Origin of the sequence: Halalkalibacter oceani, assembly GCF_023715705.1 — a bacterium.
Classification (GTDB): Bacteria; Bacillota; Bacilli; order Bacillales; family Bacillaceae_D; genus Halalkalibacter; species Halalkalibacter oceani_A.
On the sequence record NZ_JAMBOS010000013.1, the window covers coordinates 1 to 57,671 of the forward strand.

Genomic DNA, 57,671 nt, shown 5'->3' on the forward strand with positions numbered 1-57,671 from the left:
TGACGTCATCCCGAAGGAATCTGTCAGGTTCACCCGCTCGACTTGCATGTATTAGGCACGCCGCCAGCGTTCGTCCTGAGCCAGGATCAAACTCTCCATGAAAATGGTGAGCTGATTAAGCTCTTAATTTTTTTAAAACCGCTCCACTCTGCACTCAGCAATAGCCGAAGAAAACCACTTCGTCTCTTGCTTCCAAAACCTTATGCAGGCTCCGCTGGCTTTTTTGACGGTGACATTCGTCACCTTTTTTTCGCTTGGCTTTTGTTCAGTTTTCAAAGAACTCGTTGTCGTTTATGGCGACTTTATAATAATACAAGCCTCCGACCAAAAAATCAAGAACTTTTTTAAATCATTTTCTGGTGGGCCTGAGTGGACTCGAACCACCGACCTCACGCTTATCAGGCGTGCGCTCTAACCAGCTGAGCTACAGGCCCTAAAAAGGGCATAAAAAAAGCACCTTGCTTTTATTTCATATTTGGAGCGGGTGATGAGAATCGAACTCACGACATCAGCTTGGAAGGCTGAGGTTTTACCACTAAACTACACCCGCATGACGTTTTTTCATTATATTGACGAACGCGCTATTTTATGCCTCTTCCTGTTATTTAACGAAGCTCATAAGTCGAGGCTCTTTTTATGGATGCCAACATTCGCCATATTAGAAATGGTCGGGAAGACAGGATTTGAACCTGCGACCCCCTGGTCCCAAACCAGGTGCTCTACCAAGCTGAGCCACTTCCCGTTTAGATTTTCCAGTTGCAAACCAGCAATCTTTCGACAAGAATTAATATAGCACGCTTCCAACCAAAGATGCAAGCTTTTTTTTATCTAAATTAAAATCAATTTTATTATGTTACGCAAAGGGCTTGCCATTCTGCGATTTCATAAAGAAAGAAGAGCTTGAAACAATCCATCGTGAGAAACCCGCTCACACCTGACTTTAAATAATCCTAGCATCCGTACATTGCTTATGGGCTGGGCAAAATAACATTTGTCCCAGCCCCTGTTACCACTATTTCTTATTCCGATAAAGATACATCGTTAACGGTGCAAATAAAATAATCAACACGGCAGAAGCCAGCAGCACCCAGCCGATGTCCTGGAAGGTAGCCGTTCCATGCATCGAACCACGGACTGCAGCAACCAACAGCGATATTGGATTGATATTGACAAATCCCTGCAACCATCCCGGCAACGTTTCCGGCTCTACAAACACATTGCTAACAAACGTCAAGGGAAAAAGGACCATCATGCTTGCCATCATCAACGACTTTTCTGAGCGCATCACAATACCGAGTGTCGTCCAGATCCAAGAAAGACTGAAGCAGAAAATAATAATGAGGACGATCGCTCCAAGAACGCCAATGAAACCACCTTCCGGGCGAAATCCTAAAACTAGACCGAGAACAATCATGATCGTTGAAGCCATAATATAACGAACAGAATCTATGAGCAATGACCCGGCCAGTGCGGAAGGAAGCCAGATTGGCAGCGTCCGGAAACGGTCAAATATCCCTTTACGAATATCATTATTAAGGTCCACACCTGTGTACATCGTAATTTGGCAAACCGTCATAACGAGAATACCCGGAAGCAAAAACTGTAAGTAATCACTCGTCGAGCCGGCAATCGCCCCTCCGAATAAATACGTGAACATCAGTAAAAATATGATTGGAAATGCCGTAACGTCGAACAGTTGCTCAGGAATATGTTTTATCCGCAACAACGCTCTGGTTGCAAATGCCATAGTCGAAGCAGCCGGATTTGGCGGACTTGGGCGTTTACTTGATGCAATCGCCTCATGCAACTTTCTGCTATTGACACTCTCCGGCGATGGAATCGTAGATGGTTTGTTCAACTTGCTCCCTCCTCGCCTGAGCGTTCAGCCTGTTGAACTGATTCGCCAGTTAAAGTTAAAAACACTTCATCAAGACTCGGCTGACCCAAGGAAAAATCACTCACCCCGATATTTTCCCGAAATAAATCATTCAACGCTTCAGCGGCTAAAGAAGGTTCCTCTAGTTGGGCGATTAGGGCCGAATCGTCTGCCGTCTCATGGAGAGCGGCACCGAGACGGTTTTCGAGAATCGCGACAGCGCGCTCCCGCTCTGATGGATCAAGCAGCCGGACATGCAAAGTTCCGGAGCCAACGGAGGCTTTTAACTCTCCACTCGTTCCTTCCGCAATGATCTTCCCTTTGTTAATCACCGCAATTCGGTCGGCAAGCTGGTCTGCCTCTTCCAAATACTGTGTAGTCAACAGTACGGTAGTTCCAACCTGAGTCAATGCCCGCACAATATCCCACACTTGGTTGCGGCTTCGAGGATCAAGCCCGGTAGTCGGTTCATCAAGAAACAACAAATCCGGAGTAACAACAATACTTGCAGCGATATCAATTCTACGTCTCATTCCGCCAGAGTAATTTTTGACCTGACGTTTGGCAGCCTCAGTTAAATTGAAAGCAGAGAGCAGCTCATTGGCCCGTATTTTCGCCTCACGACGCGAATAGCCCATCAGACGAGAAATCAGCACCAAGTTTTCCACTCCTGTTAAATCTTCATCAATGGAGGCATATTGTCCGGTCAAGCTGATCCGACTGCGAATCGCTGCCGTTTCCGTAGCAAGGTCATGACCGAAAATCCGGGCGCTTCCTCCATCCGGCGTCAGCAACGTAGCCAGCATTCGGATCGTTGTCGTTTTACCGGCACCATTCGGTCCTAAAAACCCGTATACTGACCCTTTTCGAATCTTCAAATCGACTCCATCCACCGCTCTGAAATCACCGAATGTTTTAACAAGTCCTTTCGCTTCTACCGCCCATTCTTCAGTCGAGCTTTTTGGTTCGTTAATTGTCATCCTCTTCTCCCTTCAATTTGACCCTTACCTCCACATTATGTCGAGAAGGCGAATTCACCTGACTTGAACGAAAAAAATCTGTACTTCGTGTCCCTTTTAGCCAAACATTAGACAATATAACGTTTCAGGTTGTCTTATTCACCCTTTCTTCACTGAAATCAAACAGCTGCAATTTAAAGAGAGATATCGACATTGTGGATAATTATTGAACTGCTGCAATCCACTTCCTTATTATAAGATTTAAAAACGAACCGAATCAATGAAGGATAGACATTCACACTAATTCCACATCTTCTTTACATTCCTGCAATAGAACCCTCCGGCCGTTTTCAACTACCATGTATCAAGCAATAAAAAAAATACCAACACTCAAAAGCGTTAGTATTAATCTTAAAAGATGATGCGGTTGAGAGGACTTGAACCTCCACGGGATTTAACTCCCACTAGGCCCTCAACCTAGCGCGTCTGCCATTCCGCCACAACCGCTTATTCAATTAAAGTTTAAAAACAAGTGCGGGTGAAGGGACTTGAACCCCCACGTCACAAGGACACTAGATCCTAAGTCTAGCGCGTCTGCCAATTCCGCCACACCCGCAAAAGTGTTGGCGGTCCGGACGGGACTCGAACCCGCGACCTCCTGCGTGACAGGCAGGCATTCTAACCAACTGAACTACCGGACCAAATATGGTGGAGGATGACGGGATCGAACCGCCGACCCCCTGCTTGTAAGGCAGGTGCTCTCCCAGCTGAGCTAATCCTCCAACTAATTTTCAATGCTTGTCTACCATTCTCTAAACGTATTGCTTTTTCTCGTCTTAACCGATCTAAAAAACGCAAATGACCCGTACGGGATTCGAACCCGTGTTACCGCCGTGAAAGGGCGGTGTCTTAACCGCTTGACCAACGGGCCAGATTTCAAAAAGTGGCGGAGAAGGAGGGATTTGAACCCTCGCGCCGCTCGCGCGACCTACACCCTTAGCAGGGGCGCCCCTTCAGCCACTTGGGTACTTCTCCGTGGCTCCACAGGTAGGACTCGAACCTACGACCGATCGGTTAACAGCCGATTGCTCTACCACTGAGCTACTGTGGAATAGTTGTACACTTGTGGTACCTGTCTCTTTCTCTTGAGAGACTCGCTTCGATGCCATTGTAGTCTCTTCAACGAAGCTTTTCTTGTCGCTGAGTTACTATGAAAAAGTCTCAATATCGACTTTATGTATTATATTAAATCAGCCGGAACAAGTCAACTATTTCTTTCCTCCCGTTCAGCGACTTCTATAATATAGCATAGGCGCATCAAAATAGGCAATAGGTTTTTTATATTTTTTTCAGCTTGCCGCGACATCTCCCACAGACATATTTCTGCAATTTGATTCGCCGCTTCCGTTCAAAAACAAGCTCACAATTCGTACATTGATAAACGTGAATCATTTGCTTCTTATTAAGAGTACCTGGAATGACCTGACAATAGCGGGGGGCGCCTACCTTCTCCAGCAGCTCTTTAAATTCAGGATCACGATGCTGGTAGCCTTTCCCTTGCAAATGCAGGTGATAATGACAAAGTTCATGCTTGATAATTCCAATGACTTCAGCTATACCGAAGTGCTGCAACTGCTTCGGGTTAATCTCGATGTTATGGCTTTTCAGCATATAGCGCCCCCCTGTTGTTCTGAGCCTGTTATTAAAGATGGCCCGATGCACAAAAGGGAGCCCGAAGTATTCCAATGATATTTCCTCGACCAGCGCCTGAAGCTGATCATTCTCTGCCTGCAAAAAATTTTTATCCATAATTTTCACCGTTTCTTCAACTTTGACAAACCTTGCTTCATATACTAACGAAAATAAGGCATGTTATAAGGAGATGGACGCTTATGCCTACCTGGCTAAGACAACAGTTAAAACGTGCATACCTCCAAAAAGACAGCTATCAGATCAGAATTTTGAATCAATGCTGGTTTTATTACAAGAAAAAGTATACACAGCCTAAGCGCCAGCAACAAAAATAAAGGCCGAAGCTGCCCCAAAAGCACTTTGCTGTATAGGACGGCACTTCATAACCACCCTTATCTTACAAGGCAAGCAGGAAATCATCAACTGACCTTCCTGCTTGCTTCACGCCTGGCTTTTAAGATGAGCTGACTCAGACCATACGAGAGACTATGACTGCTGCTTCATCGTCAGCGCAATTCTACCCTTTTGCACATCGACCTGTTCCACCCAAACCGTGACAATCTCCCCTACTGCGACAACCTCAAGCGGGTGCTTCACAAAACGGTTCGTCAGCTTCGAAATGTGTACGAGGCCGTCCTGTTTAACCCCGATGTCGACAAAAGCACCAAAATCAACGACATTGCGCACCGTTCCTTGCAGCTCCATGCCGACCTGCAGATCTTCAAGTTGAAGCACTCCTTGCTTTAATAATGGCTTCGCGACTTCATCACGCGGATCGCGCGATGGGCGGATCAGTGAATCAATAATATCCTTTAACGTCGGAACCCCGATGCCCAGCGTCTCCGCCATCTCCCTGACGTTAACGCTTTGCAGCTTTTCTTTCAATTGCTCTGTGCCGAGCTCCTTTACCGAAGAGCCGATCTCTTCAAGCAACCGCTTTGTATCCGGATAGCTTTCCGGGTGGATTGCCGTTGCGTCAAGAGGCTGACTCCCGTCCAAAATACGGAGGAAACCAATCGCCTGTTCATATGTTTTCGCCCCAAGGCGCGGAACTTTCTTTAATTGAGCACGGCTCGTCAATCTTCCTTCCTCTTCCCTTCGCTTCACGATATTCGTTGCGACTGTTTTCGAGAGCCCAGCAACATATTGCAGCAAGGCGACAGATGCGGTATTTACGTTTACGCCGACCTGGTTTACAACCGTTTCTACGACAAAGGTCAACGACTCATTTAGGCGCTTTTGGGAGACATCATGCTGATATTGACCAACACCGACTGACTTCGGGTCGATCTTCACCAGTTCTGCTAATGGATCCTGCAGCCGTCTCGCAATCGAAGCGGCGCTTCTTTCCTCCACCTGAAGATCCGGAAACTCCTCTCTCCCTAATTCCGAGGCAGAGTAGACACTCGCTCCCGCTTCGTTCACAATGAGATAATAAATCGAGCTATCCAATTCCTTCATTAGATCAGCAATAAATTGCTCTGTCTCCCTCGACGCTGTCCCATTGCCGATAGCGATCATTTCGACACGATGCTTCCTGATTAACGCCTTTACCGTATTCGCTGCTTTTTCCTTCTCATTACGGGGAGGAGTTGGATAAACTACAGCAATATCCAATACTTTACCAGTCTCATCCACAACCGCCAGCTTACACCCTGTCCGGTAGGCAGGGTCAACACCAAGAACAACCTTGTCCTTCATCGGCGGCTGAAGTAATAAGTGGCGTAAATTCTCCGAAAATATATGAATCGCCTGCTCCTCTGCCTTTTCGGTCAGCTCATTGCGAATTTCACGTTCGATCGAAGGTTCAATCAAGCGCTTATAGCCTTCTTCGATCGCCTCTTTCACGATGATCGCAGCGGGCGAATGCGGCACTGATATGTACCTTCTTTCGATATCACCAAGAATGCGTTCGACCGGAAAGCTCAGACTGACACGTAAAATCCCTTCCTTTTCTCCCCGGTTCATCGCCAACACTCGGTGAGGGACTATCGCTTTAATCGCTTCTTCGTACTCATAATACATTTCAAAAACGCCCTTTTCATCCTGTTCCTTTTCCTTAACGGTCGTTTTTATTTTCCCTTCCTTGAAACCAAGTAAGCGAATCATTTTGCGAATATCGGCATCATCAGAAACCCACTCGGCGATAATATCCTTTGCCCCTTGAATGACCGATTCTGTGTCCGACAGCTCATGCTCTTCCGAAAGATAGGCCTCGGCCTCTTTTTTAATCGTGATTTCAAGCGGAAATGTGATCAGCCACTCAGCAAAAGGCTCCAGCCCTTTTTCTTTTGCGATTGTCGCTCTTGTTCTTCTTTTTTGCTTGTAGGGACGGTATAAATCCTCAATCTCCTGCAGCTTTTGCGCCTGTTCAATCGCCTGCCGCAGCTCGGCTGTTAACTTCCCCTGCTCATCAATTAAGCGGAGCACCTCCTGCTGTCTCGTATACAGCTGGTTTGCGTACTCCCATCTTTCCGTAATCGCACGGATTTGCACTTCATCAAGTCCACCAGTCATCTCTTTCCGGTAACGGGCGATAAAAGGAACCGTATTCCCTTCAGCCACCAGTTGAATAAGCTGCTTTATGTATGTTTCCTTTATCGTAAGCTCTTCAGCAATCATTTGTACGGTTTTGCTTTCCAATTGGCTATCCATCTTCCACACCTCTTATCAACGGAATAAACCTATCATAGCACACAATAAGAAAGCCGCGCAGCGGCTTTGTTAGAAGCGCCGGGCGGAGCCGGTACAATCAGGGAGGAGGGATGAATACGATCTTCTTTCAGCCCTCCGTGTAACGTGCGGAGCCGACGCTCTTCTTCGACTCAGCCCAGGAATTCCTTACCCTCAAAGAGCCGCAGTGGCCTTTCGTTGCTTCACGTTTTACCAATAAAAAAAGAGTTCGTCTCAAAAGGAAGATGCCAAAGACCCTTTGAGACAAACTCATCTCAGCTTATAATTTCCCAACAAGTAACGTAACATCATCAATCGCGTATCCGTCGGCCGGAAAAAGCTCTTCCGCCGCTTTCTTTGGAGAAGTCATTTTCAACAGCATGTTCTTCGATGGGGGAGTTTGAATCCCGTCCGAGAATAACAGGAACGCACTCCCTTTTTCGTACTTGAAGCACTGACTTTTTATCGTTTGCTTCTTACCTGATAAATAACCTCGGGACGGAATCGGCTGAATTGTTTTCCCATCCGGGAAGTGAAAGACAAATCCTATATTCCCGACATTGCTATAGCAAATTTCGGACCGCACGTAATCAACTTTTATAATCGTCATGACCGCCCCCCGCATAAATAGGAGCGACTCGTTACAGGCTTCCATCATTTCTTCAACAGAGGCATGGTGATTCGCCTCAATCGTTTCGATTGCCGCTTTTGCCGACTGAAGGGCCCCTTCCCCACTTCCAAGTCCATCAGCAACCGCACATACTGTGTACTCCTCTGTATGAATCACAGTATGCGCATCTCCACAACAGGCCTTCCCCGGCTTGGCTTGTTCTAAAATAGCGACTTCAATTTTCCCATCATCGTAATAGCTAATCATTATAATATCTCCGTTGGTTCCATTCGAATCGATTCTCTCAGTTTTTCCAACGCCCTTCGCTGCAGGCGGGAGACATGCATTTGTGATATGCCAAGCTTTTCTCCCGTTTCCTTTTGACTAAGATTATCGAAATACGTCAAATAGAGAATTTGCTTTTCTCTTTCATTCAAAATTTGAAAAGCTTTTTCCAATAGAATTTTACGATCTGTCATTTCATATCCTGATTCTTCTTTGCCAACAAGGTCGAGCAACGTTACTTCCCCGCCCTCCTGGTCAGCCTCTAAAGACCGGTCGACCGACAGCGCCTGATAACTCTTGCTCATCTCCATCGTTTCGAGGACATCTTCCTCAGAAACTTCCAGATATGCTGCAATTTCATGGACTAAAGGGGAACGCTGATATTCAACCGTTAACGCCTCAACTGCTTTTTTTATTTTCGGACCGAGTTCCTTTATCCGCCGTGGGACATGAACGCTCCATGTTTTGTCGCGAATAAACCGTTTAATCTCTCCGACGATAGTCGGCACGGCAAAAGACTCAAAGCTGCGGCCAAAGGTTTCGTCGTATCTTTCTAAAGCAGCCAGCAGCCCGACCATTCCGACCTGAAACATATCTTCATCGTATTCTCTGCCTTTGGAGAACTTACGGGCCAGCGAGCGCACTAATGCTTCATAATGCTTTACTAAATAATATTGGGCATCTTCGTCCTTCGTTTCCTGGTAACTCTTAATCCATTCATAGATCTGTTCATTGTTCTGGCTGTGCCGAAGAGACTCCGCTGACATTATGTTCCACCCCATCTCCTTGTAGGAACTTCGTCATCATTAGGACAACACCTGACTCATCATTAATCTCCACTTTATCCATGAGAGTATTAATGAGAAATAAACCGAGCCCCCCCTCTTTCAAATCCCCGACAGGCTTTGTCGAGTCTACCGGCCCTAAACGGTCACGTAAATTGTCTACATCAAAACTTTGACCACGATCCGCTACAATAATTTCCATTCTGTTCGAGTAGAGATAAAAAGAGACATTCATCGTCCCGCCCTCTTGATAAGCATGGTCGACAACGTTTGTACATGCTTCTGCGACAGCGATCTTCATATCCTCAATCTCGTCATATGTAAAACCCAGTCGATTCGCAACTCCAGAAACAGTCAAACGAACAACACCTACATACTCAGGTTTAGCAGGAATGCTCATCTGGATGTGATCGGCTTCGTGCTGCTTCATTTCATTTCCTCCTCTTCAACCTTCTCAATGGCAATGACTTCATCTAAACCTGTAATTGTAAAAAGGCGCTGGACACGTTCTGACATTCCTGTCAGTTTCAATGTTCCGTTATGACTATGAGTGGCCTTCAATGCGCCGATAAAAATGCCAAGCCCTGTACTGTCAATATACCCAACCTCAGATAAATCGACCGTTATCTGCTGACCCGGTCTTTCGGCCAGCGGTATAAGCGCCTCACGCAGCTTCGGTGCTGTATAGGCATCTATTTCCCCTTCCAAGAATAAAATACTGAATCCCTCTTTATCTTCATGACGTATTGATAAATTCATCATTGATCTCCCTTCTTGCGACCTTATTATAATGATCAATACCACAATAAGCGATAAATTAAACTTCCCTGCGGATGATCATCAAGGTGAAATCGTCTCTCAGAATAAATCCTTGCAGCTTGACAAGCTCCTGATACACATTGTCAACAAGCTGCTGCGCCGATAGATGCATGTACTTGCGAATTAGCGAAATAATTTCACTGCGCTCAATAAAATGATCTCCAACCCGGCATTCCGTTACACCGTCGGACAGAAAAATAATAAAGTCCCCTTTTTGGACTTGTAGTTGATATTCAGTGAATTTTGTTTTCCGCGATACACCCAGCACAAGGCCCTTTGCCTGAAGCTCCTGAAATTCGTCGCGGTCAGCATGATAGAAAAAGCCCGGCTCGTGTCCCGCTCCCGAATAGCAAAATTCATGGGTACCGGGATCATACGACCCGTACATCATCGTAATAAACATACTGTCATCGACATTTTGCTCAACGACGCGGTTTAAATTCTCTAATAAAGCTCCTGGCTGCAACCGCTGCTCAGGGAGGCTGTCCATCGCATATTTAATCATCGACATACACAAAGCGGCCGGCACACCCTTGCCAATAATGTCGGCAATTGCCACTCCAAGGCAGCCATGGTCATCAAGGATATAATGATAATAATCGCCGCTCATCTTATTTGCCGGAACACTAATAACGCCAATATCGAGTGAATCAATATCCGGGATAGCGGCCGGCAGCAATGTCTGCTGCATATTGGCTGCTACATCAATCTCAGACTCCAGCTCCCGCTGCCTGCTCCTTAAGCTCTGGTGCTCTCGATAAGCCAGCCCATACCCCATCATCACTTCAAGCAATAAATCAAACGAATCAATGACTTTATCAGGGACGGTCGGAAACAGTTCCTCCAACACTCCCCGATGGATGCTGACGAATTCTTCAGGTGAAATTTGATGTTCAAGAAGTAACTTGCTAAATTGTTGAGCTTGATATAAACCTTGCTCCGTTTTGTGATGAAGAAAGGTTTCTAGTATATGTTTATATGCTTGCTCGAGATTTTGAACAGTTTGCTTCACAGAAGCCCTCCTTTATCGGAGCCATTTTGTTGCGGTGACGGTTGTCCCTTCACCGGTCTTTGAGTCAATCGTAAATTCATCCATTAATCGCTTTACACCCGGCAGTCCTGCTCCCATTCCTCCAGATGTCGTAAATCCGTCAATCATTACCTGCCTAATGTCCGGAATACCTGGCCCCCGGTCACGCGCGACAATTTGTATTCCTTTTTTCAATCCTGTTTTTGTTGTCTTCTCTACGACTTCTAAACAGATTTCCCCAGGCTTTGCGTATAAATAAATATTACGCGCCAGTTCTGAAATTGCCGTGGTAATCCGGGCCTGGTCCACGTTGCCAAAGCCGATTTCCTTCGATAGTGTCCGCCCGGCTTGTCTAGCCGCAACAATTCCCCATTCGTTCTTCACTTCTACACAGGATTGGGTCTCCATGTTTATCCCTCCAATTCCTGTTGTAGCTTCTCTAATCCCTGCTCCAAATCCAACGCTGTTGGCACTGAATCAAGTTTGATACCCATATCAATAAGCGTGATTGCCACAGCTGGCTGAATCCCAGTCAGAACAACTTTCGCTCCCATCAAGTTTGACATATCAACAACATCGCCCAGCACCTTGGCAATAAACGAATCAATCATATCAACAGAAGTTAGATCAATCACGACCCCCGAAGAGCCTTCCACATGAATTTTTTGCAGCAGGTCCTCCTGAAACTCCAGGGCGGTTTGATCATCTAATTCAACTTGAATACTGATCAATAGATATTGATTTAATTTCAAAATCGGAATCCTCATTTTTCACCCTCCAAACTACAAATCAACCATTTTTTTATTCGTCATTTCTAATGCCGATTCAATTCCTTTTTTCAGTGTGCTCTTCGTCGGAAACTTACTCAGATCAATTCCCAAATTTACTATCGTCTGGGCGATTTCCGGCCGAATTCCGACAAGGATGCAAGTTGCGCCGACAAGTCGGACCGCCTCTGAGGCCTGGATAATATGGTGAGCGACCATCGTATCAACGACAGGCACCCCCGTAATATCAATGAGAACGACTTGAGAGCGGTGCTTGATGACACCATCGAGCAGATTTTCCATAATTAGCTTTGCGCGCTGGGTATCAATCGTGCCGATTAGTGGCATGACCGTTACTCCCTGAAAAACCGGAATAAGCGGCGCTGATAGCTCCAACAGCGACAATTTCTGCATCTCGAAGATATCTTCCCAGGAGCCTGTATAATCATAGACGAGCTGGTTAATAACGCCATCGATCCAATTTTCCAGTTCACTGAAGGTTTTAACCAACTCACTTACTTCGCTCTCATTCTCTGCAAGGACGACAAGAAGAACCCGGCGAAAGGCTTGTAGACCCTTTGTGAAGTAAGCAAGCGGCCAGCCGCCTTGAATATAGCGTTCCGCAAATGCACTTAATCGTTCCTTGGCCAGCTCTTGATCCACCTCAATGATTTCTATAATAAATTGCATGAAATCGTGATTCGTATTTTCAAAGACTGATTCAGAAACGGAGCCGAGGTAATTTTCATCCCGAACAGCTCCGAGTTCTTCCTCCCAACGCTCAATCAATGTTTGACGGTTCTTTAAAATAAAAGAGACGATATAAGGTTGCATGCGTTTTTTCCTCCAATTTAATCTTCTACTTTCATTATTTCATGAGTAATTTACAGTTGCAAAGATTATTTCACTTTTTGTTCGTAACAAGGTCCCAACGAGCAGGAACCTTGGGCGAGCGGCGCCGACGCCTTCCTGAACAGGCTTTCCCGCTCCTTCCTGAATCCATAAAAGGCCAGACAGATTGTATCCTACCTTAAATGACTGCATCCTTACTCATTACCCTTTTTCAATTCTGTTAAAACCACATATGGCAAAGAGCATGTCCAAAAAGCCAAGGCTTTTTGGACATGCTCTTTGCCACGCGCGAAGCCGGTGTCCTGCCGGAAGCAGGCTTCTCTCGGCAGGACACCTAAATCCCGGCTCCACTGTTAAAAATCGATCAATCCCAAGCTAATGAACAAGGCATCATTCACTCGGTTCATCATATCATCGTCCAAGTGAGTGATCTTATCGGTTAATCTTTGTTTGTCAATCGTTCGTACCTGTTCAAGCAAAATAACTGAATCACGATCAAATCCATAGCGCTTTGCATTGATTTCAACATGAGTCGGTAATTTTGCTTTTTGAATTTGCGCAGTGATCGCTGCGACAATTACAGTCGGACTAAAGCGGTTGCCAATATCATTTTGAATAATGAGGACTGGCCTTACACCGCCCTGCTCAGAGCCAACCACAGGAGAGAGGTCGGCAAAATAGACATCGCCTCTTTTGACAATCAAAGGCTACACCCCGCTCACTAAGCGATCGAGGGTATTCTCTGCTTCCTCCTCGGCAAGAAAAGATTCTGAGGCAATGTTTAGGTTGATTTTTGCCATTTCCATATAGCCTTGCTGCATCGTTTCACGAATATGACGTCTTTTTCGTTCACGCAAATACATCTTTGTTGCCTGTGAAATAAACTCACTTCGATTGACGTTTTCCTGTTTGATCACACCGTCCACCTCGTTCAACAAATGTTGTGGCAAATTTACTACAATGCGCTTAGTGCCTTGCTCCGTCACACACATCCACCCCCAGCATCAACCATGAAATCTCTCGTTAGTCGCTTTGTATTACTTACTGAATACAACTCTTATATCCAACATTAATCATAGCATTTGCAATCCTTAATTGCAAAGGGCTTTTCAGCGATCGAAACCATTATTTTTTTATTGGTGTGAGCGTTGCCTGACTATCGTTGTTTTTCGCAAAATGAACGGCCGTTTCCAGCCCTTTATTATCTATATATTCGCGGCACTCGCTCACTAATGACACATGGAATTTCGTAATTGATTGTCTCCAGCCGCGCCGCCACTTCATCCATTGTAATCTCATCATCACCGTCTTTTCCAATTAAGGTGACGACAGTTCCTTCATCAACAGGTTCGGGCAGCCGAATCATACATTGATCCATGCAAATGCGCCCGACAAATGGTGCTCTCTTGCCGTTGACTAGCACTTCACCGCCGCGTTGACTGTGATAGCGCAGCCAGCCATCTGCATATCCGATCGGAAGAGTGCCGATCCACTCTTCTCCCGATGTCCTGTACGTTGCGCCGTAGCTGATCGCTTCACCCGCCGGAAGCTTTTTCACCTGCACCAGCCGGCACCTCAGCGAAAAGGCCGGCTTCAGTTCAACGGGCAGCTGTGCTTTAATCGCCGGTGAAGGCGTTAACCCATACATGGAAATCCCGAGGCGGAATAAGTCAAATGCCTTCTCTGGGAAACGCATTCCCGCCGCGCTGTTGCCGGTATGCAAAAGCGGCTGCGGAACATCCCACTCCTTCAACCAGCCGACCATGTCACAAAATCGTTCATGCTGCTGTTCATAGTAGCCGAGGTCGAGTTCATCCGCTGTCGCGAAATGGGTGTAAATTCCTTCTATATGAATTGCCTTCTGTTTCTTCGCATATTCAAAGAAAGCGGCTGCCTCTTCTTTCGTCCGCATTCCGATCCGGCCCATTCCGGTATCAAATTTCACATGAATATTTACAATCCCGTTTGACTCAATATAGGATGGCGCCTCTTCAAGCCACTCCTTTTGAAAGACAGTGAGGCTGATCCTTTGCCTGGCTGCCAGTCCGGCATATTCCGGACGAACTCGGCCAAGCACCAAAATCGGCGCCTCAATCCCGGCCTCTCTCAGCTGAATCGCTTCTTCGAGCAAGGCAACCGCCAAATAGGTCGCACCTGCCCCCAAAGCCGTTTCAGCAACCTTTAACGCACCGTGGCCATAGCCGTTCGCCTTTACGACGGCAATAAGCGCCACTTTTTTTTCGTCATAGAGACGTTTGACTGCTTGTACATTATGAGCAATCGCTGAAAGAGACACTTCTGCCCATGTATCACGAAAATGCTGCTCCATCTCATTCATCCCTTCACTCTCTCTCCACCGTTACCTCTCTTATTTTAGCATACGGTCAGAGCCGATGATATGGGACAAGCAGCCTTGAAAGAAGAAAAGGATGGACAAAAAGGTCGGTTCCCTTTTGACACATCCTCGGCAAAACATTGCATCACACATTTTATTTTTCCTGTGTACCGTAAACTGAACGGGCAATCGCCATCATCTCATCCTCGCTCAAAGCAGCGGAAGCCAATAGGAAGTCGACTCCATTGTAAGACCAGCTTAACGATTCCTCGGTCATAACGCCGATCGTAAAGCCCAGATCTACCGGTTCCCCTTCATTGACGCTCATTGGCGTCGAAGCTGTAGAAGCAGGAACGACCTGACTCTGCTCCTGAATTAAGGTGAACGGCTGCTCTCCCATATATTGCAGCACAACGCGCTGTCCTGTTTCGGTTTCAATTGTCTGCGATGAATCAAATTCTGTGCCATCAGGTCTGTACATTGGATAATGAACAGTTAGCGGCTCGGACGGTTCGGCCATCGCCGGCTCTTCCGTCATCTGCGCTCCTGTCATATTCCGCTCCATATCGAAATCACCCTCATTGAAGTTTGTATTCCATTCAAAGCTGGTAAAATCAAGCTGGACAAGCACTTCCAAATCGGTGTTCATGATTTTCACCTGTACCGGCGAAAGATCCTTTTTGTTCAACGTGATTTCCTGAGTGCTTAAATTCTTGTTTTGATAATTGGTGTTTGTTTGAAAGACATAATGATCCTCCGTCGCCTGGAAGGAGCGTTCAGGATCCATTAAAATATCCTGAATCAGTGACTCATACAAATATACTTGGCTGCTGTTTGTCGGCCAATCGCTCTGAAAGCGGAAGCTCTTGTTTAAAGCGGGTGTTAACACGAAAACCCCGTCATCGTTTCGCAATATAATCTGGCTTTGATCTTTTTCCTGATTTTGCAAGGCAACGCGATAATAATTTTTCGCCTGATACCATACCTCCACTTCATATGTCTGTGACTCATTCCCCGTTTCCAACGTCATCGTGGAATTCGCCTTATACCCAGTCATTTCGGTAAGCTTTCCATCTAGGTCAGTCATAATGTCTTCCTGTGATTTTTCACCGCAGCCTACGAGCATAATGGCCAATAGTAGCGTAAGAGCGGCTACCCATCCTGCTTTTTTCATGCTTTCACCCCTTTGTCTCATTTGACGCCAAAGAAGAGAGCGAACTCATTTGAAAAGAGTACTGGAGTGGAGGGACAGCAAACAGACTGGGGAGTTTGCCAACCGCCACCTCTTCTTTTCAAATGGGAAGCCTCTCTTATTCGCACTACAACTATATGAGACAACCTTGGGCAATATGCAGACTAGCTTTCCAAGCTTTCAATGATCACTTGAGCCACGGCCTGCGTCTTACTATGAGAAATAGATAAATGAATCTTTTGCTCATAGTTCCTGGCGACGAGATACGGCCTGCCCGCCGCTTCCTTTCTCACCTCCAGATCATGCCAGCTAAACGTGCCGGAAATTCCCGTTCCTGCCGCTTTTACAAAAGCTTCCTTGGCAGCAAAACGCCCGGCGAGAAACTCTGTTTTTCTGGCTGCTGACAGCCGTTCATACTGCTTTCGTTCCGCCTCAGTCAAAATTCGGTTAATGAAGCGCGGCTGGCGCTCTGCCAACTGTTGAATCCGCGATAATTCAACCAGATCAATTCCCGTCCCGATGATCATAGGCAAGATCTCCTTTGCTCGTCATGTTTCTCTCGATCAATCATAGGTTTTCTAAAAAAGGAAAAACCGTGATTCTCTGTTATAATAGCAAATATTGAAGGAGGGTGAAGAATGTTTATCCGAAATGAGAGCTTTTATTCATTTAGAAAACAATATCCTGTAATTACAACACTCGTGGCCATCCATCTGATTCTCTTCGTCTGGATGAACTTCCTGCCTTTTGGTGAGCTTATTCTCGCCTACGGAATCGGATTTAATCTTGATGTCGCCAATGGAGAATACTGGCGTCTCGTCACGCCGATCTTTATGCATATCGGGATGGGGCATGTTCTGTTCAATTCATTTTCTCTCGTTATTTTCGGGCCGGCTTTGGAACAGATGCTGGGCCGGTTTAAATTTATTCTTACCTATTTATTGACAGGTATTGCCGCCAATATCGCGACTTTTTGGGTCGGTGGATTAATGTATGGTCCCCACCTCGGGGCTTCCGGTGCGATCTTTGGTCTGTTCGGGCTCTATGTCTACATTGTTCTTTTCCGAAAAGAGCTGATTGATCAGGCGAACGCCCAGCTCGTTCTGACGATTATCGGTCTCGGTTTAGTGATGACCTTCCTCGGAACAAATATTAATATTTTCGCTCATTTATTTGGATTAATCGCCGGAGCCGCCCTCGGCCCGATTATTTTAACCGGCGTCCGTCCCTATTCCGCCTATCGTCAGCGCGTATACGAGGAAGGAGAAGTCGCCTTTGATCCAGCCCGTTGGCAAAAGAGGCAAAACATGCGCAAACGGCTCAAGCCGATCATTTGGACCATTATCATTCTGCTCGTCGTCATCGGGCTTGCCTCCCGCCTGTTTTAAAAAGGGCTGTGCCAAAAGGGTTTTTTCACCTTTTGGCACAGCCTTTACGAGTTCTGTCCCAGCTCCGGCAAAGCTGTTTTCTCCAAATGGATTCTACGTTTTGCCGGATCTTGAAGCGAGCTGACATTGCTCTTTGCCTGCACAATTATACTCACAATTGCCAATTGCCTGATAAATCGAACACCACGAACGCTTCGCGTAACATATTGGGATCTCTTGTTCAGCCGCTTTCTTTTTCAGTACGGACGTCAAATTATGATTAATAAAGTCTGTCAGGACAAGAATTAAATCAATATGAGCGGGAATTTCCTTCTTTACCATTTGCACCTTTCTTCCACTAACATGACTAATCTCACTAAAACCCATTTGCTCGAGCTTTTTAGGAATCGATCCTAACCGATCTGCGCCAACAATTAATAGAGATGAAGACATCCATAACAGCTCCTTATACTGATAATAATTCTCATTATCAGTATTTTAAGTGAAATTCATTCTCAATGTCAATCTTATTTCGCCGATTCACCCCTCTCTCTTTCAATTCCCTTCTTCTTTCCTACTTACAAACCGGTGAAATCTTTAAAAAAAGAACATTTTACTTAGTCGGATTTTTTTTGTAAAGTGATAGAGGATGATCAGAAATGAGGTGAACGAGATGATTGCCAATATGACAGAAGACCAATTGCTTGTATTGGTCATTAAGTATATTAAAGAAGCAAAAAGAGGAGCCTTGCAGCAGCTCTTAGATGAACTTCATCCTTATGATTTTGCCCAAATCTACCGTGGATTGCCGGAGAAACATCACCAAAAATTCTTAACCTTTTTAACACCTGGACAAATCGCCGATCTCATTCAGGAATTGGAGTACGATGTCCAGCTTGAAATTCTTCAGCAACTGGGAATTGAACGTTCCTCAAAAGTTATGGACTTGATGGATAACGATGACTTGGCCGATTTATTAAACGAGCTATCCGTCGATAAAATAAAAGAGTTTCTTGATGTAATGAAAAAAGAAGACTCTCAAAACATCCAGTCTTTAATGAGTTACCCGGCTGAAACGGCCGGTGGCCTCATGACAAATCAATTTGTCTGGATTCATGCCGATCAAACCGTTCGCCAAGCTGTTGATAAATTGAAAGCTTATGCGAGCTTTTCCGAAAACATTTATTATTTATATGTGATTAACCATGAAAAAAAACTTGTCGGCGTTGTGTCCTATCGTGATCTGCTGATCGCTGAAATCGATGATAAAATTGAAGATTTAATGTTTAACCGGGTCGTTGCCGTCCACGTTGAGGCCGATCAGGAAGAAGTTGCCCGGACGATTGAGCGCTACGACTTCATCGCGGTTCCCGTCGTCGATGATGACAATGTCCTTCTCGGGATTATTACAGTCGATGATGCGATTGACGTTGTGATTCGCGAGGCTAATGAGGATATCGAAAAGCTTTCCGCTTCCGGTAAGGATATCGACTTTAATACAAAGGCCTTAACGGCTTCATTCCGCCGCTTACCCTGGCTTATTCTTCTGCTGTTTATCGGACTTGTTTCAGGCAGTATTATTAGTGGCTTTGAAGAAACATTGGATCAGGTCGTCGCCCTTATTTTCTTTATGCCGATGATAGCGGGAATGACCGGTAATACGGGGACTCAATCGCTTGCGGTTGTCGTACGCGGTATTATTTCTCATCATATTGACCGCCGGACGGTCATCAGTCTCGTTTTTCGCGAACTGCGGGTCGGCCTGATTATCGGGCTCACATGCGGACTGTTAATTATGTTGATCGCCTTTGTTTGGCAGGACAGTCTCGTACTTGGACTTACAGTTGGTATTTCTTTATTGATTACGTTAATTGTCGGAACGCTGGCAGGGACTGTCATCCCATTGCTTTTATATCGTTTCGGGGTTGACCCGGCCGTCGCTTCTGGGCCGTTGATTACAACAATTAATGACATTTTTTCCTTAATGATTTACTTTGGGATTGCTACTATGTTTTTATCGCGGCTAACCGCTTTGTAAACTTGAGGCCTATTTCCCCGGAAATAGAAAATGGCTGTCCAAAAATGTCGATGACTGCATTTTTGGACAGCTCCTATCCCCGAAAAGCGACAGGTTCCTTCACCCGTCCTTCCTTTTATCAAGTTGTCACAAAATGCCCGATAATCCAAAATGCCAGTCCGTAAATGATCGTAATCAAGGCAATAAGTGCGAATAATTTTTTATTCGATAACTTCATTATTTAGCCCACCTTTTCTCATCTTCCCCATTAGTATACTACATCTTCAGAAAGATAAGCCTTGACACTATCTTGAACAAACGCCTATTTTATAACAAGAACCGGGCAGAAAGCTCGTTTCACCACCTTATGGCTGACGCTACCGAGAACCATTTGCTGAAGCGGATTCAGTCCGCGGCTGCCGATCACAATTAAATCAGCTTCGGCTTCTTTGGCAAATTTAACAATCGAGGCGGCCGGTTCCCCACGGACAATTTTTACTTCATATTCAATTCCTTCCGTCTCCGCCCATTTTTCCACCTGTTTTAGCTTTTCCATCCGTTTTTCCATGATTCCCTGCACGTTCCATGTGCTGATAATATCTGATTTGCTCGTTGTTCCATCAACAACATACACGACAAACACATAAGACTTGTATTTCTTCGCCAGTTCGATCGTTTGCTCTGCTGCTTTCAGTGATTGTTCCGAGCCATCCGCTGCGACGACAATTTTTGCAAACATGCTATCTCCTCCCGACCTTTACTACTACTATTTTATCATTATTGTCTAATCTTGTTACGGTAAACAAAGAGATTCCCAAAAAGGTCCCGGCAGGTTTCAATTTTGCACTTTTAGCCAGATAATCCGTAAGGCTCATCTACTTTCTGCTCCGGCATTATGGTAAAATTACAGGTGAACGAGGTGAGAAAAATGGATTACAGTACAATGTGTCCGAAGTATGAGCAGGCCATCGACTTACTTGGGAAGAAGTGGACCGGCTTGATTATTCGCGTTTTGTTAGATGGGCCGAAGCGTTTCAAAGATATAAAGGCTCAAATTCCCGATATGAGTGATCGTATATTAACTGAAAGAATGAAAGAACTTGAGCAGCTGCAGGTCGTGCGCCGGACAGTTTACCCTGAAAAACCAACGCGGATTGAATATTCTTTAACAGAAAAAGGTCTTGCTCTTGAACCGGTGATTGCATCCATTCAAGCATGGGGTGAAAAATGGACTTGACCGCCCGAAGTGGAAAAAGAAGAGGCTGGGACAAAGGTTGTTTTTTTACCTTTTACCCAGCCTTTAAGCAATGAGGAAGCTGCTGAAAAAGTGAAACTCGTTTTTTTGAGCAGCTTTTCAGCATTGAGCGTAGTCATTACTCTTCTTCGAATTACGAAAAAGGAAGTTTTTCAAGGACCTTGTTGTGAAGCCATTGCCTTTGTCTCAAGCTCCCAAAATCGACAAAACACACACTTTTTTTAAAAAAGCTTTATATAAATATCCTCCCCCGCTATCTCGACCTCATAGCGTTTGACGCAGCCCTCATCCGGTGCCTGAACGATGCCGTCACGAACATTTACCTTCCAGTCATGAAGGGGACAAAAGACATGCTCCCCACTAACAATTCCTTCCGATAGCGGGCCTCCCTTGTGGGGACAGCGGTTTTGAATCGCATGAACGCTTTGGTCCTCCTGCTTAAAGAGCGCGATCTCCTCCCCGGCGATTTCGACTTTTTTGCCAAGACCGATCGTTAATTCATCAAGGCGGGCCACTTTTACTTTCTTTACACTATCCGCTGTTTTCATTGCTTCCCCTCCTTATACGAATGACTCCACTTGCTTCTTCTCGAACAGCTCTTTCCGCTTCTCTTCACTTTCGATAATTTCCTTCCAAGGGTCTTTTCCAGTTGACAAGGCAATCTCCAATCGCTCAACTAATTCCTTCCGTCCTTTTGGATCATCGAGCACGACCTTCTTCATATGATCAAGACCAACCCGTTCGACGAAGTGAGACGTCCGTTCTAAATAGCGGGCGTTCTCCCGGTAGTATTGCAGAAACGCACTAATGATCTCGATAATCTCCTCTTTTGTTTTCACCTTGCAGAATAAGTCACCCGCCCGCAGATCCACGCCGCCGTTTCCTCCGACATAAAGCTCCCATGCGCCTTCAACACCTACGACTCCGAAGTCTTTAATACCTGATTCAGCACAGTTGCGTGGACACGCCGACACAGCCATTTTCACTTTGTGTGGGGTATTGATGTACTCAAATTTCTTTTCCAATTCGATTCCGAGCCCGATGGAATCCTGGGTGCCAAAGCGGCAAAACTGTTCGCCGACACATGTTTTTACCGTACGCAACGCTTTCGCGTAGGCAGAGCCGGATCTCATTCCAAGCTCCTTCCACACTTTCGGGAGATCCTCCTTTTCAACGCCGAACATGTCAATCCGCTGTCCGCCGGTTACCTTCAGCAATGGAATGTTATATTTATCCGCTACATCGGCAATCTGTCGCAGTTGCGCCGGGTTGGTCACGCCGCCATACATTCTCGGCACGACGGAAAAGGTACCGTCATTTTGAATATTGCCGTGAGCGCGTTCATTAATAAAGCGTGACGTATGGTCATCCTTATTCTTAAGCGGGTCCACCATTCCTAAATAGTAGTTGATCGCCGGACGGCACTTCGAACACCCTTCCTCCGTCCGCCAATGTAATACATTCATCACCTCACGCGGATAGGATAAGCTCAGCTCGCGAATACTGGCGACTACTTCTTCATGCGTATAGTCCGTACAGCCACACATCGGTTCCTTCGAGGTATCCGCCTGCTCTCCTGTTGTCAATGCCAGAAGATCAGCGACCAAAGGCTTACAGCCGCCACATGAGCGTGAGGCATTCGTACACTGCTTAATCTCCTCAACTGACGTTAACCCCTGATTCGTAATCGCCGCAACGATTTCACCCTTCGAGACGCCGTTACAGCCGCAAATCGTTTCCTCATCAGCCATCAGCAGAACAGGGCTTTCCCTTTCACCGGCTGCCTGCTCTGTCGGCAGAATCGCAACTTTGCTCATTTCCGAAATATCCTGCTCTTTTTTCATCATGTCGAGGATGCGCGGCGAATCGCCGGTATCTCCGAACAGTACAGCGCCAATGACTTTATTATCCTGGACGACAACCTTTTTATAAATTCCTTCGAATTCGTCATGCACGCGGATCGCTTTCGTTTCCTTGCTATTCTGAAATCTGCCGGCCGAAAAAACATCAACCCCTGACACCTTCAGCTGCGTATAAACAATTGATCCCTGGTAGCCGGAAACCGCTGCTTTGTTTTCCGCGCAAATATGTTCCGCCAATACTTTGCCTTGCTCGTACAGCGGCGCGACAAGCCCGTAAGCGATCCCACGGTGCTCTGCGCATTCGCCCACAGCGTAAATATTCTTTTTGCTTGTCTGCATATAATCATCAACGATGATTGCCCGGTTTACTTCCAGGCCGCTTTCTTTCGCCAGCTCGACATTCGGACGAATGCCAACAGCCATCACGACTAAATCAGCCTTTGTACTCGTACCGTCCTGAAAGCGCAGCCCTTTTACCCGTGTATCTCCAGTAATCCGCTCCGTCTGTTTATTTAACAAGAAATTCATCCCTTGCTTTTCCAGCTCTTCACGCAGCATCGCCCCTGCCTGATGATCCAGCTGACGCTCCATCAAATAATCGGCAATATGAACGACGTCAACCTCCATCTTCAGGTTGAGCAGACCGCGCGCCGCTTCGAGTCCAAGCAAGCCGCCGCCGATGACAACGGCCTTTTTGTAATGTCTCGAAGCTTCGATCATCGTCTCGCAATCTTTAATATTACGGAAAGCGATCACGCCCTCTTTATCCGCTCCGGGCAAAGGCAGCATGAACGGATTAGAACCGGTTGCAAAAATCAACTTGTCATAGTGGCACGTCCGTCCCTGTTCACTCATCACTAGCTGTTTTTTCTCATCGACTTTAACGACCGGATCACCTGTATAGAGCGTAATACCGTTGCTCTCATACCAATCGTAATCATTCAGGACAATATCGTTCACATTGGCGTCTCCCTGCAGCACCGAGGAGAGCATGATCCGGTTATAATTTGGGTGCGGCTCTTCTCCAAAGACGGTGATGGCGTAGCGCCCAGGATCCCTTTTGATAATCTCTTCCAATGTCCGGATACCTGCCATCCCGTTCCCGATCAATACTAGTTTCTCTCGCACATCTATCGCTCCTTTTTTCACGAAGTTCATTTCACTCGACTCGCTCTACCCTTCCATCACAACGCGCTCTTCAGTCTGAAACATGTTGAACAGCTCCGTCAGCTCAGCGTCTTCGATCAGACTTTGAACGACTATATTCCCTGCCTGCAGCAGACGCTTCACATCTTTCCCTTTGCAGCACACCTGCAGGCCAGCGCAAATCTTAGGACCGATACCGCTCAACGTTAAAAACGTTAGCAATTGCCGTGCCTCGCTTCGGCTCGTAATAAGCAGGCTGTTTACATGCTGCTCAGCAACCAGCCGTTGAAAGGCCTCAATGTTTTTTTGACTCACCCTTTGCTTCGTTAAAATTAGTGCCTCCCCTTGGCGCGGGTGCTGAGTTCTCGCGCTTTCCACCTCTGCTTCTTTGCCGATGAATACCGGTAGCTGCAGCGGATGAGAATCCTGCAGCAATTCAGCCTGAATGCCGACCGAGCGCAATCTCTTTCTGACGGACGAGTCGGCGGCATAGATGGGGGAGTGGACGTGCCGGAAATCTAAATTGTGTTCGCCGAATGCCTGTAAACACAACTGAACACTATCTGCTGAAAGGAAGACGAGCTCTTTGCTTTCAGCGCTTCCAAGCAGGCTTTCCAGCTTCTCCCGTTCGACAGCTGCATAATCTGTCAAAAGGGGGAAAGCAAACACATCGGCGCCCTGCTGTTTTAATTGATCGATAAGTGCAGCGTGGTTTTCCTCAGCTCCAGGAATAAGAATGCTTCTCCCCGACAGGCGCCTGTTATCGTACCAGGCCAGCTTCGATCTTAAAGCAACGACCTCGCCAACTACGATAATCGCCGGATTCGTTAACCCTGTCTGTTCCACTTTGTGGGCAATGTTGGCAAGTGTTCCTTCTACTGTCCGTTGCTTGCTGTACGTTCCCCACTGAATGACGAGTACAGGTGTTTCGCTCGTTTTTCCACGGCTTATCAGCTCGGTTGCGATTGTTTTTAGATGCTTGATCCCCATATAAAACACAATTGTTTTGACACCCTTTGAGAGTGCCTGCCAATTGATTTCAGGCGCGCCGCTCTTTTTGCTTCCGTGCCCAGTCACGACTGCAAATGAATCCGAATGAACCCGGTGAGTAAGCGGCACTCCGGCATAGGCTGTCGCGGCAATGCCTGCGGTGATGCCGGGAACTATTTCATACGGAATATGATGCTCCGCCAACAGAGCGGCCTCCTCACCAACTCTGCCAAATACCGCAGGATCTCCTCCCTTAAGTCGGACGACGGTTTTGCCCTTCCTGGCATGAATCAAAATCTCCTTCTGGATGTCCTCCTGCCGCAATGTATGGCGGCATGGCTGTTTGCCACAGTAAATGAGCCTGGCATCTTCCTTTACATACGTTAGCAAAAAGGGATTGATTAACCGGTCAAAAATGACGACCTCCGCCTGCTGTAAGACCCTTTTCCCTTTAACGGAAATCAGCTCGGCGTCCCCCGGCCCCGCTCCTACTAAGTAGACCATTCCCTTTTTCATCCTCACTCCCCCTTTGCTTCTGCAAAACCGTGATTTAAAATATATGTTAATCGTAAACTATGATTTTAAATACATGTTATAATGTGTCATTTTATCTGACATGGTTTTTCCAGTCTGAAAAAAAGCCCGCAGCTTCCTTTTTTTGTAGCTTCTACCTCATGAGTGCAGCCGTTGCCATTTTAAATTTAAAGCCTTGCTACGAGGCACACTCATAGCAAGGCCGCAATGTATGAAGCTGTCCCACTGCTTTGGATAAGTCCTCCAGCTTTGAAAGGACACAGCAAGTCTGCTTCATGCTACTAATCGCTGTCATAGACAGATTTCGCTTAAATTCGTACCTGCTTGCCCGATACGGTCCATTCCTTTCTCCAGCCAGCCTGGGCATAGAGCAAGATCGCAAAGGCGACTAAAGCAACGATCGAGCACGTAATAAAGCCGGTTGCATACGTGCCGGTAATGTCTTTCAATGAGCCGAGTACATTGGGAAGGAAAAAGCCGCCGATTCCCCCGGCCGCACCGACAATCCCAGTTACCATGCCGATCTCATTTTGGAAGCGCTGCGGAACGAGCTGAAAAATCGCTCCATTCCCCATTCCAAGGCAACCCATGCCGACAAAGAGAACAGTGACGACGATCGCCAAAGGCGGCAGCATGCTGACCGCGAACATGCAGAGCGCGACGCCCAAAAATAAAAATTGCAGCAGCTTTACCCCGCCGATTTTATCCGAAATCAGCCCGCCAACCGGACGGAGGAAGCTGCCGGACGCGACGATGAGCGTCACAATATCACCGGCCCGGACGCCCGAGACGCCATATTCACTGACGAAAAAGTAGCTCAGAAAACTGGTCAACCCGACGAATCCGCCGAACGTCACACTGTACAGCAGACAGAAGTACCACGTGTCTTTTTCCTTGAAAACGGTAAAATACTGCTTTAACGGTTTTGGAGCCGGCTGATTTGGCGGCTCCTTCGCCATGAAGATATATAAGCAGAGGACGATGCTCAGCGGGATCAGCGCCAGGCCCATGACTCCGTTCCAGCCGACAATTTCAGCGAGGCGCGGACCAAACAGGGTCGCCAGCAGCGTCCCGCTGTTTCCGGCACCGGCAATCCCCATTGCAACACCCTGTAGATGTGGAGGGTACCAGCGGCTTGCCATCGGCAGGGCCGCGGCAAAGCTGGCTCCGGCTACCCCAAGTAAAATTCCGATCATATATAGCTCACTCAGTGTATAGCCAAATAGCCAGCCCCATAACAGCGGAAGCATCGTCACGATCATCCCGCCGATCGCCGTCTTTTTTGGCCCGAAGCGATCCGTCAGTACACCCATGATGACCCGGAAGAGCGATCCGGCTAAAATCGGAATGGCGACAATCATCCCGACCTGTCCAGCCGAGAGACCGAAGTCAGCTGTCAAATAAACGCCCAGTGCCCCTAATAACACCCAAATCATAAAGCTGATATCAAAATATAAAAAAGCCGAGAGGAGCGATGGAGCATGCCCACTTTTTTTCAATTCAGAAAGCTTCATTTCAAACACTCCTTTTCCTTTTCATAGGCCCATTATGCCAAAGCTTCTGGAAAATAACAGAATTTGTGTAACAATTTCTGACAGTCTTTTCATATATTAAAAATACTTCTTTTACTCTAAAAAGAGAGGTTACCCCAAAAGGTATTGGAACAACCTCTATCGTGTTGTATGACGCTGTCGGTATTACTGATCAACTGCTGAAATCTTCACCGCGCTTACTTTAAAGCCCGGCATCCCGCAGGACGGGTCAAGGGTGCCCGCCACCAGACGATTGACATTTTGTGATTCCGTCCAATGCAAAGGCACAAAGACCGTATCCTTGCGAATGGTCTGTGACCATTTGCTTCTGACGACAATGCTGCCCCGCTCCGATTCGACCTTGACCAGGCTTTGATCGTTTATCTGAAATTTTTTTGCCGTTGCAGGGTGAATTTCCATATAGGATTCGAATTCACGTGCGGCAAGAGTCGCGCTCTTTCTCGTTTGCACGCCGGTTAAATAGTGAGACATGATCCGGCCTGTCGTCAGAAAGAGCGGATACGTTTCCGATGTTTTCTCCTTGGCGATTTTCGCTGTATTGGACACCGGCACCATCCGCGCCTTTTGGTCGGGGTGGGCAAAGCCGGATTCAAATAAGCGCTCGGTCCCGGGATGCGTTGCGTCAGGACATGGCCATAGCAGACCTTTTTCCCGGCGCAACCGCTCATAGCTCATGCCGGAATAGTCGGCAATGCCGCCGCGCGACGCCTCACATAACTCATTAAAAACCTCCTCCGGTGACGAAAAGGAGAAATATTCGCCTTTACCGAGAGCATCGGCGACTTCACAAATAATCTTCCAGTCATGCTTGACCTCGCCGCGGAGCGGGAAGCTTGCTTCGCGTAACATGACCCGCCCTTCGACATTCGTCATTGTCCCTTCTGTTTCCAAATACGAGGTCGTTGGCAAAATTAAATCGGCTAATTGCGCTGTTTCGGAAATAAACATATCGACCGCCACGAGGAAATCGAGCTTAGTCAAGGCCTGTTTGACAAACTCGGCGCGCGGGTTCGAGACAACCGGATTCGAGCACATTAGAAACATTGCCTTAATCTCTCCTTCGTCGACCTTCTGGATCATTTCAAAAGCCGATACCCCTTTGCGCGGTATATCCTTGACAACGACCTTCCAGACGTCGGCGATAAATTGACGATCAGCTTCATTTTCAATGGAGCGGTAGCCTGGCAGCTGATCGGCTTTTTGCCCATGCTCTCTCGCCCCTTGTCCGTTTCCTTGCCCGGTCACCGCGCCATAGCCGGAGTATTTCTTACCGATCTTCCCTGTTGCTAATAGAATATTAAGAAAGTTCCGCACCGCGCTTGAACCATCCGTTTGCTGCTCCACTCCCCGGGCTGTAAAAATCATCCCCGACTCTTCTCTGGCAAAGACAGAAGCTGCCTTTCTGATCTGGCTAAGCGGCACCCCGGTCAGTTCGGCAATTTCATTAAGGTCGAGGGCCGAGACATACTCACGTACTTCCTCAAAGCCGACAACACGGCGTGCCAGAAAATCTTCATCGATTAACCCTTCGTCCAGAATTACCTTCAGGATGCCGTTCGCCAATGCCGCATCCATTCCCGGTCTCACCTTCAAATGAAGGTCGGCCAGCTTTGTCGTCGCTGTTTCCCGCGGGTCGATGGCAATGATAAACGCTCCGTTTTCTTTCGCTTTTTCAAAATAAGGCATGATCGTCGGCTGACATTCAGCCACATTCGTTCCGGCCAGAATCAGACATCTGGAATGTGGAATTTCCTGAATAGTATTCGTAAAGCCGCGGTCCATACCAAAGGTTTTCGCCGCAGCGGAGGCCGCGGCCGACATACATAAGCGGCCATTGTAATCGATATACCTTGTTCCGAGCGCGACGCGGGCAAACTTCCCGAGCAAATACGCCTCTTCATTCGTGATCGTCGCACTGCCATAGACCGCTAACGCATCCTTGCCGTGTTGCGCCTGAATCGCCGTGAATTTCTCGCGAATCAACTCCAGCGCTTCTTCCCAGGAAATCCGGACAAACTCACCGTTCACTTTGCGTAGCGGATATTTGAGCCGCTCGGAATGAAGGGCGTGCTGATGGGCATGCATCCCTTTAATACACAGCCGACCTCCTGACGTTGGATTATCGACACCGACTGTTTTGTATTTCTTACGCGTCACCGTCACTTGCTCAATTAGCTGCATTTTGCACTGCATGCTGCAAAAAGGGCATTGTGATTGATAAACGGTTTCCTTTTCCACTTCCTGCTGCTTCGTTCGAAAATACCTTAATAGCATCTCAGTCATCGTCTCTCATCCTTTGCTAACATATTTGTCTGCGTGACATCTTAGAAAGTTTTCGCCACTCTCGCTTTTATCTGTAAGGCATCCTGCTCCAGGTTACCGATCAGCTGCTGCCTTAACTCCGGAGCAAACAGGACCTCGCGAATGTGCAGCAAATGAACCCTATTAATCCAATCCCAAGTCCGCTCAGAATATTTGGCTGTTTCCCGGTAATATTGAATGAAGGCTATCACCAGTTCACAGGCTTCTTCCGCCGTGTCAGCCACTGAGAGCAGCTGCCCCTGGCGGACATTCCTTCCGCTGCTGCCGCCGACATAGATTTCCCAGCCACGCGCAAACTGGATCAGCCCAACATCTTTCGTGGTGGAACCGGCTCCGTTATGACTGCAGGCTGATATTCCCATTCTCAGCCGGTATGGCGCCGGCACTGAGTCAATCCGCTGATCAATCTCGACCGCCAGCTCCAGCGCCTGTTTCTTATCACAAGTACAGGCTGTTTCCCCTAGACAGGTTTTTATGCTATGCCCCCTGTTGCCGGTTGCGCTTCTCAATGGCAAGTCCAGCTCACGCCAAATCGGCTCCAGCTGCTCTTTCAGAATGCCGTATAAATGAATCCGCTGATCACTCGTCACAGCAACGTTTGGAATGTGGTACTTCCCGGCAATATCGGCGATTCTCCGCAGTTCATCAGCATTGGTGATTCCCCCGTACATTTGCGGCGTGATCGCGTATGTCCCATCGCTCTGGACAACCGCATTCATTCTCTCATTCAGGAAAAGCGCTTCCTGCTCCGCTTCATATTCGGAATAAATCATCGCAAGGTAATAATGCAATGCTGGGACACAGGTCCGGCATCCATCCTTCGTTTTCCAATCGAGCTGCTCCATCACATCATGGACGGAGCTTAGTTTGCGGATCTGCATCTCTTGGACAATCTCTTCATCGGTCAGCATCGTACAGGCACACAGCGCTTCCTTTTCGACTACTTCATCGAAGTCCTCGCTCTGGATATAGGACAGTAGCTCGGAGACGAGTGGCTTACAGCTCCCGCATGCACTTGAGGCCTTTGTACAGGTTTTAATTTCCTCGACACTCGACAGTTCATGTTGCTGACAGGCTTCAATAATCGCCCCCTTTGTCACGGCATTACATTGACAGATCAGCTCCGTCTGCTCCATCGTCACTACTTCCGATTCCTCTCCCGCGCTTTGCAAAAGCAACCGCTTTTCTTCATCGGTGATCACTTTCTGCTTCGTCATCATATCCAGCAGCTTATTGCTCGCCTTCGTATCACCGAACATAACGGCGCCGATCACTTTCTCATCGCGCAGGATGATTTTTTTGTATGTCCGGGCCAGTTCATCAACACTCATCATCGTTTTTGCGTTCTCATCGGCCTGAAAGTCGCCCGCCGAAAAGACATTCACCCCTGAAATCTTCAATTGGGTCGAAAGAGTACTTCCCTCGTATCCGCCCGTCTCCCTGGCGCATAGATGAGCGGCCAACACTCTCCCCTGTTCATAAAGCGGCTTAACAAGGCCGTATACCATTCCGCGATGCTCGACACATTCTCCAACGGCGTACACATCAGGCACGCTCGTCTGCAAATAATCATTGACGAGGATCGCCCGGTTCGTTTCAATCCCGCTTTCTTTTGCCAGCTGGACATTAGGACGGACGCCGACCGCCATAATGACCATATCTGCTTCTACCGACGTGCCATCGGTAAACCGTAGCCCCTCGACCCGGCCGCTGCCGGTGATCTCCTCGGTCGTCTTCTCCAACAAAAACTTCATCCCCTGGCTTTCCAGCTCCTGTTCCAGCATCATCGCCGCGGTTGGATCAAGCTGTCTCTCCATCAGATGCTTGGCGATATGAATGACATTGACTTCCATCCCGAGATTCAGCAACCCTCTGGCGGCCTCCAAACCGAGCAGACCTCCGCCGATAACGGCCGCTTTTTTATAACTGCCGGCGATCTCGACCATCTTTTGGCAGTCTTCAATGGTCCGAAAGCTGACAACTCCTTCCTTGTCAGCTCCGGGAATCGGCAGCATAAACGGAACGGAGCCTGTCGCGATAATCAGCTTGTCGTAAGTAACCTTTCTGTTGCGATCAGTGCTCACTGTTTTTTTGACCGTGTCGATTTGGACGACTGTCTCCCCTGTATAAAGCTGGAGATCGTTGCTCTCATACCAGGCGCGGTCATGCAATGTAATATCATCAACCTTCGTATCCCCTTGTAAAACGCTCGATAGCATAATGCGATTATAATTGTAATGAGGCTCACTGCCGAAAACAGTCACCTCATACAGAGACGGATTTACTTTCAGGATTTCCTCCATGCAGTTTATTCCTGCCATGCCGTTTCCTATCAAGACCAGCTTTTGTTTCATTTTTAGAACCCCCTCTTTCATCCGGGATGATTGATCAGCGCGGCACTATCTTTAAAGACACATTAAAATTACTTCTTATATAGTCACTATCATTTTAGTAAGAATAAGTGTTCAATTCCTTAACCATGTCAGATGTGCTGACATAGAATTCTCTGAAAACGCAATAAAAAAACCGCACAGCGGCTTTTCTACGAATCCATCCGAAATTTTATCGTTCAAAAAGAGGGGACAGCCACGATCTTTTTAAGCTAGGGCACAGCGGCTTTTTCATAAGCGGCGTGCGAAGCACCGCCCTTCCACGAGTGAATCCGAAAATTTTATCTTTCTTATCGATTAAAAAAGATCCGCCCTTCAATTAAGCCGGACGAATCTTTGTTTGATCAAGACAGCGGGGAAGGAGCAGGGCATAGCCTGGATAAATCACATCACCCGAAAAGCTGTGCCTGTTCGCATTGGCCTGAATCAGCGCCATTACAGGAACGTCGCGCCTCTCGGCAATGCGCCATAAGGAATCCCCTTCTTCGACAATTTCAATTTGCAATGGCAATTCCAGTAATTGATTGGCGACTATTTTGTTTCTATCAGTCAATTGCGGGTTAAGCTCTTTCACTGTCTGAAGATCAATACCAAACGAACCCGCAATCGATGTAAGGGTCTCACCCGGCTGGACAAAATAAAGTACCTGCGGCTCCGGGGTATAGGCATAAGGTACAATCAGCTGTCTTCCCTCGTAAATCAGCCCTGGATCTGTAAAAGGAGGGTAAAGGGAATTCAGCTGCTCTATTTCGTCAACCGTACTTCGGAGCATGGTCGCAATACCAAATACCGTATCATTCGGCTTCACCGTATAAACAAAGTAAGTTCCTTCGTTTGCCAGCACATCACTTCCCCCTCGTACCCGATTAACCCCTCCTGTATACTATTGGCCGAGGGGAGAAGATGTGCCTGCCTATATCTCGTCCCTGTTCTTTTTTCGCTTCAGCAGACGCAGACCATTCCCTGTCACAAGCAAGGTTGCCCCCATATCTGCCAGAATAGCGATCCAGAGAGTGAGCCAGCCGGGAACGACAAGCAGCAGCGCGAGCAGCTTCAACCCGAGTGAAAAGGCGATATTCTGCTTAATAATGCGCAATGCTTTCCGACTAAGGGCAACGAGGTACGGCAGTTGCTTCAAATCATCGCTCATCAGGGCGACATCCGCCGTTTCGAGCGCCGTATCCGTACCGGCTCCTCCCATTGCGATTCCGACCGTGGAAGCGGCCAGTGCCGGGGCATCATTTACTCCGTCTCCGATCATCGCGACTCGTTCATGCTCATTTCTTAATTGCTTAATATAGCTCAGCTTATCCTCAGGCAGAAGCTCAGCCTGAATGTCCTTCACGCCAACCTGCCTGCCGACAGCCTCAGCCGTAAGCTGATTATCACCCGTGAGCATTACAGTCCGTGAAATCCCCAGCTCGTGCAAGCTCTCAACTACTTTTTTACTCAGCTCCCTCACTTCATCAGCGACCGCAAAGACAGCGTATACATCATCCTCTGTTCCGAAGAGCATCGGTTTTTCCCTGTCTTTGGAGCCGGAGGACTTCCTCTTTTATTTCGGCACTGACCTGCGGAAACAGAAGGAGATTCCCGATCTGATACTGCACTCCGTCAATGCTTCCTTTAATTCCTTTTCCGGTCAGAGAGAGAAAGTCATTGACCTCAATCTCGTGATAACGAACCTGCTCCTCCTCCGCTTTACGAATTACCGCCGATGCAAGCGGATGAGCGGAGCGTGACTCTAAAGCGGCGATCACGGTCAGAGCTTCCTGCGTCGTATAACCTGCAGCGCACGTAATAATATCCGTCACCTGCGGGCTGCCTTTCGTTAGCGTTCCTGTTTTGTCAAAAGCAATGGCCTTCAAGCCGCCCAGCTCTTCCAGATAAACGCCGCCTTTGATAAGCACTCCATTCCTCGCGGCATTGCCGATTGCTGTCACAATCGCCACCGGAGTGGAAATGACGAGCGCGCACGGACAACCGACGACCAGGACGGCCAAGCCCTGGTAAATCCATGTTCCCCAGTCTGCCTGGAAAAACAATGGCGGGATTAGCGCAATGAGCAGGGCGACAAGCATAATCGCCGGTGTATAATATTTGGCGAATTTATCAATAAAAGCTTGAGAAGGCGCACGCTCAGCCTGCGCTTCTTCCACAAGGTGGATGATCTTTGAAAGCGTCGTATCCTCGACTCTCTTTGTCACCTCTACCTCAAGCAGTCCTTCCTCATTTAACGTTCCAGCAAACACTTCATCCGTTTCGTGCTTTTCCACCGGCACGGACTCCCCGGTAATTGCCGCCTGGTTGACCGAGGAACGACCGCTCATGACGGTTCCATCCATGGCGATTTTCTGTCCGGGGCGCACGATCATCCGGTCGCCAATTTGAATGTCGTCAACAGGTACGAGCACGGTTTCGCCATTGCGCTGAATCAACGCTTCCTTTGGCGCGATGTCCATCAGCGAGCGGATGGACTGCCGCGCCTGGTCCATGGAAAACCGTTCCAATGCTTCACTGATCGCAAACAGGATGACGACAATCGCTCCTTCGGTCCATTCACCGATAATTGCCGCTCCAATCACAGCGATCGTCATCAATGTTTTCATATCAAATTGCGCTCTTAGTAAATTGGCCAGACCGACTTTGAAAAGCGAAAAGCCGCCGACAACAATTGATACAAGAAAAGCGCCGATAACCGCGCCGTTTCCTTCCCCAAGCATAGATTGACCGATGATGCCAAGCACAAGGAAGAGCGCCGAAATAACCACATGGATATGCTTCTTGATGAAGGAAAGCGGTGTTGTCCGTTCCACTTCTCTGCTTCTATCATGTTCAGGTGTCAGCCGCAGCTGTTCAAACGCACCGGCTTTTTCGAGCTGCTCAAGCGTTGCCTCTCCATAGACGGATATCTTCGCAGCGCCGAAATTCACCTTGGCATCGTGTACCCCTTCAAGCTCCTTAACATTGCGCTCAAACTTCCCGGCGCAATTCACACAGGTAAAGCCCTCTACCCGGTACACTTTCTTTTCTGCTTCATGGACTGCTTTACTCACGAGCCCACACCTCTCTTCCATGTACGACAGCCGTCGTGACAAGCATTATGACATGGGCGTCATCCAGCGAATAAAAAACAAGCTTGCCCTCTCTCCGGCTTTTGCAAATGCCGAGGCTGCGCAAATGCCGTAAATGGTGGGAGACGGTCGCCACCGTCGCTCCAATAATCGTCGCCACATCACAGACGCACAGCTCCTCCTCCTGACAAAGAGCGTAAGCGATTTTCAGCCTCGTTTCATCAGCAAGAGCTTTAAAAATCCCGGCAACCGGACTAAGCTTCTCCGCTTCCACGATGGAGGAGACACGCTTCACTTTCTCTTCGTCATAGCAAAACACATCACATGTATCGATTTGGTTCTTCGCTTTCGGCATCCTTCATCCCTCATTCAAATGATCATTTGATTATAGTGTATGCCAGCAATCGAAAAACGTCAATCGATGCTCCGGAAAAGGGCTCGCTTGAGAAGCAGTAAATAGAGAAAGGGAATGGCTCTGGACGCTACACATATTGCTTTAGGCTTATTCTAAAATTTCGGGACAAGGCTGCAAAAATTTAAAAGACAATACTTCGCTTGCCCTGCTAATTATGTTAAGTTATTACATGTAAATATTTATTAAGCTCGTTTACATAAAGGAGTGTTCATTATGGAAAAAGTTCTCGTATTCGGTCACAAGAATCCTGACACAGATTCAATTTGCTCTGCTATTGCCTACGCCCATTTAAAAACAAAGATTAATATCCCCGCTGAACCGGTCCGTTTAGGGGAAATTAACAGTGAAACACAGTACGCGCTCGATTATTTCCAGGTCAACGCGCCAAGATTGACTGAGTCGGTTGCTGAAGCAAAGGAGGTCATTCTCGTCGACCATAATGAGCGCCAGCAAAGCGCCTCAGACCTTGATCAGGTTCGCGTCATTGAAGTGATTGACCATCACCGGATTGCCAACTTTGAGACAAGCGACCCGCTTTATTACCGGGCTGAACCGGTAGGCTGCACGGCAACCATTCTTTATAAGCTGTACAGAGAGAATGAAATTGACATTCCAAAGGAGATTGCCGGCCTGATGCTTTCCGCTATTATCTCAGATTCATTGCTGTTCAAATCCCCGACATGCACGGAAGAAGACATAGCAACTGCAAAAAAGCTTGCTGAAATCGCCGGAGTTAACAGTGAGGAATACGGCCTAGCGATGCTCAAGGCCGGTGCCGATGTGAGCGATAAATCGGCGAAAGATCTCCTAAGCCTTGACGCAAAGGAATTTCAAATGGGACAGCACAAAGTGGAAATTGCCCAAGTGAATACGGTCGACGTGGAAGAAGTGTTTGCGAAGCAAGCAGAATTAGAAGCTGAAATCGAAGCCGTAATCGCCGAAAAAAGTCTCGACCTCTTCCTGCTCGTTGTAACGGATATTTTAAACAACGACTCAAAGGTTCTCGCCCTCGGCTCACAGGCTGAAGCAGTCAATAAGGCGTTCCAGGTTACTCTTGATGGAAAAACAGCGCTGTTAAAAGGGGTCGTATCGCGTAAGAAACAGGTCGTTCCTCAGCTTACAGAAGCATTGAAGTAAAAGGAGTTACGAGGCACAATATCATCGCGCGGCTTTAAGGCTGGTCCAAAAGGTTGTTTTCTACCTTTTGGACCAGCCTCAAGGAGAGATGGGATCGGGATGCTTTATCCTGTACACTGCAGAGCATGATAACATCGCTAAAGAGGCTGGGCCGAAGGTTGTTTTGCACCTTTTGCCTAGCCTCTTTAGGCTCCTATGTCTTTTAAACAGGCAGAGCTTTACCCTTTTTTCATCATTTCAGTCAGCTCGTCAGCTGTGGTTGCGAGCTGGGCAGCGGCATGGTTAATTTCTTCAGTGACGCGGGCAATATGCTCCATTTCTTTTTCAACGCTGACATTTTGAAGATTGCTTTTTTCTGTTGCTTCGACAATTTCATCAAAGAAATCACTCGTTTCCTTCATCCCTGATGACGTCTCTTTGATTAGATCGTTAATGTTGGCGATGTAACTTGACATCGCGCCAATTTGATCATTAGTGCGGATAATCAAATCAGATACTTTGCTGACTGAGTTTTGCGTTTGATCGGAAAGCTTGCGAACTTCCTCTGCTACAACAGCAAACCCTTTTCCAGCCTCTCCTGCCCGGGCCGACTCAATCGCCGCATTTAATGCAAGCAGATTCGTCTGTGCGGCAATCGATTGAACAAGGCCGACAATTTCGTTAATCTGTTCGGCATTCCCTCTCAGGATACCCATTTCCTCTGAAATTTTGCCGATCGTGCCATCTATTTCGCTCATTTGCGCGGACTGTGCCTGCAACTTTTCAGCGCCACCCTTCGAAATCTCCTCAACCTTCTGGGAATGCTTCGAGACTTTATGCGTGTAGGCGAGAATTTCATCCGATCTTGACTTAAGCTCATCTGTCGAGGCACTTGTTTCTCCGGAAACAGCCGCCAATTCCTCCACTGTTGCGCTAACGAGCCTTACGAGTTCATTTTGCTTTTCCTGATTTTGTTGAATGATCCGTTCTACTTCACTTTCATAGGCTTCCAGCACAAGCTGCTGCTCCAGATTAAACATCTTTGCGACCGCTTTTATGTACTTTTTGCAAGTCTGGTTATCTTCATAATGCTCATAAATCAGATCAATCATCGCTTCTAATAAATCCTGAAAAGCACCCACATACCATTTTGAATCGAGACCGATTCGCACGTGAGTATGCGCAATCCGAATCCGCTGCTCAATGTAAGCGCCATCTATCATTCCGTTAAACATCTCTTTTACATGTTGTTTCAATGTAACCCGCAATCGCTCGACAGCACTATTTGTTTCAATAATCGATTTTAATTCACTGTTTCTTTCGAGATTGTCATAAAACCGCTTAATGATTTCATCTACATGCTTTTCCACCAAAGGCTGAAGGTCTTTCACGGCAATTAAATCAGCCGTCGTTAAATGAATCATCGCCAGCTGCTTTTGCACCGCCGGTGAAACACGAATAGCAACATTATGTACTGGCTGCTGAGCCTTTACTGTGGATTGAACTTCCTTTCGCTTCGTCCGAAAGCTTAATTTCATTAAGATCCCCCTTTTCTCACCATACGCCGATTAACACCATCGACGCAGGATAAATAACCTATTTTACATGTTATCACAGAAACAGCGTAGGGGCTCAATTTATTTTGTAAAAAAATAGGTCTACTACATAATAGAAGTAACAAAAGCTTTCAGCTCCTGATTAAACCGCTCAGCCTGTTCCCAAAAAGGCATATGTCCTGTCGCCTCATACCAGAAAAGCTTGGCATGCCGCAGCTGGCTACTGTTATAGATCGCATGCTGCGGCAAAACAATCTGATCCTCTTTGCCGTGGGTGATTAAAAAAGGGGTACCGAGCTTTGGCATGATGTCCTCATTTGATAAAGAGCGCTTCATTAACGCTTGTCGGACATAAGGAGGAACGATCGCATTGACCCCGAGCAAAAAGTAGTACTCTTCAGCTGGAAGCTGACGATTGCTGCATAGCGTAAGAAAGGCCTCAATCCCTTCGAGCGCCTCCGTCATATCGTGTCCCAGCAGCTTCGTCTTGAGCGCCTGGTAGTGTTCGCCCGTTTCCGCGGCGGCTTCCGGCTTCCCAAGGCGCGAGCGTGCTCCTACTAAATTCACCCCGCCAATCGCTTTCTCTCCAAAAAAGCGCAAATAGTCAAAAATGACTAGTCCGCCGTATGACCAGCCGATCAGAACCGGACTCTCCAACTGTAATTCAGTCAATACGGCGTCGAGGTCTTTTGCCCACCATTCCGACTTCTGATACGCGTCAACCGGCTTCTCCGACCAGCCATGACCGCGATTATCGAAGGCGACAAGTCGAAAGTCCTGCAGCAACTCCGACTCAAACTGCTTCGCCCATACATGGCGGCTCTGGTTAAAGCCATGAATAAAGACAAGAGGCTGCCCATCGGGATTCCCGCCTTCCTCGACATACAATTTCGTTCCTCCACCTCCTGTCACGGTATAGCCCTTCACTGCCTGAAGTCCCTTCATTCCTCTTTATCTCCTTCCTTCTAGTCTTGCAGAACGACATCCTTTAATGATACACCAAGCTCATCCGCAAGCTGATAGAGCTCGTCTAAGACGTTCACTTCCATCGCAATTCCCGACTTCCTGTTCCTTCTCTCCCGTTCAAATTCAATTTCTCCCGGCATATAAATATCATCAACGCCCGGCGCCCTTTTTGAATGTTTGACGAATGACGTCAATGTTTTGATCCGAGTACCGTATTCCTCTTCACTGACAAACTTTGACAAGTCGATCGCCAGCATAAAATGAGAAATCGACTGCTTCTCTTTCATGTCGTACATCGACGGGATCGCCTTTGAAAACTGGCTTCCGGTCAGGACTCCTGTTAAAATTTCAGCAAAAATAGCGAGTCCGAATCCTTTTGGACCGGCAACCGGAGAAAGAAACCCTCCATCCAAAACACGGGCCGGATCGGTCGTAGATTCCCCGTTTTTATCGACACCCCACCCTTCCGGAATCTCCTTTCCCTGCGCCTGGGCAAACAGAATTTTTCCAAGCGGGGCATTGCTAAGAGCCATATCAAGCACAATTGGATCTCCTTCTGCCGTTGGACTGGCAAAGGCGATCGGGTTATTGCCAATTACTTTCTCCGCTCCGCCAACAGCCGGCATCAACGGTTCCACATTGCTCATCACAATGCCGAGCATATTCTGTTCAGCCGCCATTAGCGCATAGTGGGCGGCAATGCCAAAATGATTGCTATGCTTGGCAGTCGCCATACCGATGCCGTGGTTCCGGGCCAGTTCCATCGCTTTTTCCATCGTTTTCTTCCCAACAATCTGTCCTGCTGAATAATGACCGTCCAAAAAAGCCATCGCTTCCGTTTCCATTTCGACCGTAACCTCGGATGGCACTTGAATAAACTTTTCTTTGATCCGTTTAACATATATCGGCAGGCGTAAAAATCCATGACTGTGGATCCCCCGGTAATCGGCTTCCAGCATCGTGGTGGTAACCGTGTCGGCGTCCTCTTCACTCATTCCGAGCTTTATAAAGCTTTCTCTTGAAAAACGGCTGATTTTAGCAGCATCTACGATCATCGCTACACTCTCCTTCTGTCCTATTCAAAGGTTTTCTCGGTTATTTCCCTGAAATTCGCCAACGTTTGCAGTCTTTTTTGCACATCGATCAAATGGCTTTCCATCGTTTTTTGCGCCAGCTCGTCCTCTTTCGCCACCAGCAGCTCGTAAATTTGCTGGTGATAGGCATGCGAGGCCTCCAATACCGTACTGTCATAAGAGACCTGCTTTTGCACGTTGAAAATCAAATGGGAAATGGTATTATAGACGTACATCAGCACTGAATTTCTCGCCGCCTTGGCAATCAGCTGGTGAAACTCCATATCGGCTTTCACATATAAACGCTTATCATTTTGTTCCACGGCCCCGCGTAAAGTGGCGAGCTGTTCCTCCATCGCCCGTAAATCCTCATCGGTTCGCCGCTGCGCCGCCAGAGCTGTCAGCTCCTTTTCCAGCGCCAGCCGCGTTTCCTGTACTTCGTCGAACGTCGCTTCATTTAATAGAATTTGCATCGTTAAAGACTCTTCGATGACTTTAGAAAATTCAGCTGTCACATACGTTCCCGATGTAATACGACTTATCAGCCCCTGCTGGGCAAGCACCTTTAACCCCTCACGCAGCGAAGAACGGCTCACCCCGAGCAGCGTGCACAACTCTCTTTCATTTGGCAGTTTGTCACCAATTTTGAGCTTCCCTTTGACAATCAGATCCTTTAATTGAAGAATGACATCGTCCCCAAGGTTCGTTTTTTTAATTGGTTTAAAGTCCATTATTTGTATACCTTTCTTATTTCTATTTGTTAGCGCTTACATAAACACGATGGAATGATGGTCTGACCATGCACTGCTTTTATTATACAGATTACCGCGCGAGAAATCAATGAGTATTTGCAACAGTCTGATTTTTTGAAAGATTCGTCGCGATATGAGGCTTGAGGAAACCTCTTCATGCTGTCTAGGTCCCGGTGTCAGAGGTTCCATCGTCTCCTAATCCTTACAGCCAATATATACATAATCAGGTGGCAGCTGAGAAGTGGCTGAGACTTTCACTGGGTACTCATATACTCGATCAAATTTCTCCTTCAACAGTTGGAAAAAAGCTTGAGAGCGGGACGCACTCCAAAAAGAAACGGCTCCTCCCTGCGTCACTCGATGATAAAGCAAATCAAGTCCTTCATTCCGGTACAGTTTGGCGTTACGATCGGCTACTATCCAGTCTGGCCCATTATCGGTATCGAGGCAGATCAAATCGTAGCAAAGAGGGTTCCGTTCCAGCCAGAAGCTTACATCATCAATGATCAAAGAAGCCCCCTCGCGCTGCAAAACCCGGTTGGAGAATGGATAAAGATACTTATATTGCCACTCTACGATTTTCGGTTCAATTTCAACAATATGCGCATTTACGTTATCCCCCTCCCGCAGGACCTGATCAGCCGTATGACCAACCCCCAGACCTCCGACCAATACCTGCCGAGGGTTCCGCCTCATGACGGCCACCGCTTTCTTTACCATTTCCCGTTCAGACTGACCATTTTCCGTCGACATCAGAAAAACGCCATTGCTAATAATTTCAAAGTCCCGTTCCCGTTGCTGTAGCTGGATTTCCTCGCCAAACACACTTTTTCCCCGCTCAAGCACGACAACCTTATTCATCTGTCACACCCCTTTCACCTGTTAACGTTCCTCCGCCGCCTTATGCAACGCCTGCAAAAACGCTTCACCCGGTTGAGCGCCTGAAACCGCATACTTTTCATCAAACAGAAAGAACGGCACCCCTTTTACTCCATATTTCACCGCCTGTTCGATATCACGCTTGACCTCAGCTCCAAAGTCCTCGCCCGCCAGCACCTGCTCAGCCGCCGTCTTTTCAAGTCCGACTTCTTCTGCCAGCTCAAGGAGCTTCGCTTTATCACCAATGTCGTATGAATCGGTAAAGTGAGCCTGCAACAGCCGCTCGGTCATTTCCTTTTCTTTTCCCGCCCTGGCCGCAAAGTGTTGTAAGCGGTGAGCATGAAACGTATTAGCGGCAACAGCGGTATCGAAATGGAAGGTTAAGCCGGCTTCCCGCGCCTGATCTGCGACGCGCTCACACATTTCCCGCGCCTGCTGGATCGTCGTGCCGTATTTCAAGGCAAGACCTTCATACACCGTTTGCTTTGATCCCGGCGGAACATCAGGATCAAGCTGAAAGCTGCGGAAATGAACCTCAACCTGCTCTCTTTCCGGAAACAGCTTTAATGCCTGTTCAAATCGCCGTTTGCCAATGTAACAAAAAGGACAGACAAAATCAGACCATATTTCGACTTTCATTCTCTTCCTCCATTCGCTCATTTGTTAGATCCTACCATTACTATACCACATTTGCTCCATTGTCCGGTCATTTGAAGCGGCGGCCTCCTGTCTCCTTTTAGAAAACCGCTTATGTAAACACAAGTAAGTTCACAGCCGCGAGAAACACAATGCACATCGCAAACAATTTGATCTTTTCCTGCGGCAGCTTTTCAAACAACCTTAATCCGACATTGGCCCCGACAAACACACTGACAAGACCGACGGCAAAATAGAGAAGAAAAGTAGAATCAAAGTCACCGTTCAAGCCATGTAAAAACATCGTAAACAAGCTTGTGACAGCAAACGTTGTTTGTAGATTGGCGTTATAACGGTGCTTCTCCTTGTAAATCATTAAAAAATAGAACACAAAAAACGGACCGCCAACAGCGAAAATCCCGCCAATTAATCCACCGACAAAGCCGAAGGTGATCGGAAATATCGGCTTCAGCAAAAGCTTCGACGGCTCTCCCTTTTTTTTCGTTAAAAGATAAATGACCATGCCAATTAAAAAGAAACCAAGCACTTTCTTGAGAATGTCCATCTCTCCATAAGAGGTCAGGAAAAAGAAAGAAACCACCCGCCCCGTTAAAGCGGCGCATAAAATAACGAGGAACCCTTTTAATTCAATATAACGGTAAATGCGAAAAACAATCGTCAGCGAAATAAATAAAGTTAAAGACAGGACTAGCAATGTACTGTCTTTCAACGTAAACATTAACGGCAAAAAGCCCATCGCAAACAGGCCGAACCCAAAACCGCTTACTCCCTGGATAAAGCTCCCAATCAAAAAGATCAGGAAAATAAAAAGAAACTCGATTGGCATAACGGTCAACCCTTCCTTCACATACATGCATTCTTCTTCATTATAGCATGACTGACTGAAGGGACGTCCCTCAAGAAGCGCTTGCTTTCTTCCTGATCAAACCAACGATATAAAGGAACAGGGGGACAAAGAGACCGAGAAAGAGGGAAACCGGAATCCAGGTTTCGCCGGCAAACTCGCGGATAGAACCGGTATTAACCGGGATCGCGTGCGACAGAGCCAGCACAATAAACGACATTGGCACGACAAAGATATGATAGCGCTGCAGCCTGACAATCTGCTTAAATAGTATGAGGGAAATATACATCAAGATCGCAATTTTGACGAAGGATGTAATGATCCATTGAACGGCAATCACCGCCTCGATTCTTTGCAAAAAATCCCCCAGTCTGATTTTCTTGGCGGCAAAAAAACTCGGAAAGTTGAGCGCCGCCGTCAAATTTGCGCCAATCGTCAACAGCGTTACCATCGCAATCGTAAAAATAATCAGACCACCGACCAAAACACCGGCAATGAAGAATGCTCTTTTTCTCTTCGTTTTATTAACAGCAGGCAACAGTGGGAGAAATAAAACAAGCTCTAAAAAGGGGATCGACAGCATTAACAGAGAACCGTCGACCACCTGACGCACGCCATTACCGAGGAACGGCTTTAAATGAGAAAATTCGAGATTATTAGCCGTCAGCAGAACAGGGGCGATCACAACAAGCACGACAATCGGAAAGAAGAGCTCCGCTCCCCTCGCCATTGTTTCAATTCCATAGAGCAGGGCGACAATCACAGCAGCGAGCAGTAAAATTTGCAGTGCATACATCGGGGTTTCAGGCAGCATTTGCGTTTGAAGGAAATCACTCGTATCACGAAGCACCATGCTCGATAATAAAATCGAAAACAAAAAGTACACGATGGCGACAATAGTTCCCGCCCATGTCCCGACTATTCTTTTTATCATGTCGACAAACATCAGCTGCGGATAAAGCTCATGGAGCTTAAGATAAAGGTACGCCAGAAACGGGCTGCAGCTGACCGCTATCACACCGGCAAGCCATGCATCCTGTCTCGCATATTCGACAAGAGCCGATGGCAGCACCAATATCGTGCTGCCCATAATAAACAGAGCGACGAGAACGGTAAATTGATAGCCATCTATCTTTTCAGTCTGCTTCATCCTCATTTCCTTTCTCACTTAACCAATTGGACCAGCCAATCAAGTGCTTTTAACGGATCAGGCAGCTGCCCCTGAAGACTCAGAATCAGATTAAGGCTTACGCCAACTGCGGCGAGGAGCCCAAACAGAATCCATTCTTTTTTCGAGAACTTGTGTTTCACCATATAGGGGACAGAGCTGCCAACCATTATAATCGACAACGTAATTACCATTCCAAGCGGCCATAGCATTTATTCTTCCTCCATAAGCTTCTTCACCGACTGATTCGCATTTCCGGTCCCGATCAGTGTTACTTCAGCGTTCACCTGAATCTCCATCGTCGCAAATCGCTCATTCCAGCCGCTTTCAACTTCCTTCCATTCCTTCGGCTGCTGCTGATACAATTCCTTGCCAAAGCCAAATACATCGGCCCGCAGCTCCTGTGCTTTTGCAATTGATTGCTCGACCTCCGTGACGATTTGCTCCCCTGTCCTCTTTTCGATTTCGGCCAGGCTTTGTCCGGAAGCTGTATCAAGGCTGCACTGCACATTGCCAATTTGTGCCTCCGCCTTGATCGTCACAGTCCCGCTCGGGATCCCATTATTGATTTCGGTAGTAATTCCTGCCTTTGACCGTATCAATTCGACGCCGATAAAGGAGTCCTCCTCGGTCGGACAGGCGATGTTCACAATCGTGCTATCGATATTATCCTGCGCATAATTTAATCCGATGCTTTCCTGTTCATTTAACCAGCCAATCAGCCTGTCCTGGGAAAAAACCGCCATCTGCCTAAATGAAAGCAAGGCAGGAAGCGTGCTTTCTTCCAGCCCTTCAAGCCTTCCGCCGGCATCCGGATCCCCTTCGATAACGACTCCTGTGATCGTCGCCTCGACTCCTTTGCCGGCAAGCTCCGTTAAAAGCTTATCAATCTCGATTGTTTTCGTTGCTCCCCACGAGCTTTGCGACGCCCTTAATGACTGATGCATTTCGTTGGCAGGCAGCTTGTCGATAACGGTCAGCACTTCCAGCACTTCACTCGGCCTCGCATTTTTCGCTATTAAAAAATAAAAATCGGTCCGAAATTCGTGATCACGGACGAGAAAGTCAAGCGCCTCAATAATGCCCTCCTCCGCCAACTCCTCATTGATCACCACAACCTGCGTGTACGATTCATAAATTTTCCGCGGGACAGTCATCGTTAATTTACGCAACGCCTCAAACATCGTCGTCCCCGTCTCTGTATAAACGACAACAGGTGTATACGTCCCTGTACCCGGCTCCTGCATTGCAATTGCCGAAGGATTAATGATTTGGACGGTTACGCGATATTCCCCGGCTTCCGTTTTTTCAATCCCCATTGCATGCGAGATAGCAAGCTCATTTAGCTCGCGCCGATTCCAGCAGCCCGGCAGCAGGACGAGCAAAAGCAGAAGAATAATGATCATCAATTTTTTCTTCATCTGTCAGATCCGCTTTCTCTAATTTTGTCAGTATGGTTTAACAGCTTTGGACGTCTAATCATCTCCCACATAGGGACGCGCACTAAATTATCTTTTTGATCGTTCATGTTAAACGGAGCCATCGGCGACATATACGGTACGCCGAACGAACGCAGGCTGCATAAGTGCAATGACAGGACGATACAGCCAATCGATACTCCAAATAGGCCGAAGCTCGCTGCCAGCCCCATCATTGGGAAGCGCAAAATCCGAAACGCGACTCCCATATTAAAAGCAGGAATGACAAAGCTCGATATCGCCGTAATCGCGACGATAATTACCATCGAAGCTGAAACGAGCCCCGCTTCTACCGCGGCCAATCCGACCACCAATGTCCCGACAATCGAGACGGCCTGTCCAATCGCCCGCGGCATGCGCAGGCCGGCTTCCCGGATAATTTCAAACGCCACTTCCATGATCAACGCTTCGACGAATGCCGGAAAAGGAACCCCCTCACGTTGAGCATACAGGCTGATCAGCAACGTCGGCGGCAGCATCTCGTGATGGAAGGTCGTAATCGCAATGTACAACGAAGGCCCGAGCAAAGAAATCATGAGCGTCATCAATCGTAAGATGCGAAGAAGCGTAATATAGTCAGAACGCTGGTAATAATCCTCAGGCACTTGATAAAACTCCGTGAACAACGAAGGGACGACTAAAGCAAACGGCGTCCCGTTAACAAGAATCGCCACTCTCCCTTCCAGAAGCTTCCCGGCAACTGCATCGGGCCGCTCGGTACTTGAAACGGTCGGGAACGGGGTAAAGGTCTCATCCTGAATCAGTTCTTCGACATAGCCGCTTTCTAAAATGGAGTCGACTTTAATCTTTTTCAGTCTTTCAAATACTTCTTTAACGATCCGTTTCTCCGCCAAATGTTCAATATAAATAACAGCGATATCCGTATTCGATCTTGTCCCGATTGCCAGGGAAACAATTCGCAGATCTGTCGTTCGCAGCCGCTGGCGAATCAATGCTGTATTTGTCCGCAAAACCTCCGTAAACGCATCGCGTGGCCCGCGAACAAGCACCTCCGTCTGTGATTCCGTAATCCCGCGCTCTTGATAAGACTTCGAATGAAGGACAAGCCCTTCGGCCACACCTTCTATTAACAGCAACGTATTGCCGGCCAGCAAGGCGCGGTAGCCGCTATCAAAATCCCGCACAGTTGTCATGTTACTGCTTGCCAGCCTCCCTTTGACCTTATCAAGCAGGTTCCGGGCTTCATTATTTTCCTTCTGGTCAAGCAGTGGAGTAATAATCGATTCTTCAATAAGCTCCGTATTGGTCAGCCCTTCGATATACATCAGCACAACTGGTATCGGAGTGACATCGGCAATCGTAATTTCACGAAAGATGACATCATTATCATGGTGAAAGGTCTCCCGGATTTCAGCTGCATCAGCCTTCAGATCGCCTGTCAGTGCCGGAGAAGGCCGGTTCGTGTGCTCAGCCGGATCGCGGACTGTTTTTTCCGTGTTTGCTCGCTTTTTTTTCGAAAACAGCCGCACGCTCCTCATCCTCCTTAGCACAAGTTATTTGCCCGTAGTTTGTTCTTATGCATACTAATTTATTCCTTTCCCGCATAAAAAAGATGCTTTTCAAAAAGGAGTTTCTGCTCCTTTTTGAAAAGCACCGGGACCCAAGGTTCATGCAGGGTGACAAGCCTTCTTTGATTCAACTAAAGCAATCACTGATCTTCGGGAGAGCCTCCTTGCCGCTCCTCTTCATGCAGCAGGAAGTCTCGTATCGCAAAAAGATTGTATGCGTTCCTTCACGCCCTCTTACTCCCTTCGCATTTTTGCCGCCTCATCTTTATTTCTTCCATATCGCGGTCGGGAACAATGTGACGTTCTCTTTTAACATTGAGAACCCCACTTCGTTCGCACAACAAAATACTCTATCATATGAGAATTAATGATTAGAGCCGGGATGCACTTCGCCCGTGCCGGGTGCCTAATAAAGTTTTTATAAACCGTATCGCACCTGATCGTTCTTCATACGGCATAGTCATAAGACGTCAGACCTGTCAGTTCCCATCAGGTCACGTCTTCAATGATTCCCGCCGGAATCCTAAAACGGTGTCCCCTTTCCGTCTCCGGTCACCAGCAACTTCTTACGCCCCTTTTACTTGGCATCATTCCTGTTTGAGCAGCAGTCGCCCCGCCACTGCCAGTATACTTGTTTCCCCTTTAATTACTTCATTTTTACCTGAGGTATCCCCTTACTCCTACAGCATCTCCCGCACCATACTGTGTTAAACGTGACGCGAGCTTCGCCTCTCCGAATCCGCTGCCCCATCGGTCCGGTGACAACAAAAATCAGTATGCTGCCCTTGTGCAATCATCCGAATATCAAACAAATCGTCTCCCCCTTAATTCATGCCTAAGTATAAAGATCAGGTCTCTACATTATCTATACAAGTAGCCCATAGACCCAAGACTTACCTCTCGTAAAATCAGCTGTATCCAGCCCGTCACAAATGACGCCCCTCCTCCATCCCCCGCCAGATCAAAAAGCCCGAAAAGTGGCAAAATCCACCTTTCAGGCCCGGGGGTGAAGGTATCTCAAAAAAGATGATTAAGACCTATGCCGTAAGACCCTTCATTTTGTTTTTATTTTCGCTTTTTTTTGCTTCCAGCGTTCGTACCATAATTGAATTACCTCACTCGGCTGTACTTCAAGCTCCCGCTTAAACCTTGATAATAATAAATAGTATTGGTCCTCGACAGCTGTCTTGGAACCAATCGCGTCATAGTACTTCATCAGCTCGAAATAACTGTCCTCCTCCAACGGAAACAGCTCCTGCATCCGTTCCGCCAAAATAATAGCGGACTCATAATCTCCTATTTCCTCGTAATACCCCATTACTTTTTCATAGTAATGACGCCACAAACGTCGCAGTTTTTCCCGTTTCGCCTCTGCCCACATATAATCATAGACGCCGAGATAATCCTCCTCGTAGGCAGACAGCAGCTTTTCAAAGTGTTTTATCGTCTGAGGGTCCGGTTCTATCAATTGCTTAAGCTGCTCTTCCCATTCAAGATAATCAATTGTCATGTCCTCTCCAAGTTCCAATCTGTAGCTTCCGCCTAATTCCCGGCCGCTCTTAATCACGATTTCCGTTAATCCGGCCTGCTGCAAAGCCTGTCGAATATGATAAACCGTCGTATATAATTGCTGAAGGGCTCTTTCCGCATCGAAATCGGGCCATAGCAAATCAAGCAGCGTTCCTCTTTCAATGTACTTGCCGTGATGGTGAAGGAGGAAGGCAAATAACTCCTGTGCCTTTGCCGTTCGCCACTTTATCGACTTGCGCTCCTGCCCTGGCGCCTGGATCGTAAGCGGACCAAAGCAACGAAGCATGACTCCCTCCTTCTGCTGTCCCGTATTTTCGTTTAGCCGCTGCTGTAAACGTTCGACCGTTTTCTTCAAGCGCGGTAATCGTAACGGCTTCAGCAAATAATCAAAGGCAAACAATTCAAATGCTTCTATTGCATAGCGATCATACCCTGTGACAAATACAATCTCCACCGCAGGCTGGACTTCCTAAATATGGGCGGCAAGCTCAAGACCGTTGATTTCAGGCATATGTATGTCAAGAAACACAATATCCGGGTTAAGCGTGCTAACTTCTTCAAACGCCTGATGGACATTTAAATAGGTTTTGAGCACGTTAATTCCCTCAAACTCGGATTCGAGCATTTTTTTCAGTTGCTTCAACGGTAAATGTTCATCATCTATTAAAATTACATTCACTCGTGCCCCTCCTCCTTTCTTAATCTTCGTAATCTTCATTGTGTTCTCTATGTAACATATCATATAAGCAAAATGAATTATTTGACTACGTTAATGAAACAAGATTCAAATTATTTATTTCACCGTATGAATCTCTTTGACACCTATGTAAAAATAGGTTACTTTTCATAATAAGCGGAATCCGCCTATTTGAATGTAAAACAGAACATCATTTTCACCCCCTTAATTCACATTTTCAAGAAATTGGGTGAAATGATGAATAGAAAGAAAATCTTCCTTGTACTCGTTTTATTTCTTGTTTTTCTATCATGTATACGTTTGCTGTGGCTATCATTTATCGCGCTTCCTGAACATCACTAAGCCGCTGACGGAGTGATGGACTTTCGTCTCAATGCGTTGCCGGATAACAGTACGATCGTCCTTGGTGGTGAATGGAACTTCGTTTCTGAACAACTGCTCAGCCAGATCGATGCTACCGCCCTATCCAGTAAGCGCACTCAACCCGTTCCAGGTGAATGGACCAATCGTGATACAAGCGACTCCTTTCAATATGGCACGTACCATATGCGACTGATACTTGCTGAAGAAGATTTGTACAAAACATATGGAATACGTATTCCTTCTATCCGCTCTTCTTCCCAAGTCTTTATTAATGGCCATTTACTCGGCGGCTCCGGAATGCCTGCCGAAAGTCCAGATACATACATTGCCAAAAATGTTCCCTACTCCGTCTCCTTCTATGCCGATCAACCGGAAATTGATTTGTTCATCCAGGTTGCGCACGGTTCCCTTGACCCCAGACCCGGCGCTATTCAAAAAAATATTACGTTTGGATCTATGAAGGCTTTCACCCAAGAAAGCATTGTAAAAATCGGAAGCGAAATTATGCTGGCTGTCGTCTTTCTGATTCATGCCTTTTACGCCGGTACTCTTTACCTGCTTGGAGCAAAACAAAAAGTATTGCTTTACTTTATGCTGCTCGCTTTCACTGCCACGTTTATGATATTCATTAGTGACAGCAAGCTCTTTTTTTCATTTGTTGATGTCAGTTATTCATGGCAAATTAGAATTTCGTTTCTCACTTATACGTGCGTCGCTTTGTTTTTGCTGCTGTTTTTTAAATATTTGCTGTCCAATTTTACACGCCATTGGATCTTTCATGTCATTCCCATCCTTTGGACTGGATATCTTTTTTATATCGTTTTTGCGCCGCTTGAAGCTGTTTTACAGTTCCGTATCGTCCTGTGGTTTATTTTGTTCATCCCGGTTTTGCTGATTATGAGCCAGCTTTTCCATATCATTTCGAATAAGATAGAGGACACCGTTTTCCTGCTTCTCGGCACGGCCGCAATTATGAATAATATTGTCTGGGCTCTGCTAACGATCAGAACGGGGCTGGAGCTTCCGTTTTATCCATTTGATTTATTATTTGTGATCATTTTTTTGTCCTCGTTCTGGTTCAAGCGCTATTTTCGCGACGCGGAGAGAACGGTAAAATTATCGGAGGAGCTGCGAAAAGCCAATCAGCAAAAGGATGAATTCCTTGCTACGACATCACATGAGCTGCGTAATCCTTTACACAGCATCGTCATGATCGCCGAGCATTTATTGCATGCAGAAAAGAATCTTAGTCCGAACAGTAAGCAGAACGTAAACATCCTGCTTCAAGTAAGCCGGAGAATGACACTCCTTTTGGATGATTTACTGGACTTCACCCGATTAAAGAATAAGCAGCTCAGACTGCAAGTAAGCCCGGTAAAGGTCACTCCAGTCGTAACAGGTGTTCTGGATATGCTTCGCATTATGGCTGATGGAAAACCGATTCGCTTTGTTTCTCAAGTCGATGACCGTTTTCCGCCTGTTAAAGCTGATGAACACCGCCTGATTCAAATTTTGTTTAATCTCGTTCACAATGCGATGAAATATACCGATGAGGGAACAATTACGATTTCCGCATCCATTGTAGGGGAGTACGCTTATATTAGTGTGAAAGACACAGGTACAGGAATCGATAAGGCCATGCAAAAAAAAATGTTTGATGCTTATGAACAGGGAGATACCACCGCTGCTGTGGGAGCGGGAGGGATCGGGCTTGGCCTGACAATTTGCCGGCAGCTAGTAGAATTACACGGAGGAGAACTAACGGTCGTGTCAGAAAAAGGATATGGCTCGCTCTTCACCTTTTCACTACCGTTAGCGGGGCACCATCACGCCGGCTTCGAAGGCAGTGCTCATCCCGTTTCCATTTCAGCAAGTGACGAAATTGGCGCTGCAACAGAAGAACAGGCCGGCGCTGAAGGGGCGACGAGACCGTCCGCCACCAGTGCGGTCCATATTCTGATCGTCGATGATGACCCGGTTAATGTACGCATTATGAAAAATACTCTTTCCTCTGATTCCGTTATAGTGACCACGGTCCGCAGCGGTCAGGAGGCGCTTTCTTTATTGCCGGTGCGCAACTGGGACCTTGTTATTAGTGACGTGATGATGCCGCAGATGTCCGGCTATGAGCTGACTGCACTGATTCGTAAGCGGTTTACTGTAGCTGAATTGCCTGTCCTGCTTTTAACAGCCCGCGGCCGCCAGGAAGATATTCACACAGGCTTTCAGGCAGGGGCGAACGACTATTTGGCCAAGCCGGTCGACTCTGTAGAGCTGAAAGCCCGCGTCGACACTTTAATTCAAATTAAACAAACAACCGCTGAACACCTGCGGATGGAAGCGGCTTGGCTTCAGGCTCAAATTCAGCCTCACTTCCTTTTTAACACGTTGAATACGATTTTAGCATTACTGGAATACGATCAGCCTAAGATGAAGGAAGTTTTCGAGGCCTTTATCCACTATTTACAAGCAAGCTTTGTCTTCGAAAATTCCAAGCACGTTATCCCGCTTGAACAGGAGCTTGAAATCGTCCGCTCTTATTTATTTATCGAGCAGGTGCGTTTCGGCTCTCGTCTGGAGGTCATTTGGGAGTGGGACGAGACGATTGACGTTCTGATCCCACCGCTTGCGATCCAAACGCTTGTTGAAAATGCCCTGACGCATGGTATTTTAAAGAAAATAAACGGAGGGAGCGTCCGTATTTCGATTAGCCGCAGGAAAACTGAGGCGCTGATCGCGATTGCCGATAATGGAGTCGGAATCCCCTTCCCTATCCTGAAGCAGCATCTGAGTGACACAAGACCGGATAAAGGCGGGGTCGGCCTGTATAATACGAATCGGCGTCTGAAGCAATTGTACGGACGAGGACTCTCCATTCAAACCCGCCCGGGCGAAGGGACTACCGTCTCGTTCCGCCTTCCGTTAAACAACGAGTAACTGCAAGGATGCAAACTGCGATAGAGCCCTGGAAAAAAGGATGGCTTTCCCCTTTTCCAGGGCTTGAAGCAGTATAAATGAAGGTATGTGTGACATCGTTTCGCCTTCCATATAGGACACCACCGGGGTATGCCGCTTACGATTCTCCTTTAGCAACCGGATTGTCTTGATAGGAAATCCAGTCACTCCAGCTCCCTGCATAAAGCTTCACGTTGGGAAAGCCCGATTTTTTCAGGGCAAGTACATTTGGACAAGCGGAAATTCCCGAGCCGCAGTAGACGACAATCTCTTTTTCTGATGGCAGTCCTGAAAAATGCTCCTTCAGTTCTTCTTCTTTCTTCCACGCTCCATCCTCAGTCAGAACCTCCTTCCAGAAGTAGTTCAAGGCACCCGGTATATGACCGCCTACCGGATCAATCGGCTCCTCCTCGCCCCGGTATCTCTTCGGTTCGCGCGAATCAATCAGTAAAATTTCATCATTATTAAGCGCCGCTTTGACATAGTCGGCGTCGACGACAGGCCACTCTGAATTCTGTCCGGCCTGAAAGGACTTTACCGTCGGTTCAGGAACGTCGGTTGTCACCTCAAAGCCCGCTTCCTTCCATGCTGAAAAGCCACGATCAAGAATCGCCGCCTCCCGATGCCCGTGGCGCTTGAGCATCCACCATACTCTTGAGGCCATCATCCCGCCCTGGTCATCATAGATGACCACCTTTTTATCAGGGGCAATTCCCGCCTCACCAAACACTTTTTCCAACTTCCCACGCTCAGGCAACGGATGGCGGCCACCATGCTCTTTAACGGGAGCGGCCAGCTCTTTTCCGAGATTAAGAAAAATAGCGCCCGGCAGATGGCCTTTTTGATAGAGACGCTCTCCCGCCCCGCTGTCTGCCAGGTCATATCTCGCATCAATAAGAACAAATTCATCCGCATTTTCCTGTAAGCGGTCGTTCAACCAGCTCACTGTTACAATCTCTTCCACCTATCTCACTCTCCTCTCAGATTCCATCAAGTGATAGTTCTCTCTTTCCTGCTCAAACTCCTTTTCCTTCCCTTTCATTTCTTGCGATCCTTTACGCATCCGTCCACGCGAGCAAAAAAGTGAAACATTCCTCACTTCCGCGGCGTTTTATAGGAGAAGACGATAAGATGCTATGGGAGGGTTACCATGACGTACAAAAAAATTGTCGCAGCTGCCATTTTGACTTCTACTTTTGGATTGGCCGGCTGCGCCTCAGACATCGCCCCGGAAAACATCGCCACTGCCACGGAAGAAGAACAGCTTCCAATCAATGAGGAAACAGCATCCACTACGGAGCAGGTACAAGAATCTGACATCAGCGAAACATTTGAGGAAATGCTACTTGCCGAGACTCCCCCTTCTGAGGTCGCGGCCTACTTGCAGCAACATCTTTCTGACATTTCTCCGGAGGATGTTTCCGTGATGGTGCAGAAATTCGAACAACACCAGCAAACGTATCTTCCACGCTTAGAGGAGAAATTCCATGACAGTGAGATTCAAATCGGAATTCATGAGCAGTTTGGTTTTACCCTACCAACGGATGAAGAATTTGAAGAGGTCGAGAACGCGGAGGTAGCAGCCCTTCTTAGCGAAATGAAGGAGAATGGCTACAAGCTGGAAATGGCCGAAGGAATGTACTTTCCGATTATTGATTACCGCTTTTACAATCCGTTTACGGAAAATGCCGCTGCTGACACCCAAGCCTATATTGAGCTGATGATTGCTGAATCAGATCAGGTGCCGGCAAAGGACGCCGCCCTCGTCATCAGCTGGGAGTCCATTGTACAACGGGCAGTTAACCAGGAAGAATTCCTAAACGGCTTTCCCCAGTCCGGCTTTGCGAGCGAGGTAGCTGATTTATACGAAACATATATTATGTTTTTGCTATATGGCTTAAATAACACGCCGCTCTTTGACTATGACTCGCACACGATTGACAGTGAAGCACTGGCCGCCTTCTCATCCATAGTTGAAAACGTTGAAGACAGCGAGACGATGAAGCTGTTGGATCAGTATCTCACCATCATTGAAGTGAACAACAATCAGTTAACGGATGAAGTGGAACAGTTCAGAACCGATTATATGGAAGCATTGCAGGAAGAACGCTGAGGTAACACGCCCTCGCTTTTAGAAAGGCTCCGCTAGAAACCCGCCCGCAACTAGGCCTGGACCAAATCACCTTTTGGTCCAGGCCTTTTTAAACGGACGTAGTGACTCCGTCCCCTGTATACGCTTTCAAATTTATGTGGCGACCCACCTCTTCGTAATAGCAGAAGTGACCGCGATGCCAATCATAGCTGAAATAAACAGAAAGAGGGGTGCCTGCCAGCCGACAACGAAAAAAGCAAAGAGGTACGTCACCATATTAAGTAACGTCGTCCCCAAAATATACTTGTTCTTTTTCTGCTGGTCAGAGCCTGTGTATTCACAGAAATACCCCTTTACAATAGAGGACACGGCGATTACCGCCAAAAAAGGCCAAAACAAGACTTCGTTAAAAATCATAAGCATAAATAAACTAAACCTCCTCCTCTCGTTCCTTTCCTCTCTGTATCATCATTAGGATGATGGCTGCTTACTTTTCAAGTAACTCACGAAGTGTTTCCAATTGTCCACCCAGCTCTTTGCTTCGATAAACCGGGCAATGATGAACAAGACCTTTATCATATACATAAATGTGTAAATCCTCTTCATTTCCAACAAAGTGAACTTTGATTCCATCTTCGTTTACCAGTTGAAAGGTCTGCAAGCAATGGGTCGGATTTGTTTCCGCTTTTCGCCGATGGCGGCACAATCCACTTTTCACCGTATGGCTAAAGCCCAGTCCTTCAATATAAGAAAGCACATCTTCAATCGTTTGATCGGTAACCGTCACATCATGATGGTCAATCGGATGGTTCAGCAGGCTGATATCGACCTCGGTCTGGATTGTCACCTTTTGCTCTCCGAATGTGACCGGCAAATAGTAAGGCAAATAGATAGTGAACGGAATGACCTTTTCTTCCTGGGCCTTCACTGTCAGCTCATCGGTAATTTCCAATTCCAAAATCGGTTCGGTGATGTCCCGGAATTCAGTCGTATCATCGTCATCTCTATGAAATTCTGAATCAATGTGAATATATATTTTGGAGATTTTCTGGTCTGTTTTCCCTCCAAAAATATGGACTTCTCCCTTAATTTCTTTTCCTCGTTCAATCCTCTCTTCCAACAGCACTGTATTCACTTTTGCTGAACCAACGCCGAAGCTTGACAATAATTTCTCAAACATCTTTACTCCTCTCCCTCGCCTGTGACAAGTAAGCATTTTTTTGTCGCAACTCCCCCGAAATTGTGACAATAAAAGATCAATCCATTTCTACCCCTTGACTTTTTCGTCAATCTGGACCTTCCTTTTGAATCATTATACCCCATCTTCCTGATTGGATAAAGCCACTCTCGGACGAATACCCGCACTATTTTACAATTTGAAAATGACCGGGGCTCCCTCTTCCTTCGAATGGCTTTCGAAACAGCTCTCATACAGACTATGCCGGCTTAGTCCAACCCGTTTGGATGATTGGACCAGCATACAAATGGAGAAATCGGTTCAGGTTTGGCAGTTCATTCATATCTATAAGAATGAGAACAGAAAGGAGAGATTAGAGCATTGATTGTCATTAATGGGCAAGCCGTTGATATAAATCAAATACAGCTGGCAGGGGTCGATAATCAGCAGCTTAACATTTTAGAGCGTCTAGGTGCTTCAAGCCGGGTTTATCGCTACGATTCATATGACCAGCTTGCGTTCGAATTGCATATGAGGGTAGCTACCGTGCAGGCTGCTCTTCTCCTTCAGGAAAGCAACGTCAGCTTCGCCACCTTTGAAACGGCGAGATGTAACGAGCAATATTGGAGTCTGACACGTCAAGGGGGCTTCCTGCTGAAGCCCAATGTCCTGCCGCAAATCGGCATTGATGATATTTTTCTCCAGGGCCATCAGTACGCTTTCGAATGCGCTGTAGCCATTGTCATTATTTTTTACAAGGCGACGTTAGGATCGATTGATAAATCGCTGTTTAATTTGCTATTTGCCAACCTTTATTTGTTTTCCTGGCAATATGATGAGGATCTCGATTTGCAAAGTCATGAAGGAGATGATATCATCCCCGGCGATTGTGTGTATTTCCGCAACCCTGATTACGACCCGGCGAGTCCCGAATGGCAAGGAGAAAATGCGATTGTCATTGATCGAAATCTTTTTTTCGGTCATGGAATTGGCCTTAAGACACAGCAAGGAATGATCGACACCTTAAATACAAAGCGGAGAAGGTTCTCACAGCAGTCGGCTTATATGGAACGGCATATCACCCGACCGAACTACAAATATTTAAGTCAGTTTCGTTCGCTCGCTGATCGCCCCCCTGTGCGGCTTTCCTTATCGTCCGCTTCCCCGCCTTTATCCGAGCTGATTTTCGCCCAGGTTGGCTCGCGCATGTTCCTTGCGTAAGAAAACCGCGCAGCGGCTTTTTATCCTTTCTTCTCTTTTATAGAAAGAAGGTGTCCCAAAGGTTGCTCCCCCTTTTGGACACCTCTCTTCTGTTACTCGACCCGATTTAAAATAGGCGGCACCTCGTCAGGATCGACGATCACCTCAATCACGGTTGTTGCCCTGCTGGAAAGAGCCTGTATGACAGCAGCTCCGACCTCCTCCGCCGTCCGGCAGCAGATCGCCGTCGCCCCCATTGATTTGGCAAACGCCGTAACATTCAGTCCGTATTCGTAGATTGCTCCGACCGATTTGCCAAGCCAATGCCTCATTCCTTTTTCCACCATGTCCAGCCGTTGATTATTCAGGACGAAAAAGAGGACCGGTACCTGTTCATTAACAGCCGTTGACACTGCTGTTCCGTGCATGAACATGCAACCGTCACCCGTTAAACATACGACTCTTCGCTCAGGTAAAGCGAGCTGAGCTCCAACTGCATAGCCGATCGCATTCCCCATCGCTCCAAAGACATCGTCGAAGTGAAAGGTGCCCGGCTCCAAAATATCATAATGCTTAATCGCGTAAAAGGAATGACTCCCATCATCGCTAAACAGAATTGCATCTTGAGGCAATTGACTTCTTAAAGCCTGAAGCGCTTCAGCCGCCGAAAGATACGTGGTGTTCTCCGCAATCGCACTGCTTTCGCCTGTGGCGGCGACGGTCGGAAGTTCATATAACGGGGCCGGCTGTTGACCGGCGGCATCAAGCTCCATTAAAGCGCGGATGTTCGTCTTAATATCCCCTACAATCGCCAGCGTCGGCACCGGCAATGACTTTCC

Annotated in this window: 55 protein-coding genes, 10 tRNA genes and 1 rRNA gene (1 of these 66 running past the window's edge); 9 read left to right on the forward strand and 57 right to left on the reverse strand. The window is 47.2% G+C overall.

Annotated features, from left to right (window positions below; all coding sequences use genetic code 11):
- The 14 genes from M3212_RS12880 to M3212_RS12945 all read right to left on the reverse strand — a co-directional run.
- A 16S ribosomal RNA gene (locus M3212_RS12880) occupies positions 1-102 on the reverse strand; the annotation flags it as partial.
- A 255-nt stretch (positions 103-357) separates the two neighbouring features.
- Positions 358-434: transfer RNA gene (locus tag M3212_RS12885), tRNA-Ile, on the reverse strand.
- 42 nt (positions 435-476) lie between these two features.
- Positions 477-550 (reverse strand) — tRNA-Gly (locus M3212_RS12890).
- Between the two features lie 115 nt (positions 551-665).
- Positions 666-742 (reverse strand) — tRNA-Pro (locus M3212_RS12895).
- Positions 743-1,012: 270 nt separating this feature from the next.
- Positions 1,013-1,858 (reverse strand): ABC transporter permease, encoded by an 846-nt coding sequence (locus tag M3212_RS12900; RefSeq protein WP_251194389.1) that lies wholly within the window; start codon positions 1,856-1,858, stop codon positions 1,013-1,015.
- Positions 1,855-2,856: an ATP-binding cassette domain-containing protein gene (locus tag M3212_RS12905; RefSeq protein ID WP_251194390.1), complete on the reverse strand. Its 1,002-nt coding sequence runs from the start codon at positions 2,854-2,856 to the stop codon at positions 1,855-1,857. Before M3212_RS12905 ends, M3212_RS12900 begins: the two co-directional genes overlap by 4 nt.
- Positions 2,857-3,257: 401 nt before the next feature.
- Positions 3,258-3,342, reverse strand: a tRNA-Leu gene (locus M3212_RS12910).
- Between the two features lie 26 nt (positions 3,343-3,368).
- A tRNA-Leu gene (locus M3212_RS12915) sits at positions 3,369-3,451 on the reverse strand.
- 8 nt (positions 3,452-3,459) lie between these two features.
- Positions 3,460-3,536: transfer RNA gene (locus M3212_RS12920), tRNA-Asp, on the reverse strand.
- A gap of 5 nt (positions 3,537-3,541) precedes the next feature.
- Positions 3,542-3,617, reverse strand: a tRNA-Val gene (locus M3212_RS12925).
- A gap of 77 nt (positions 3,618-3,694) precedes the next feature.
- A tRNA-Glu gene (locus tag M3212_RS12930) sits at positions 3,695-3,766 on the reverse strand.
- A 13-nt stretch (positions 3,767-3,779) separates the two neighbouring features.
- Positions 3,780-3,870: transfer RNA gene (locus M3212_RS12935), tRNA-Ser, on the reverse strand.
- Between the two features lies 1 nt (position 3,871).
- Positions 3,872-3,946 (reverse strand) — tRNA-Asn (locus M3212_RS12940).
- Positions 3,947-4,173: 227 nt separating this feature from the next.
- Positions 4,174-4,644 carry a SprT family protein gene (locus M3212_RS12945; RefSeq protein WP_251194391.1) on the reverse strand — a complete coding sequence of 157 codons (471 nt, stop codon included), beginning with the start codon at positions 4,642-4,644 and terminating at the stop codon, positions 4,174-4,176.
- Between the two features lie 83 nt (positions 4,645-4,727).
- Between M3212_RS12945 and cmpA the strand changes: the two genes are divergently transcribed.
- Complete coding sequence (cmpA, locus tag M3212_RS12950; RefSeq protein WP_251194392.1) at positions 4,728-4,862, forward strand: cortex morphogenetic protein CmpA; 135 nt, start codon at positions 4,728-4,730, stop codon at positions 4,860-4,862.
- Positions 4,863-5,013: 151 nt separating this feature from the next.
- On the opposite strand, the gene M3212_RS12955 is transcribed toward cmpA, so the two are convergent.
- The 14 genes from M3212_RS12955 to acpS form a co-directional block, all read right to left on the reverse strand.
- Complete coding sequence (locus tag M3212_RS12955; RefSeq protein WP_251194393.1) at positions 5,014-7,182, reverse strand: Tex family protein; 2,169 nt, start codon at positions 7,180-7,182, stop codon at positions 5,014-5,016.
- 298 nt (positions 7,183-7,480) lie between these two features.
- Positions 7,481-8,077, reverse strand: a complete 597-nt coding sequence (locus M3212_RS12960; protein ID WP_251194394.1) for a SpoIIE family protein phosphatase — start codon at positions 8,075-8,077, stop codon at positions 7,481-7,483.
- Entirely contained in the window at positions 8,077-8,862 is a 786-nt protein-coding gene (gene sigB / locus M3212_RS12965) for an RNA polymerase sigma factor SigB (protein ID WP_251194395.1), read from the reverse strand. The genes M3212_RS12960 and sigB overlap by 1 nt, the downstream gene beginning before the upstream one ends.
- The gene (gene rsbW / locus M3212_RS12970) at positions 8,825-9,310 is read right to left on the reverse strand and encodes an anti-sigma B factor RsbW (RefSeq protein ID WP_251194396.1); all 486 of its coding nucleotides are present in this window, start codon (positions 9,308-9,310) and stop codon (positions 8,825-8,827) included. The genes sigB and rsbW overlap by 38 nt, the downstream gene beginning before the upstream one ends.
- Positions 9,307-9,639, reverse strand: coding sequence for an STAS domain-containing protein (locus M3212_RS12975; RefSeq protein ID WP_251194397.1), 333 nt, complete (start codon positions 9,637-9,639; stop codon positions 9,307-9,309). Before M3212_RS12975 ends, rsbW begins: the two co-directional genes overlap by 4 nt.
- A gap of 58 nt (positions 9,640-9,697) precedes the next feature.
- The gene (locus M3212_RS12980) at positions 9,698-10,711 is read right to left on the reverse strand and encodes a PP2C family protein-serine/threonine phosphatase (protein WP_251194398.1); all 1,014 of its coding nucleotides are present in this window, start codon (positions 10,709-10,711) and stop codon (positions 9,698-9,700) included.
- Between the two features lie 12 nt (positions 10,712-10,723).
- Positions 10,724-11,137 carry an anti-sigma regulatory factor gene (locus tag M3212_RS12985; protein ID WP_251194399.1) on the reverse strand — a complete coding sequence of 138 codons (414 nt, stop codon included), beginning with the start codon at positions 11,135-11,137 and terminating at the stop codon, positions 10,724-10,726.
- Positions 11,138-11,139: 2 nt separating this feature from the next.
- On the reverse strand, positions 11,140-11,496 hold the full coding sequence (locus M3212_RS12990; protein WP_251194400.1) for an STAS domain-containing protein: 357 nt from the start codon (positions 11,494-11,496) through the stop codon (positions 11,140-11,142).
- A gap of 15 nt (positions 11,497-11,511) precedes the next feature.
- Positions 11,512-12,330, reverse strand: coding sequence for an RsbT co-antagonist protein RsbRA (locus tag M3212_RS12995; RefSeq protein ID WP_251194401.1), 819 nt, complete (start codon positions 12,328-12,330; stop codon positions 11,512-11,514).
- Between the two features lie 371 nt (positions 12,331-12,701).
- A complete protein-coding gene (locus tag M3212_RS13000) occupies positions 12,702-13,052 on the reverse strand; it encodes a type II toxin-antitoxin system PemK/MazF family toxin (RefSeq protein ID WP_251194402.1) in 351 nt (116 codons plus the stop codon).
- A 3-nt stretch (positions 13,053-13,055) separates the two neighbouring features.
- Positions 13,056-13,340, reverse strand: a complete 285-nt coding sequence (locus M3212_RS13005) for a CopG family ribbon-helix-helix protein (RefSeq protein WP_251194403.1) — start codon at positions 13,338-13,340, stop codon at positions 13,056-13,058.
- A 209-nt stretch (positions 13,341-13,549) separates the two neighbouring features.
- Complete coding sequence (gene alr, locus M3212_RS13010) at positions 13,550-14,677, reverse strand: alanine racemase (protein WP_251194404.1); 1,128 nt, start codon at positions 14,675-14,677, stop codon at positions 13,550-13,552.
- A 160-nt stretch (positions 14,678-14,837) separates the two neighbouring features.
- Entirely contained in the window at positions 14,838-15,857 is a 1,020-nt protein-coding gene (locus tag M3212_RS13015; protein WP_251194405.1) for a LolA family protein, read from the reverse strand.
- Between the two features lie 182 nt (positions 15,858-16,039).
- Positions 16,040-16,402 carry a holo-ACP synthase gene (gene acpS, locus M3212_RS13020; RefSeq protein WP_251194406.1) on the reverse strand — a complete coding sequence of 121 codons (363 nt, stop codon included), beginning with the start codon at positions 16,400-16,402 and terminating at the stop codon, positions 16,040-16,042.
- A gap of 111 nt (positions 16,403-16,513) precedes the next feature.
- On the opposite strand from acpS, the gene M3212_RS13025 reads away from it, so the two are divergent.
- Positions 16,514-17,263 (forward strand): rhomboid family intramembrane serine protease, encoded by a 750-nt coding sequence (locus M3212_RS13025; RefSeq protein ID WP_251194407.1) that lies wholly within the window; start codon positions 16,514-16,516, stop codon positions 17,261-17,263.
- Between the two features lie 93 nt (positions 17,264-17,356).
- Here the strand turns inward: M3212_RS13025 and M3212_RS13030 are convergent, their stop codons facing one another.
- Entirely contained in the window at positions 17,357-17,695 is a 339-nt protein-coding gene (locus M3212_RS13030; RefSeq protein ID WP_251194408.1) for a DUF2325 domain-containing protein, read from the reverse strand.
- A 220-nt stretch (positions 17,696-17,915) separates the two neighbouring features.
- Here M3212_RS13030 and mgtE point away from each other — a divergent pair, with 220 nt between their 5' ends.
- Complete coding sequence (gene mgtE, locus M3212_RS13035; protein WP_251194474.1) at positions 17,916-19,280, forward strand: magnesium transporter; 1,365 nt, start codon at positions 17,916-17,918, stop codon at positions 19,278-19,280.
- Positions 19,281-19,581: 301 nt separating this feature from the next.
- Here the strand turns inward: mgtE and M3212_RS13040 are convergent, their stop codons facing one another.
- A complete protein-coding gene (locus tag M3212_RS13040) occupies positions 19,582-19,998 on the reverse strand; it encodes a universal stress protein (RefSeq protein ID WP_251194409.1) in 417 nt (138 codons plus the stop codon).
- 189 nt (positions 19,999-20,187) lie between these two features.
- On the opposite strand from M3212_RS13040, the gene M3212_RS13045 reads away from it, so the two are divergent.
- A complete protein-coding gene (locus tag M3212_RS13045; protein ID WP_251194410.1) occupies positions 20,188-20,496 on the forward strand; it encodes a winged helix-turn-helix transcriptional regulator in 309 nt (102 codons plus the stop codon).
- Positions 20,497-20,505: 9 nt separating this feature from the next.
- Positions 20,506-20,739 carry a hypothetical protein gene (locus M3212_RS13050; RefSeq protein ID WP_251194411.1) on the forward strand — a complete coding sequence of 78 codons (234 nt, stop codon included), beginning with the start codon at positions 20,506-20,508 and terminating at the stop codon, positions 20,737-20,739.
- Here the strand turns inward: M3212_RS13050 and nirD are convergent.
- From nirD to M3212_RS13095, 10 genes are all read right to left on the reverse strand, one after another.
- On the reverse strand, positions 20,736-21,062 hold the full coding sequence (gene nirD, locus M3212_RS13055) for a nitrite reductase small subunit NirD (protein ID WP_251194412.1): 327 nt from the start codon (positions 21,060-21,062) through the stop codon (positions 20,736-20,738). The genes M3212_RS13050 and nirD overlap by 4 nt on opposite strands.
- Before the next feature lie 12 nt (positions 21,063-21,074).
- Positions 21,075-23,504 (reverse strand): nitrite reductase large subunit NirB, encoded by a 2,430-nt coding sequence (gene nirB / locus M3212_RS13060; RefSeq protein WP_349774193.1) that lies wholly within the window; start codon positions 23,502-23,504, stop codon positions 21,075-21,077.
- Positions 23,505-23,549: 45 nt separating this feature from the next.
- Positions 23,550-25,028 carry a uroporphyrinogen-III C-methyltransferase gene (gene cobA / locus M3212_RS13065; RefSeq protein ID WP_251194413.1) on the reverse strand — a complete coding sequence of 493 codons (1,479 nt, stop codon included), beginning with the start codon at positions 25,026-25,028 and terminating at the stop codon, positions 23,550-23,552.
- Positions 25,029-25,354: 326 nt separating this feature from the next.
- On the reverse strand, positions 25,355-26,560 hold the full coding sequence (locus tag M3212_RS13070) for a nitrate/nitrite transporter (RefSeq protein WP_251194414.1): 1,206 nt from the start codon (positions 26,558-26,560) through the stop codon (positions 25,355-25,357).
- A gap of 183 nt (positions 26,561-26,743) precedes the next feature.
- Positions 26,744-28,882: an assimilatory nitrate reductase catalytic subunit NasC gene (nasC, locus tag M3212_RS13075; protein WP_251194415.1), complete on the reverse strand. Its 2,139-nt coding sequence runs from the start codon at positions 28,880-28,882 to the stop codon at positions 26,744-26,746.
- Between the two features lie 41 nt (positions 28,883-28,923).
- The gene (nirB, locus tag M3212_RS13080) at positions 28,924-31,275 is read right to left on the reverse strand and encodes a nitrite reductase large subunit NirB (protein WP_251194416.1); all 2,352 of its coding nucleotides are present in this window, start codon (positions 31,273-31,275) and stop codon (positions 28,924-28,926) included.
- A 355-nt stretch (positions 31,276-31,630) separates the two neighbouring features.
- A complete protein-coding gene (locus M3212_RS13085) occupies positions 31,631-32,155 on the reverse strand; it encodes a LysM peptidoglycan-binding domain-containing protein (RefSeq protein WP_251194417.1) in 525 nt (174 codons plus the stop codon).
- 69 nt (positions 32,156-32,224) lie between these two features.
- Entirely contained in the window at positions 32,225-32,827 is a 603-nt protein-coding gene (locus tag M3212_RS22405) for an HAD-IC family P-type ATPase (RefSeq protein WP_434084050.1), read from the reverse strand.
- Positions 32,805-34,388, reverse strand: coding sequence for a heavy metal translocating P-type ATPase (locus tag M3212_RS13090; protein WP_434084051.1), 1,584 nt, complete (start codon positions 34,386-34,388; stop codon positions 32,805-32,807). The genes M3212_RS22405 and M3212_RS13090 overlap by 23 nt, the downstream gene beginning before the upstream one ends.
- Positions 34,360-34,740 (reverse strand): ArsR/SmtB family transcription factor, encoded by a 381-nt coding sequence (locus M3212_RS13095; protein ID WP_251194418.1) that lies wholly within the window; start codon positions 34,738-34,740, stop codon positions 34,360-34,362. Before M3212_RS13095 ends, M3212_RS13090 begins: the two co-directional genes overlap by 29 nt.
- Positions 34,741-35,013: 273 nt before the next feature.
- Between M3212_RS13095 and M3212_RS13100 the strand changes: the two genes are divergently transcribed.
- Positions 35,014-35,937: a manganese-dependent inorganic pyrophosphatase gene (locus M3212_RS13100; RefSeq protein ID WP_251194419.1), complete on the forward strand. Its 924-nt coding sequence runs from the start codon at positions 35,014-35,016 to the stop codon at positions 35,935-35,937.
- 218 nt (positions 35,938-36,155) lie between these two features.
- Here the strand turns inward: M3212_RS13100 and M3212_RS13105 are convergent, their stop codons facing one another.
- From M3212_RS13105 to M3212_RS13165, 13 genes are all read right to left on the reverse strand, one after another.
- Positions 36,156-37,454 carry a globin-coupled sensor protein gene (locus tag M3212_RS13105; RefSeq protein ID WP_251194420.1) on the reverse strand — a complete coding sequence of 433 codons (1,299 nt, stop codon included), beginning with the start codon at positions 37,452-37,454 and terminating at the stop codon, positions 36,156-36,158.
- Positions 37,455-37,577: 123 nt separating this feature from the next.
- On the reverse strand, positions 37,578-38,417 hold the full coding sequence (locus tag M3212_RS13110; RefSeq protein WP_251194421.1) for an alpha/beta fold hydrolase: 840 nt from the start codon (positions 38,415-38,417) through the stop codon (positions 37,578-37,580).
- A 20-nt stretch (positions 38,418-38,437) separates the two neighbouring features.
- Positions 38,438-39,493 (reverse strand): Ldh family oxidoreductase, encoded by a 1,056-nt coding sequence (locus tag M3212_RS13115; RefSeq protein WP_251194422.1) that lies wholly within the window; start codon positions 39,491-39,493, stop codon positions 38,438-38,440.
- A gap of 20 nt (positions 39,494-39,513) precedes the next feature.
- The gene (locus M3212_RS13120) at positions 39,514-40,242 is read right to left on the reverse strand and encodes a FadR/GntR family transcriptional regulator (protein WP_251194423.1); all 729 of its coding nucleotides are present in this window, start codon (positions 40,240-40,242) and stop codon (positions 39,514-39,516) included.
- A gap of 216 nt (positions 40,243-40,458) precedes the next feature.
- Positions 40,459-41,124, reverse strand: coding sequence for a spermine/spermidine synthase (locus tag M3212_RS13125; protein ID WP_251194424.1), 666 nt, complete (start codon positions 41,122-41,124; stop codon positions 40,459-40,461).
- A 21-nt stretch (positions 41,125-41,145) separates the two neighbouring features.
- On the reverse strand, positions 41,146-41,781 hold the full coding sequence (locus M3212_RS13130; protein ID WP_251194425.1) for a DsbA family oxidoreductase: 636 nt from the start codon (positions 41,779-41,781) through the stop codon (positions 41,146-41,148).
- A 109-nt stretch (positions 41,782-41,890) separates the two neighbouring features.
- Positions 41,891-42,652, reverse strand: coding sequence for a sulfite exporter TauE/SafE family protein (locus tag M3212_RS13135; RefSeq protein WP_251194426.1), 762 nt, complete (start codon positions 42,650-42,652; stop codon positions 41,891-41,893).
- Between the two features lie 43 nt (positions 42,653-42,695).
- Entirely contained in the window at positions 42,696-43,793 is a 1,098-nt protein-coding gene (locus M3212_RS13140) for a GerAB/ArcD/ProY family transporter (protein WP_251194427.1), read from the reverse strand.
- Between the two features lie 14 nt (positions 43,794-43,807).
- Positions 43,808-44,023, reverse strand: a complete 216-nt coding sequence (locus M3212_RS13145; protein ID WP_251194428.1) for a hypothetical protein — start codon at positions 44,021-44,023, stop codon at positions 43,808-43,810.
- Complete coding sequence (locus tag M3212_RS13150) at positions 44,024-45,232, reverse strand: Ger(x)C family spore germination protein (protein WP_251194429.1); 1,209 nt, start codon at positions 45,230-45,232, stop codon at positions 44,024-44,026.
- The gene (locus tag M3212_RS13155) at positions 45,229-46,788 is read right to left on the reverse strand and encodes a spore germination protein (RefSeq protein WP_251194430.1); all 1,560 of its coding nucleotides are present in this window, start codon (positions 46,786-46,788) and stop codon (positions 45,229-45,231) included. Before M3212_RS13155 ends, M3212_RS13150 begins: the two co-directional genes overlap by 4 nt.
- A 1,084-nt stretch (positions 46,789-47,872) precedes the next feature.
- The gene (locus M3212_RS13160; RefSeq protein ID WP_251194431.1) at positions 47,873-48,802 is read right to left on the reverse strand and encodes a BTAD domain-containing putative transcriptional regulator; all 930 of its coding nucleotides are present in this window, start codon (positions 48,800-48,802) and stop codon (positions 47,873-47,875) included.
- Positions 48,803-48,817: 15 nt separating this feature from the next.
- A complete protein-coding gene (locus M3212_RS13165) occupies positions 48,818-49,027 on the reverse strand; it encodes a LytR/AlgR family response regulator transcription factor (RefSeq protein ID WP_251194432.1) in 210 nt (69 codons plus the stop codon).
- Between the two features lie 375 nt (positions 49,028-49,402).
- Here M3212_RS13165 and M3212_RS13170 point away from each other — a divergent pair, with 375 nt between their 5' ends.
- On the forward strand, positions 49,403-52,345 hold the full coding sequence (locus tag M3212_RS13170; RefSeq protein ID WP_251194433.1) for a sensor histidine kinase: 2,943 nt from the start codon (positions 49,403-49,405) through the stop codon (positions 52,343-52,345).
- A gap of 136 nt (positions 52,346-52,481) precedes the next feature.
- Here the strand turns inward: M3212_RS13170 and M3212_RS13175 are convergent, their stop codons facing one another.
- Positions 52,482-53,327, reverse strand: coding sequence for a sulfurtransferase (locus M3212_RS13175; protein ID WP_251194434.1), 846 nt, complete (start codon positions 53,325-53,327; stop codon positions 52,482-52,484).
- Positions 53,328-53,513: 186 nt separating this feature from the next.
- Here M3212_RS13175 and M3212_RS13180 point away from each other — a divergent pair, with 186 nt between their 5' ends.
- Positions 53,514-54,476 carry a hypothetical protein gene (locus M3212_RS13180; protein WP_251194435.1) on the forward strand — a complete coding sequence of 321 codons (963 nt, stop codon included), beginning with the start codon at positions 53,514-53,516 and terminating at the stop codon, positions 54,474-54,476.
- A 132-nt stretch (positions 54,477-54,608) separates the two neighbouring features.
- Here M3212_RS13180 and M3212_RS13185 read toward each other — a convergent pair whose 3' ends face one another.
- Both M3212_RS13185 and M3212_RS13190 read right to left on the reverse strand, forming a co-directional pair.
- Positions 54,609-54,878: a hypothetical protein gene (locus M3212_RS13185; protein WP_251194436.1), complete on the reverse strand. Its 270-nt coding sequence runs from the start codon at positions 54,876-54,878 to the stop codon at positions 54,609-54,611.
- A 64-nt stretch (positions 54,879-54,942) separates the two neighbouring features.
- On the reverse strand, positions 54,943-55,635 hold the full coding sequence (locus M3212_RS13190; protein ID WP_251194437.1) for a sporulation protein: 693 nt from the start codon (positions 55,633-55,635) through the stop codon (positions 54,943-54,945).
- A 378-nt stretch (positions 55,636-56,013) separates the two neighbouring features.
- Here M3212_RS13190 and M3212_RS13195 point away from each other — a divergent pair, with 378 nt between their 5' ends.
- A complete protein-coding gene (locus M3212_RS13195; protein ID WP_251194438.1) occupies positions 56,014-56,853 on the forward strand; it encodes a protein-glutamine gamma-glutamyltransferase in 840 nt (279 codons plus the stop codon).
- Between the two features lie 92 nt (positions 56,854-56,945).
- Here M3212_RS13195 and M3212_RS13200 read toward each other — a convergent pair whose 3' ends face one another.
- A protein-coding gene (locus M3212_RS13200; protein ID WP_251194439.1) for a thiamine pyrophosphate-binding protein crosses the window boundary here: on the reverse strand, positions 56,946-57,671 show its 3' portion. It continues 918 nt past the right edge of the window; 726 of the gene's 1,644 nt are visible here — the last part of the coding sequence; its start codon lies off the right edge, out of view; it ends in the stop codon at positions 56,946-56,948.

What these genes read in the sequence shown, in the direction of transcription:
- M3212_RS13110 (WP_251194421.1), bottom strand. Translation starts at nt 38,417, where the DNA reads ATGAAGGGACTTCAGGCAGTGAAGGGCTATACCGTGACAGGAGGTGGA.
- M3212_RS13090 (WP_434084051.1), bottom strand. Translation starts at nt 34,388, where the DNA reads ATGGAAGAGAGGTGTGGGCTCGTGAGTAAAGCAGTCCATGAAGCAGAA.
- M3212_RS12945 (WP_251194391.1), bottom strand. Translation starts at nt 4,644, where the DNA reads ATGGATAAAAATTTTTTGCAGGCAGAGAATGATCAGCTTCAGGCGCTG.
- mgtE (WP_251194474.1), top strand. Translation starts at nt 17,916, where the DNA reads ATGATTGCCAATATGACAGAAGACCAATTGCTTGTATTGGTCATTAAG.
- nasC (WP_251194415.1), bottom strand. Translation starts at nt 28,882, where the DNA reads ATGACTGAGATGCTATTAAGGTATTTTCGAACGAAGCAGCAGGAAGTG.
- M3212_RS13125 (WP_251194424.1), bottom strand. Translation starts at nt 41,124, where the DNA reads ATGAATAAGGTTGTCGTGCTTGAGCGGGGAAAAAGTGTGTTTGGCGAG.
- cobA (WP_251194413.1), bottom strand. Translation starts at nt 25,028, where the DNA reads ATGAAAAAGGGAATGGTCTACTTAGTAGGAGCGGGGCCGGGGGACGCC.
- M3212_RS13140 (WP_251194427.1), bottom strand. Translation starts at nt 43,793, where the DNA reads ATGAAGCAGACTGAAAAGATAGATGGCTATCAATTTACCGTTCTCGTC.
- rsbW (WP_251194396.1), bottom strand. Translation starts at nt 9,310, where the DNA reads ATGAAGCAGCACGAAGCCGATCACATCCAGATGAGCATTCCTGCTAAA.
- M3212_RS13115 (WP_251194422.1), bottom strand. Translation starts at nt 39,493, where the DNA reads ATGATCGTAGATGCTGCTAAAATCAGCCGTTTTTCAAGAGAAAGCTTT.
- M3212_RS12975 (WP_251194397.1), bottom strand. Translation starts at nt 9,639, where the DNA reads ATGAATTTATCAATACGTCATGAAGATAAAGAGGGATTCAGTATTTTA.
- acpS (WP_251194406.1), bottom strand. Translation starts at nt 16,402, where the DNA reads ATGATCATCGGGACGGGAATTGATCTGGTTGAATTATCGCGGATTCAA.
- M3212_RS13100 (WP_251194419.1), top strand. Translation starts at nt 35,014, where the DNA reads ATGGAAAAAGTTCTCGTATTCGGTCACAAGAATCCTGACACAGATTCA.
- M3212_RS13185 (WP_251194436.1), bottom strand. Translation starts at nt 54,878, where the DNA reads ATGCTTATGATTTTTAACGAAGTCTTGTTTTGGCCTTTTTTGGCGGTA.
- M3212_RS13130 (WP_251194425.1), bottom strand. Translation starts at nt 41,781, where the DNA reads ATGAAAGTCGAAATATGGTCTGATTTTGTCTGTCCTTTTTGTTACATT.
- M3212_RS13135 (WP_251194426.1), bottom strand. Translation starts at nt 42,652, where the DNA reads ATGTATGTGAAGGAAGGGTTGACCGTTATGCCAATCGAGTTTCTTTTT.
- M3212_RS13005 (WP_251194403.1), bottom strand. Translation starts at nt 13,340, where the DNA reads ATGTGTGTGACGGAGCAAGGCACTAAGCGCATTGTAGTAAATTTGCCA.
- M3212_RS13180 (WP_251194435.1), top strand. Translation starts at nt 53,514, where the DNA reads ATGACGTACAAAAAAATTGTCGCAGCTGCCATTTTGACTTCTACTTTT.
- sigB (WP_251194395.1), bottom strand. Translation starts at nt 8,862, where the DNA reads ATGTCAGCGGAGTCTCTTCGGCACAGCCAGAACAATGAACAGATCTAT.
- M3212_RS22405 (WP_434084050.1), bottom strand. Translation starts at nt 32,827, where the DNA reads ATGCTCTTCGGAACAGAGGATGATGTATACGCTGTCTTTGCGGTCGCT.
- M3212_RS13040 (WP_251194409.1), bottom strand. Translation starts at nt 19,998, where the DNA reads ATGTTTGCAAAAATTGTCGTCGCAGCGGATGGCTCGGAACAATCACTG.
- M3212_RS13145 (WP_251194428.1), bottom strand. Translation starts at nt 44,023, where the DNA reads ATGCTATGGCCGCTTGGAATGGTAATTACGTTGTCGATTATAATGGTT.
- M3212_RS13190 (WP_251194437.1), bottom strand. Translation starts at nt 55,635, where the DNA reads ATGTTTGAGAAATTATTGTCAAGCTTCGGCGTTGGTTCAGCAAAAGTG.
- M3212_RS13120 (WP_251194423.1), bottom strand. Translation starts at nt 40,242, where the DNA reads ATGGACTTTAAACCAATTAAAAAAACGAACCTTGGGGACGATGTCATT.
- M3212_RS13070 (WP_251194414.1), bottom strand. Translation starts at nt 26,560, where the DNA reads ATGAAGCTTTCTGAATTGAAAAAAAGTGGGCATGCTCCATCGCTCCTC.
- cmpA (WP_251194392.1), top strand. Translation starts at nt 4,728, where the DNA reads ATGCCTACCTGGCTAAGACAACAGTTAAAACGTGCATACCTCCAAAAA.
- nirB (WP_251194416.1), bottom strand. Translation starts at nt 31,275, where the DNA reads ATGAAACAAAAGCTGGTCTTGATAGGAAACGGCATGGCAGGAATAAAC.
- M3212_RS13045 (WP_251194410.1), top strand. Translation starts at nt 20,188, where the DNA reads ATGGATTACAGTACAATGTGTCCGAAGTATGAGCAGGCCATCGACTTA.
- M3212_RS12990 (WP_251194400.1), bottom strand. Translation starts at nt 11,496, where the DNA reads ATGAGGATTCCGATTTTGAAATTAAATCAATATCTATTGATCAGTATT.
- nirD (WP_251194412.1), bottom strand. Translation starts at nt 21,062, where the DNA reads ATGAAAACAGCGGATAGTGTAAAGAAAGTAAAAGTGGCCCGCCTTGAT.
- M3212_RS12905 (WP_251194390.1), bottom strand. Translation starts at nt 2,856, where the DNA reads ATGACAATTAACGAACCAAAAAGCTCGACTGAAGAATGGGCGGTAGAA.
- M3212_RS13015 (WP_251194405.1), bottom strand. Translation starts at nt 15,857, where the DNA reads ATGAAAAAAGCAGGATGGGTAGCCGCTCTTACGCTACTATTGGCCATT.
- M3212_RS13170 (WP_251194433.1), top strand. Translation starts at nt 49,403, where the DNA reads ATGGACTTTCGTCTCAATGCGTTGCCGGATAACAGTACGATCGTCCTT.
- alr (WP_251194404.1), bottom strand. Translation starts at nt 14,677, where the DNA reads ATGGAGCAGCATTTTCGTGATACATGGGCAGAAGTGTCTCTTTCAGCG.
- M3212_RS12955 (WP_251194393.1), bottom strand. Translation starts at nt 7,182, where the DNA reads ATGGATAGCCAATTGGAAAGCAAAACCGTACAAATGATTGCTGAAGAG.
- M3212_RS12960 (WP_251194394.1), bottom strand. Translation starts at nt 8,077, where the DNA reads ATGATTAGCTATTACGATGATGGGAAAATTGAAGTCGCTATTTTAGAA.
- M3212_RS12985 (WP_251194399.1), bottom strand. Translation starts at nt 11,137, where the DNA reads ATGGAGACCCAATCCTGTGTAGAAGTGAAGAACGAATGGGGAATTGTT.
- M3212_RS13025 (WP_251194407.1), top strand. Translation starts at nt 16,514, where the DNA reads ATGTTTATCCGAAATGAGAGCTTTTATTCATTTAGAAAACAATATCCT.
- M3212_RS13155 (WP_251194430.1), bottom strand. Translation starts at nt 46,788, where the DNA reads ATGAGGAGCGTGCGGCTGTTTTCGAAAAAAAAGCGAGCAAACACGGAA.
- M3212_RS12995 (WP_251194401.1), bottom strand. Translation starts at nt 12,330, where the DNA reads ATGCAACCTTATATCGTCTCTTTTATTTTAAAGAACCGTCAAACATTG.
- M3212_RS13030 (WP_251194408.1), bottom strand. Translation starts at nt 17,695, where the DNA reads ATGTCTTCATCTCTATTAATTGTTGGCGCAGATCGGTTAGGATCGATT.
- M3212_RS13150 (WP_251194429.1), bottom strand. Translation starts at nt 45,232, where the DNA reads ATGAAGAAAAAATTGATGATCATTATTCTTCTGCTTTTGCTCGTCCTG.
- M3212_RS13095 (WP_251194418.1), bottom strand. Translation starts at nt 34,740, where the DNA reads ATGCCGAAAGCGAAGAACCAAATCGATACATGTGATGTGTTTTGCTAT.
- M3212_RS13105 (WP_251194420.1), bottom strand. Translation starts at nt 37,454, where the DNA reads ATGAAATTAAGCTTTCGGACGAAGCGAAAGGAAGTTCAATCCACAGTA.